The following is a 55,880-nucleotide window of genomic DNA, read 5'->3' as shown; positions in this document are numbered from 1 at the left end:
TGACCTTTCCCCTGCACGGCAGTCAATTGATTGAAGCCAGCGCCGGTACCGGCAAAACCTTCACCATCTCCGCCCTGTACCTGCGCTTGGTGCTTGGTCATGGCGGTGAGCAGGGTTTCGGCCGCGAATTGCTGCCACCCCAGGTGCTGGTGGTGACCTTCACCGATGCCGCCACCAAGGAGCTGCGCGAACGCATCCGTACGCGTCTGGCTGAAGCAGCGCGCTTCTTCCGTGGCGAACTGGATGACGCTGACCCGTTACTGCATCAACTGCGCGCCGACTACCAACAAGACCTGTGGCCAGCGTGCGCCAATCGCCTGGACGTAGCGGCGCAGTGGATGGACGAGGCGGCTGTCTCGACCATTCACAGCTGGTGTCAGCGCATGTTGCGCGAACATGCGTTCGACAGTGGCAGCCTGTTTACCCAGACCCTGGAAACCGACCATAGCGAACTGCTTGGCCAGGTCATGCGCGACTACTGGCGGCGCTTTTGCTACAGCATGCACGGCGATGCGCTGGCCTGGGTGCGTAGTCATTGGGTCAGCCCTGATGCCCTGTTGCCGCGGGTACGCGCCCTGTTTGGACGGCAGCATATCGAGAACGGCGCCGAGGAGCCGCAGGCGCTGATCGATGCAGTGTTGCATCAGCGCGCCGAGCAGTTGCGCACGATCAAGGCGCCCTGGGTCCAGTGGTCCGGTGAACTGCTGCAGATCTGCCGTGACGGCCTGGCTGCCAAGCAGGTGGACGGCCGCAAGATGCAGGCCCGTTACTTCGAACCCTGGTGCGAGAAGCTGGCCGCCTGGGCAGCAGATGAGCTGGCGCTGGAGCTTGATCTGGGTACCGGCTTCACCCGCCTGACCCGTGCCGGTATGGCTGAAGCCTGGAAAGGTGAACCCCCGAGCCACCCGGCGCTGCAGGTGATGGAAGGTCTTCAGGATCAACTGAAAGCCTTGCCGACGCCCGATGCCTGCCTGTTGGAACACGCCGCCGCCTGGGTGGGCGCACGTTTTGAACAGGAAAAGCGCCGTCGTGCGGAAATGGGCTTTGACGACATGCTCCTGCGCCTCGATCACGCCTTGCACGGCGATGCCGGCGAGCGTCTGGCAGGTTTGATCCGTGAGCAGTTCCCGGTCGCCCTGATCGATGAATTCCAGGACACCGACCCGGTCCAGTACCGGATCTTTCAGCGTATCTACCGCATTGAAGAGAATGTTCAGGACACCGGCCTGTTCATGATCGGTGATCCCAAACAGGCGATCTATGCGTTCCGCGGCGCCGATATCTTTACTTACCTGGGCGCCCGTCGCGCCACCGCCGGACGCCTGCACAGCCTGGACACCAACTACCGTTCCAGCCAGGCCATGGTCAGCGCAGTCAATCATGTGTTCATGCAGGCCGAACTGCGTGAGCAGGGGCGTGGCGCTTTCCTGTTCCGCGAGGATGATGACAACCCGGTGCCCTTTGTCGAGGTCCAGGCCAAAGGTCGCAGCGAGCAGTTTCAGGTCGACGGAAAGGCGCTCGCCGCCCTGAATCTGTGGCACTTGCACAGCGACGAACCGGTCTCTACGGCGGTTTACCGTCAGCAGCTGGCTGCCAGTTGTGCCAGTCAGATTGTCGCGCTGCTCAATGGCGGGCAACAGGGCCGCAGCGGTTTTCTTCAGGCGGACCAGTCGCTGCGTGGCTGTTTGCCTTCGGACATCGCCATCCTGGTGCGCGATGGCCGTGAGGCGCAGTTGATTCGCGCCGAACTGGCGGCCCGCGATGTTCGCAGTGTGTATCTGTCAGACAAGGACTCGGTGTTCGCCGCCCAGGAAGCCCAGGACCTGCTGGCCTGGCTCAAGGCCTGTGCCGAGCCGGATGTCGAGCGCCTGTTGAAGGCGGCACTGGCGAGTATCACCCTGAACCTGCCGCTGTCGGCGCTGGAACAGTTGAACCAGAACGAACGGGTGTGGGAGCGCTGGGTCATGCAGTTCCGCCAGTACCGGCTGACCTGGCGTAGCCAGGGTGTGCTGCCGATGCTGCGGCGCTTGCTCCATGACTTCGACCTGCCGCAGGTGTTGATGACCCGCAGTGACGGTGAGCGGGTGCTGACCAACCTGTTGCACCTGGCCGAATTGCTGCAGCAGGCAGCCACCGAACTCGATGGCGAGCAAGCGCTGATCCGCCACCTGGGCGAGCACCTGGCCAGCGCTGGTCAGGCTGGCGAAGAGCAGATCCTGCGCCTGGAAAGTGATGAGCAACTGGTCAAGGTGGTGACCATCCACAAGTCCAAGGGCCTGGAATATCCGCTGGTGTTCCTGCCGTTCATCTGCACCAGCAAACCGGTGGATGGCCAGCGCTTGCCGCTGGGCTGGCACGACAGTGAAGGCCAGGCGCACCTGACCCTGACCCCGGATGCCGAGCAGATCGCGATGGCCGACGATGAGCGTCTGGCCGAAGACCTGCGTCTGCTCTACGTCGCCCTGACCCGCGCTCAGCACGCTTGCTGGCTGGGGGTTGCCGACCTCAAGCGAGGCACCGGCAAGACCTCGCTGCTGCACCGTTCGGCGCTGGGCTATCTACTCGGCGGCGGCGCGCCCTTGGCGGCTTCCAGTCAGTTGAGTGAGTGGCTACAGGCCCTGCAAGCGAGTTGCCCGGCGATTGCCAGCAACGCCATGCCTGAGGCCAACGAACAAGGCTATAGCGCACCCGCCAATCAGGCTGAACTGCTGCCTGCGCGCCAGCCCAAACGCCGTGCAGCAGAGAACTGGTGGATCGCCTCCTACAGTGCACTGCGTATTGGTGAAGAATCGCTGACCCTGGATACCGACAGCTCGCAAGCCCAGCAACTGCTCGATGACGAGCGTCCCGATCCGCAACAGCTGCGCGAAGTGATGCCCGGCAGCGGCGATATCCATCGCTTTCCACGTGGCCCGAACCCTGGGACCTTCCTTCACGGTCTGCTCGAATGGGCGGGGCTTGAAGGTTTTGCCCAGGTAACGGCGAACGACGAAGCGCTCAAACGCACGGTCGGCCAGCGCTGCAACCGCCGCGACTGGACAGGCTGGATCAACACCCTTGGCCACTGGCTGCAGCAATTGCTGGTGCAACCCATGGCCCTGGCGCCGGCCAGTCCGCCCCTGGCCTTGAATCAGCTGAGTCAATATCAGATCGAAATGGAATTCTGGTTTGCCAGCCACAAGGTCGATGTCGGCCAGCTTGATCGCCTGGTCGGTGAATACACCCATCAAGGCGCTGCACGGGTTGCTGCCCAACCGGCTCAGCTCAACGGCATGTTCAAGGGCTTTATCGACCTTGCCTTTGAACATGACGGGCGCTACTACGTGGCCGACTACAAATCCAACTGGCTCGGCCCTGACGATCTGGCTTACAGCGAGCTGGCCATGGAGTCGGCAATCCTCAGTCACCGCTACGACCTGCAGTATGTGCTCTACCTGCTGGCCATGCATCGCCAGCTCCGCGCACGGCTGCCGGATTACGACTACGACCGGCATATGGGCGGCGCGGTGTTCATCTTTTTACGTGGTGTGCATTCGGCTTCTGGCGGCGTGTATTTCGTCAAACCGCCACGGGAATTGATCGAGCGCCTCGATGCGCTGTTCCGTGGCGTCAGAGCACCGCAGCAACACGACCTGTTCCTGGGAGATACACCATGAGCCGTACCCTCGACGACCTGCTGCCGACGCCACTGGATGCCGAGCATCTTGCCGCACTCGAGCCATTGAGTGACAGTGCCGACCTGCTGGCATTGCTCGATCGTTGGGTCGAACGTGGCTGGCTGCGCGCACTGGACCGGGCCTTCGTCGGCTTTCTTGAAGAACGCGATCCGGGAGGCGACCCGCTGGTGTTGCTGGCAGCGGCCCTGGCCAGTCACCAGCTGGGTCATGGTCATGTCTGTCTGGACCTGGCTGAGACCCTGGCCGAACCTGACTTTGCCCTGTCGTTGCCCCCGGAAGGCGATGCCCTGGCAGGTCCCTTGCTGCTGCCGTCGCAGTTGCTTGAGCAACTGGCGCTGAGCACCTGGTTGCAGCGCTTGGCCAGCAGTCGTCTGGTCGCCAATGGTGCTTGCGTCGAAGAGGCTTCGCGGCCTTTGGTGCTCAGTGCTCAACGTTTGTATCTGCGCCGCTACTGGGCCTATGAACGGCAAATCGACAGCGCCTTGCGTCAACGTCTGGAGCAGGTCGAGCCGACCCCGGCCGATTTGGCGGCGCGCTTGGCGCAACTGTTCGACGGTGGCAGCCAGGCGGGACAGGTGGACTGGCAAAAGCTGGCCTGCGCCCTGGCCACCCGAGGTGCTTTCAGCATCATTACCGGCGGCCCGGGTACCGGCAAGACCACCACGGTGGTGCGCTTGCTGGCCTTGCTCCAGGCACCAGCCGTGGAGGCCGGACGTCCCCTGCGCATTCGCCTGGCAGCACCCACCGGCAAGGCCGCGGCGCGGCTGACCGAGTCCATCGGTCAGCAGGTTGAGCGCCTGGCCGTCGAAGCCCAGGTACGGGAAAACATCCCCACCGATGTCTCGACGGTGCACCGCTTGCTCGGTAGCCGTCCGGGCTCGCGGCATTTTCGTCACCATGCGGGTAACCCCTTGCCCCTGGATGTGCTGGTGGTCGACGAAGCCTCGATGATTGACCTGGAAATGATGGCCAACTTGCTGGCCGCGCTGCCGCCTCACGCCCGTCTGGTGTTGCTGGGTGACAAGGACCAGTTGGCCTCGGTGGAAGCCGGCGCCGTGCTTGGTGACCTGTGCCGGGATGCCGAAGCTGGCCGCTATAGCGCCCAGACCCAGGCCTGGCTGGAGCAGGTCAGCGGTGAAACCCTGGCGGGTAGCGAACTGCTGGCGGGTACTGCCGAGCAGTATCCGTTGGCGCAGCAAGTGGTGATGTTGCGCTTTTCCCGGCGCTTCGGTGAGAGCAGTGGTATCGGCCGGCTGGCGCGCCTGGTCAACCTGCAGGACGCCGAACAGGCACGGGCCCTGTTGCAGCAGACACAGGATGACGTGTTCGGCCTGACCCTGCGTGGCGAGCAGGATCGCGCCCTCGACCGTCTGCTGCTCGATGGCCTTGGTCGCGGCAACGAGGGGCCGCAGGGCTACCGCAGCTATCTGCAGATCATTGGCCGGCAACGTCCGGCGCAGACCACGCCGGTTGATGACCCGCGCTGGGAAGCCTGGGCCATGGCCGTGTTACAGGGTTTCGAAACCTTCCAGCTGCTGTGTGCCGTACGTAAAGGCCCATGGGGCGTCGAGGGGCTGAACCAGCGGGTCGGCAGGGTGTTGGGCGCTGCCGGCCTGATCGATGTCGAGCAACCCTGGTATGAGGGCCGGCCAGTCCTGATGACCCGCAACGACTATGGCCTGGGCCTGATGAACGGTGACATCGGCATTGCCTTGCGCCTGCCCGATGAGCAGCAACCCGGCCAGCAGGTGTTGCGGGTGGCCTTCGCCCGTAACGATGGTCGTGGCGGTGTGCGCTTTGTATTGCCCAGCCGCCTCAACGAGGTGGAAACCGTGTTCGCCATGACCGTGCACAAGTCCCAAGGTTCGGAGTTCACCCATACTGCCCTGGTGCTGCCTGATGCACTGAACCCGGTGTTGACCAAAGAGTTGATCTACACCGGCATCACCCGGGCGAAAAGCTGTTTCACTTTGATCGAACCGCGCCAAGGGGTGTTCGAGGACGCGGTGCGGCGCAAGGTCAAACGCATTTCCGGATTGATGCTGGAGCAGGTATGAACACGGCGATTCGGCCTTTTACCGGTTGGGCAGAGGCCTGCTCTCTCGCTGGAAAATCGGCCACTGTGCTATCGTTGCGGCATTATCCCGCTTGTTTGTAAGAGATTTCCTTGATGAAAGTGGCCGCCCCGACTTCGGGACGTGTGACGAGTCGGGGGCGCTCGCTGATGGCTGCGTTGCCGCTGCTGTTCGGCGCGCTGGCCTCTGCCGAGACCAAACCGACCTCGACCCTGGCCGAGCAGCGCGCCACTGCTGTGACTCAGGTGGTCCTGGGCATTCTCAGCTACGCCCGCTGGCCGGTGGAACCGGATCAGTTGCGCTTGTGCCTGGTCGGTCCCACCGAATACGCCGATGATCTAGTCAAGGGCACCACGCAAGCCACTGGCCGGCCGATAGTGGTGCGGCGCTTGCTGGCCGGTGACCCGCGCATCGCCAATGAGTGTGATGCAATCTATCTTGGCCAGCTGAGCCCGGACGAACGCACTCAGTTATTCAGCGCTATCAGTGGTCATCCGGTCTTGAGCATCAGTGAAGCCGACGACCCTTGCACGGTAGGCAGTGTGTTTTGCTTGCGGGTCAGTGACCGCCAGGTGGCGTTCGAGGTCAACCTTGATTCGGTAGCACGCAGCGGCGTGCGCATCCATCCCTCGGTGCTGCAGTTGTCGCGGCGACGGGCGACACAGCCATGATCGGCTTTGGCTGGGGGCGTCAGCGTCCGACCCTGCGCGCAGTGCTGGGGCGTCGCCACTTGAGCGTGGCCTTGCTGGCTGTGGGCCTGGCCGGTGTTGCCCTGACGGTGCTTGGCGTGCTGGCGCTGCGCGTGTATGCCAATCACAACCTGCACCTGATCGCCCGCTCGATCAATTACACCGTTGAAGCCGCCGTGGTCTTCAACGACAGCAGCGCGGCCAATGAGGCCCTGGCACTGATCGCCTCCACTGAAGAGGTGGCTGATGCCAAAGTGTTCGACGATAGCAACCAGTTGCTCGCCCGTTGGCAGCGCAGTGATGACAGCTTGCTGGCACGGGTGGAGCAACAAGTGGCCCGTAGTCTGCTGGAAGAGCCCATCATTCTCCCGGTCCTGCATCAGGGCCAGCAGGTTGGTCGTATTGAGCTGGTGGGCCAGGGTGGCAGCCTGGTGCGCTTCCTGCTCAGCGGCCTGGCCGGCATCCTCCTCTGTACCGTACTCAGCGCCCTTGGGGCGTTGTACCTGTCGCGGCGTATGTTCGGCGATATCGTTGGCCCCTTGCGCAGCCTGGCCACGGTGGCTCACGCCGCGCGGCGTGAACGCAGCTTCGACCGTCGTGTGCCTGAGGCGCAGATTGCCGAGCTCAATGAGCTGGGCAATGACTTCAATGCCTTGCTCGACGAACTGGAAAGCTGGCAGAGCCATCTGCAGAGCGAGAACGAAAGCCTCGCCCACCAGGCCAGCCATGACAGCTTGACCGGCTTGCCCAATCGGGCCTTTTTCGAAGGCCGGCTCAGCCGCACGCTGCGTAATGCCAGCAAGTACCGGGAGCACATGGCGCTACTGTTTCTCGACAGTGACAACTTCAAGGACATCAACGACAGCCATGGCCATGCGGCCGGCGACGAAGTACTGGTCAGCGTCGCCACCCGGGTACGCGCGCAGCTACGCGAGAATGATCTGGTAGCGCGCCTGGGCGGTGACGAATTTGCCGTGCTGCTGACACCTCTTCACAGCCGCGAGGATGCCCAGCGCATTGCCGAGAAAATCATTGCCAGCATGCGTCTGCCTGTTCGTCTGGGAGAAGGGCAGAGCATCGTCACATCCCTGAGTGTCGGCATTGCTTTCTTCCCGGATGACGGTCAGACGCCGTCGGATTTGTTGAATGCCGCCGACGCGGCGATGTATCAGGCCAAGCGCAACACCCGTGGCCAGTGGCAAGCGGCAGAGACGGAGAGCTCTGCCAATCATGTAAAAAACAGGAGCTGAACCGTGACACACCTGAGTCGATACCTGCGTTTTCACTTTGCCTGGCTGGCGCTGATGCTGCTGGTCCTGAGCGGTTGCCAGAGCGTGCCGCCCAAAGGCCTGACGGCTGAACAGATTGCCCTGCTCAAGCAGGAAGGTTTCCGCTTGACCGACGAAGGCTGGGAGTTCGGCCTGTCGAGCAAGGTGTTGTTCGGTAGCGACCTGGACGCCCTCAACCCAGAGAGCCGGAGCATTGTCGAGCGCATCGGCAAGTCGCTGTTGTCGGTGGACATCCAGCGGGTGCGGGTAGATGGGCATACCGATGCCTCCGGCAGGGATGCCTATAACGAGCAGCTGTCGCTGCGCCGGGCCAAGAGCGTGGCCAACGCCCTCACCGCCGTCGGCATGCGCCCGGAGAACGTCGAAACCCGTGGGCTGGGCAGCCGCGAACCGGTGGCCAGCAATGACACCCGCGCCGGGCGCATGGAAAACCGCCGGGTGGCTATCGTGGTCGCTTCCGACTAATCGGCGAAGTCCATCGTGCGCGACTCGCCCATCAGCAATGGCGTGTTGCGCTCGGTCACCTCGCGGATGTAATCCCACAACAGGGTTATCCGCTTCAGCTTGCGCAGATCCTCCCGGCAGTACATCCAGAACTGCCGGGTAATCTCCACCTCTTCAGGCAGAATCGCCACCAGACGCGGATCCTGTGCGGCCAGAAAACACGGCAGAATTGCCAGCCCGCGACCCTGCTGCGCCGCCACGTACTGGGCGATCACGCTGGTGCTGCGCAGGTTGGCGCTGGCGGCCGGTATCAGATTGGCCAGGTACAGCAACTCTGAACTGAAGGCCAGGTCGTCGACGTAACTGATGAACTGGTGATGCGCCAGGTCGCTGCTGCGGGTGATCGGTTCGTGGCTGTCCAGATACTCCTGGGTGGCGTACAGGCGCAGGCGGTAGTCGCACAGTTTGCAGCAGACATACGGCCCGTGTTCCGGGCGCTCAAGGGCGATGACGATGTCCGCTTCGCGCTTGGACAGGCTGATGAAGTGCGGCAGCGGCAGGATGTCCACGGAGATGGCCGGATAGGCATCGACGAAGCGGCTCAGTTGCGGGGTGATGAAGAAGCTGCCAAAGCCCTCGGTGCAGCCCATGCGCACATGCCCGGAAAGCGCCACGCCGGAGCCTGAAACCTGCTCGCAGGCCATGTGCAGGGTGCTTTCGATCGACTCGGCATAACTGAGCAGGCGCTGGCCTTCGGCGGTCAGGATAAAGCCGTTGGTCCGCGACTTTTCGAACAGCAAGGTACCCAGCGCCAGCTCCAGCGAGCTGATCCGCCGTGACACCGTGGTGTAGTCCACCCCCAGGCGTTTGGCCGCGCTGCTGGCCTTGCGGGTGCGGGCCACTTCAAGAAAAAACTTCAGGTCATCCCAGTTCAGGGCGCCCAGCGAGGTGATGTTTTTTTGCATGTTGGTCCGGCTTTTATGTGCGTTTTTATTGGATCTTTGCACATCTATACTCCAAAACAAGCCCTAGACCCAAGCGTCCGTCGAGGCTACCCCGGCGACGTCGATCTCTCCCTAACAACAATTTCAGGAGAACGCACATGAACGCATCCCTTACTCCCGGCCAGACCAAGGTCGACCAGGTCAAGCTGCTGATCGACGGCCAGTGGGTCGAATCGAAAACCAGCGAATGGCGTGACGTGGTCAACCCGGCCACCCAAGAAGTACTCGCCCGCGTGCCGTTCGCCACTGCCGAAGAAGTCGACGCCGCCATCGCCGCCGGCCAACGTGCCTTCCAGACCTGGCGTGACACCCCGCTCGGCGCGCGCATGCGCATCATGCTCAAGCTGCAAGCCTTGATTCGTGAACACTCCAAGCGCATCGCCGTGGTCCTCAGCGCCGAGCAGGGCAAGACCATTGCCGACGCCGAAGGCGATATCTTCCGCGGCCTGGAAGTGGTCGAGCACGCGTGCAGCATCGGTAGCCTGAAGATGGGCGAGTTCGCCGAGAACGTCGCCAGTGGTGTCGATACCTACACCCTGCGCCAACCGATCGGGGTCTGCGCCGGTATCACCCCGTTCAACTTCCCGGCGATGATCCCGCTGTGGATGTTCCCGATGGCCATCGTCTGCGGCAACACCTTCGTGCTCAAGCCGTCCGAGCAGGATCCGCTGTCGACCATGATGCTGGTGGAGCTGGCGCTGGAAGCCGGTGTACCGGCCGGTGTGCTGAACGTCGTACACGGTGGCAAGCAGGTGGTCGATGCCTTGTGCACACACCCGGACATCAAGGCGATCTCCTTTGTCGGCTCCACCGAAGTCGGTACCCACGTCTACAACCTCGCCGGCCAGCATGGCAAGCGTGTGCAGTCGATGATGGGCGCGAAGAACCACGCGGTGGTGCTGCCTGATGCCAACCGTACCCAGACCCTCAATGCCCTGGTCGGTGCCGGCTTCGGCGCAGCCGGTCAGCGTTGCATGGCCACCTCGGTGGCGGTACTGGTAGGCAAGGCACGCGAATGGCTGCCGGAACTCAAAGAGCTGGCGGCCAACCTCAAGGTCAATGCCGGTAATGAGCCGGGCACCGATGTCGGCCCGCTGATTTCCAAGCGCGCCAAGGAACGTGTGCTGGGCCTGATCGAAAGCGGGATCAAGGAAGGCGCCAAGCTTGAACTCGATGGTCGTGATGTAAGCGTGCCAGGCTACGAGCAAGGCAACTTCGTCGGCCCGACCCTGTTCTCCGGGGTGACCACCGACATGCAGATCTACACCCAGGAAATCTTCGGCCCGGTGCTGGTGGTGCTGGAAGTCGATACCCTCGACGAAGCCATCGCCCTGGTCAACCGCAATCCCTTCGGGAACGGCACCGGTCTGTTTACCCAGAGTGGCGCTGCGGCGCGCAAGTTCCAGAACGAAATCGACGTCGGTCAGGTCGGCATCAACATTCCGATTCCGGTACCGGTTCCGTTCTTCAGCTTCACCGGTTCGCGTGGCTCCAAGCTCGGTGACCTGGGCCCGTACGGCAAGCAAGTGGTGCAGTTCTACACTCAGACCAAGACTGTCACCAGCCGCTGGTTCGATGACGACAGCGTCAACGACGGTGTGAACACCACCATCAGCCTGCGCTAAGGAGTTGATCATGCGTATTGCATTTATCGGTCTGGGCAACATGGGCGCGCCGATGGCGCGCAACCTGATCAAGGCCGGGCATCAACTGCAACTGTTCGACCTGAACAAGAGCGTACTGGCCGAGCTTGCCGAGCTCGGCGGGACGATCAGCAGCTCGCCACGCGATGCCGCGCAGCAGAGCGACATGGTCATCACCATGCTGCCAGCCGCCGCGCATGTGCGGGGTGTGTACCTGAACGAAGACGGTGTGCTGGCCGGTGTTCGTGCCGGCACGCCAGTGGTCGACTGCAGCACGATTGATCCACAGACCGCCCGTGATGTCTCGGCGGCCGCGGCGAAGCAGGGCGTGGACCTGGCCGATGCGCCGGTGTCCGGCGGCACCGGTGGTGCGGCGGCGGGCACCCTGACGTTCATGGTCGGCGCCAGCGATGAACTGTTCGCCACGCTGCAGCCGGTGCTGGCGCAGATGGGCCGCAACATTGTGCATTGCGGTGCAGTGGGGACCGGGCAGATCGCCAAGATCTGCAACAACCTGCTGCTGGGCATCTCGATGATCGGTGTGTCGGAAGCCATGGCCCTGGGCAATGCCTTGGGCATCGACACCAAAGTGCTGGCGGGCATCATCAACAGCTCCACCGGGCGTTGCTGGAGTTCGGACACCTATAACCCGTGGCCGGGCATCATCGAAACGGCTCCGGCCTCGCGTGGCTACACCGGCGGTTTCGGTGCCGAGCTGATGCTCAAGGATCTGGGCCTGGCCACCGAGGCGGCGCGTCAGGCGCATCAGCCGGTGATCCTCGGTGCCGTGGCGCAGCAGCTGTACCAGGCCATGAGCCTGCGCGGTGACGGCGGCAAGGATTTCTCGGCGATTGTCGAAGGCTATCGCAAGCCCGAGTAACGAGGCGGACTTTATCGCGGGGCCCGCTCCCCACCCACCTGTAACTGCGCACCGGGTGGGTGAGGAGAGGGACTCGCGATGTTTTTCAGGCTGACCCGGTGGGAGCGGGCTTGTCCCGCGATACGATGTGACTGAGGTGCTGCAATCGCGGGGCAAGCCCGCTCCCACCGGTGGTCGCCCGTCAGGCAAAAACGAAGTATTTGCGCACGGTCTCCACCACCTCCCAGGTGCCTTTCATCCCCGGTTCGATGACGAACACGTCGCCCGCTTTCAGATGCACCGGCTGCTCACCTTCAGGGGTGATCACGCAGTAGCCGTCGAGGAAATGGCAGTACTCCCACTTCTCGTAATTCACTTCGAACTTGCCCGGGGTGCAGATCCAGGTACCCATGATCTTGCTGCCATCCTCGGACAGGTAGGCATTGAGGTTCACCGTGTGCGGGTCGCCGCCGATGCGCTTCCACTTGGTCGCATTCAGCACAGGGGTAGGGCAGGTGTCGCGTAGAACGGTGATGAAATCGGACATGTCAGCTCCAGATGATCTGATGAGAGGTCCGTCACCATAGGTCCGATCTAACCGAGGGAGTTGTCTGGGGTCGACGTCGAGCGCTCGATCTGCGCCTCACGCAGATAGCGCACCAAGGCCTGGCCATGCCCCGGCAAGCGCGTGAAGTCGCGGGAGCAGAGCAGCAACTGGCGCTGCGCCCATGCTTCCTCCAGCTTCATGCTGTGCAATGCCAGCACACCCTGCCAGCGTCGGACGGCCGCCAGTGGCACCACGCCCAGCCCGGCACCGTGAGCCACCATACGAATCACCCCGTCGAAACTCTCCGCCCGTACCCTGACCTGCATCCGCCGCCCCAGGTGCAGGGCTTGTTCTTCCAGGTGCAGGGCCAGGGCGCTGTCGCTCGACAAGCCGACAAAGCCATGCGCCAGGGTGTCGGCAAAGCGCAGCCCGGATTGTGCTGCCAAGGGATGCCCCGGCGCCATGATCAGCACCAGCGGATCGTCTCGAAAGGGCAGGGTTTGCAGATGCTCGCTGGCGGCGGCGGTGGAAATGATGCCGATATCCGCCGCACCTTGGGTAATGGTCTGGACGATACGCAGGCTCGGCAGCTCCTGGATGTCGAGGGCGATGGCCGGGTAGTCGGCGAGAAAGCCGGCGAGCAATTCCGGCAGGTATTCGCTCAGGGCCGCGGTGTTGCACAACAGCCGTACCTGGCCTTGCAGGCCTTGAGCGTACTGGCCCAGGTCGAACTGCAGGCGCTCGACCTGCTGGCCGATCAAGCGCGCATGTTGCAGCAGGGCTTTGCCTGCGGGCGTCGCTTGCACGCCACGGCGATTACGCTCCAGCAAGGGCGTACCGAGGGAGGCTTCCATGGCGCGGATCCGCGCACTGGCGGCCGGTAGCGACAGATGGCTGCGTTGTGCGCCCGCCGTGATGTTGCCGCACTCCAGGGTGTGCTGGAACAGTCGCAGGTCGATCAGATCAAAATGCATGAGCCTCTGCCTGGGCAATAGTCTGGCTCAGTATATGGCAGATTTTCAGGCGCCCGTATCGCAGGCAACATCGGCGCATGACGACCCTATTTGGTTTTTATCAGGAAATCGGTCCAGCGCTTTCCCTGCTGGTGGCATTCACCTTTCTGCTGGCGGGGGCGGTGAAAGGTGTTATTGGCCTGGGCTTGCCGACCATCGCCATGGGCCTGCTGGGCCTGGCTATGTCACCGGCGCAGGCTGCGGCCCTGTTGATCGTGCCCTCGACCCTGACCAACCTCTGGCAGTTGGCGGCGGGCGGACATCTGCCGGCCTTGTTGCGGCGGCTGTGGCCGATGCTGGCGATGATCTTCATCGGTACGCTGCTGGGCAGTGCCTGGCTGGGCATCAACAGCGGCGAGTGGGCGGCACAGGCACTGGGCGGCGCATTGCTGGTCTATGCGCTGTACGGTTTGTTCGGGCGTGGTTTCAGTGTGCCGCTGGCATGGGAGCGCAGGTTGGGGCCCCTCTGCGGACTGTTGACCGGTCTGATCACCGCTGCCACCGGTGTCTTTGTCATTCCAGCGGTGCCCTACCTGCAGGGGCTGGGCCTGAACCGCGACGAGATGGTCCAGGCACTCGGCCTGTCCTTCACCGTCTCGACGCTGGCCCTGGCGATGGGCCTGGCCGGCCAGGACGCACTCGGCGCCGAGGCGTTGGGCGCGTCGCTGCTGGTGCTGGCGCCAGCGCTGCTGGGCATGCTTTGCGGCCAGTGGTTGCGCCAGCGCATCAGTGCGGCATTGTTCAAGCGCTGCTTTTTTACCGGCCTGGCAGTGCTAGGCGTGCACCTGTTGCTCAACGGCTAGCCGAGGACGGGCTGAGCATTTCGATCAGTTGAATGTCGAAGTCGTGCTCAAGGTAGTCCATGCGCTTTTCGAAGAACGCTTGCATGTGCGGCAGGGCCGAGTGCACGTCCAGTGCGGCCTTGCTGGCCCAGATTTCGTAGAACACGAACAGGCTTGGATCTTCCTTGTCGCGCAGCATGTGGTATTCGATGCAGCCAGGTTCGGCGCGGCTTGGCTCGACATAGGCGCGGAACAGGGCTTCGAAGGCTTCGGCTTGTTCCGGACGGGTCTTGGCTTTGAGAATGAAGCCGTAGGGTTCGCTCATGAGGTCGACCTCTGGTGGGAGAGGACCTGATTTTATTTCAATAATGTAGATGTGATTCGTGCTTTTCAGTCAAAAGTATTTTGTCAGGGCGACGGTTTTTCCCGCGCAGTGCATCCCCTAATCTGCCGCCATCCAAATTCAACCGGTCCCAGGCCGTCGCAGACAGCGCAGCGGATCGAACGACAGATGAGGCAAGTGATGAAAAAAGTCCTGTTGCTCAACGGCGGTAAAAAATTCGCCCACTCCGATGGCCGCCTGAACGAGACCCTGCACGAGGCCGCCCTGGCCTTCCTCGACCGCGCCGGTTTCGACATCAAGACCACCTACATCGACGGTGGTTACGACAACGCTGAAGAAGTGCAGAAGTTTCTCTGGGCCGATGTGATCATCTATCAGATGCCGGGCTGGTGGATGGGCGCACCCTGGACCGTCAAGCAGTACCTGGATGAAGTCTTCACTGCCGGTCACGGTAGCCTGTACGCCAACGACGGTCGCACCCGTTCCGATGCCTCGCAGAAGTACGGCAGCGGCGGTCTGATTCATGGCAAGCAGTACATGCTGTCGCTGACCTGGAACGCGCCACAGCAGGCGTTTGATGACCCGAGCGATTTCTTCGAAGGCAAAGGTGTCGATGCGGTGTACTTCCCGTTCCACAAGGCCAACCAGTTCCTTGGCATGAGCGGTCTGCCCACCTACCTGGCGGTGGATGTGATGAAGCGCCCGAACGTCGAAGCCGCAGTGGCCGCCTACGAGCAGCACCTGGCCCGGGTTTTCCAGATCCCGGCCTGATGAAACCTTGCGCTGGCCGCGCCAAGCGGCTATCTATCACGGCTGTTGCTCACCCCAAGGTACAGCCGTGAAAGCCAGGTCCGATGAATTACAGGTGTTCGTCTCGGTGATCGAGTGTGGCTCGATTTCCGCCGCCGCCGAACAGAGCGGGCAGACGCCTTCGGCGATCAGCCGGACCCTGTCGCGCCTGGAAGCCAAGCTTGGCACTACGCTGATCAACCGTACTACCCGGCGCATGGACTTGACCGAAGAAGGGCGATTCTTCTTCGAACGGGCCAAGGCGATCCTGCAACAGATGGACGAACTTGAAGAGCACCTGTCGGTGCATCACCAGACGCCTTCCGGACGCCTGCGCATCAATGCCGCCTTGCCCTTCATGCTGCATGCCATCGTGCCCTGGGTCGGCGAGTTCCGCGCGTTGTACCCGCAGATCCAGCTGGAGCTCAACACCAGTGACCTGATCATCGACCTGATCGAACAGAGCACCGATGTCGCCATTCGCATCGGCGAGCTGGCCGACTCCAGCCTGCATGCCCGCTCCCTCGGTTGCAGCCCGCTGAGCGTACTGGCCAGCCCCGAGTACCTGGCGCGCCATGGCACACCGGAGCGGGTTGAAGACCTGCAGGCGCATTCGCTGCTCGGTTTTACCCAGACCGAAACCCTCAACCATTGGCCGTTGCGCCATGTCGAGGGGGACCGCCTGCTGATTCGTCCGAGCCTGTCGGCTTCCAGCGGTGAAACCTTGCGCGAGCTGGCCCTGGCCGGCGAGGGTATCGCCTGTCTGTCGCACTTCATGACGCACGAAGATATTCGCAGCGGCCGTTTGCAGGTGGTTTTGCCCGAGCACAGCAGCGGCTATCGGCAACCGATCAACGCGGTGTATTACCGCAACTCGCAGCTGGCCCTGCGTATTCAGTGCTTCCTCGATTTCATCCAGCACAAACTGGCGATCTACGCCTGCTGATCGCTCTCGCTGCGACATAAGCTTCCTGCGAGCGGCGATTTTTCCTGCGGTGTTTGATTAGTTTTCTGACATCAGCCTTAATGGCTGTTCAACGAAAACAACACCAAGGAAGCTTTCATGCGCGTTGTGATGTTCCGAACCCTGGGCCTGAGTGCCGCAATACTCGCCAGTTCATCGGCTTTCGCCGTGACGTTGGACGGTGGCGCGGTGGCCGCACCCGATCAATATGGTGCACAGGTGGCCGCCGAAGTTCTCAAGAAGGGCGGTAACGCGGTAGACGCCGCTGTCGCCACCGCCTTCACCCTGGCCGTGACCTACCCCGAAGCCGGCAACATCGGCGGCGGCGGTTTCATGACCCTGTACATGGATGGTAAACCCTACTTCCTCGACTACCGCGAAGTGGCGCCCAAGGCTGCCAGCCGCAACATGTACCTGGATGAAAAGGGCGAGATCATCGAGAACCTGAGCCTGGTCGGTGCCCGCGCCGCTGGCGTGCCGGGTACGGTGATGGGCTTGTGGGAGGCGCATCAGAAGTTCGGCAAGCTGCCATGGTCTGAGCTGATCACCCCGGCCGTGGGCTACGCCAAGAACGGTTTCAAGATCGCTGCCAAGCAGTATCAATACCGTGAAGATGCTTTGGGCCTGTTCAAGGACAGCACCAACTTCAACGACTATTTCGGCACCATGAAAGTCGGCGAGACCTTCAAGCAGCCGGAGCTGGCGCAAACCCTGGAGCGTATTGCCGACAAAGGTGTCAGCGAGTTCTACCAGGGCAAGACCGCCGAGCTGCTGGTCGCACAGATGCAGGCCGACAATGGCCTGATCAGCAAGGACGACCTCAAGGATTACAAAGCGGTATGGCGTGAGCCGATGGGCATCGAGTGGCGCGGCAATATGGTCTATACCGCGCCGCTGCCAAGTTCCGGCGGGGTCGCGCTGGCGCAACTGCTGGGCATCAAGGAAAACCGTGCGGCCGACTTCAAGGGGGTCGAGCAGAACTCGGCGCGCTACATTCACCTGCTGGCGGAAATCGAGAAGCGGGTGTTCGCTGACCGTGCCGACTACCTGGGTGACCCGGATTTTTCCAAGGTGCCAGTGGATAAGCTGATCGCCAAAGACTACATCGCCAAGCGTGCACAGGAGGTCAACCCGACCGCCATCTCCGACACCGAGAAAGTCCGTCCGGGCCTGGAACCGCATCAGACCACGCACTTCTCCATCGTCGACAAACAGGGTAACGCGGTCAGCAACACTTACACCCTGAACTGGGACTACGGCAGTGGTGTGGTGGTTAAAGGTGCAGGTTTCCTGCTTAACGACGAGATGGACGACTTCAGCTCCAAGCCGGGTGTGGCCAACGCCTTCGGTGTAGTCGGCGGTGATGCCAACGCCATCGAGCCGGGCAAGCGCATGCTTTCTTCGATGGCGCCGACGCTGGTTACCCGTGATGGTCAGGTCACCCTGGTACTGGGCACACCGGGCGGTTCGCGGATCTTCACCTCGATCTTCCAGGTGCTGAACAACCTGTATGACTACAACCTGCCGCTGGAAAAAGCTGTAGCCGCGCAGCGCGTGCATCACCAGTTGCTGCCTAAGGACACCATTTACTTTGACGCTTATGCACCGCTGACCGGCAAGGTCGCGGATGAGCTGAAGAAGATGGGCTACACCCTGGAAGATCAGGGTTGGGAGATGGGCGATATCCAGGCGATCCGTGTGAGTGGTACGGCGCTGGAAACTGCTTCCGATCCGCGTGGGCGTGGGGTAGGGCAGGTCGTTAAGTAACTAATCCCGGTGGGAGCGGGCTTGCCCCGCGATAGCGATCTGTCAGGCAAATCGCATCGCGGGGCAAGCCCGCTCCCACCGAGGTAGTGCTTTACACGCGGAAGTGGCTGACCATGGTCTGCAACTGATTACCCAAACGCGCCAGTTCAACGCTGGACGCCGCGGTTTCATCGCTGGCCGCCGCCGTCTGTTCCGACACATCGCGCACGTTGATGATGCTGCGGCTGATCTGTTCGGCTACCGCACTCTGCTGCTCGGCTGCCGCGGCGATCTGCTGGTTCATCGACTGGATGTTCGACACCGTGCGGGTGATGCTTTCCAGCGAGGCACCGGCCTTGCGGGTCAGTTCGACGCTGCTGTCGGTCAGGTTGCGGCTGCCGAGCATCACATTGGCCACCTGCTGGGTACCGCTCTGCAGGCCGGCGACCAGCTCTTCGATCTCTTCGGTGGACTTCTGCGTGCGCTGGGCCAGGCCGCGAACTTCGTCGGCAACCACGGCAAAACCACGTCCGGCTTCACCAGCACGAGCTGCCTCGATGGCGGCGTTGAGCGCCAGCAGGTTGGTCTGTTCGGCCACCGACTTGATCACGTCCATGACGCTGCCAATCTTCTGGCTTTCCTGTTGCAGCAGGCCCATGGCTTCAGTGGAGCGGTGCACTTCTTCGGCCAGGCGTTCGATCTGGCTGATCGCCTCGGCAACCACCTGGTCACCGGCTCGTGCTTGCGCATCGGCGTCGGTTGCCGCAGACGAAGCGTGCTCGGCATTGCGCGCGACTTCCTGCACGGTGGCGGCCATTTCGTGCATGGCGGTGGCGACCTGGTCGGTCTCGACTTTCTGGCTGTTGACCCCGGCGCTGGTTTCTTCGGTCACGGCCGATAGCTCTTCGGCGGCGCTGGCAATCTGGGTGACGCCATCGCGGATGCCGCTGATCAGATCGCGCAGGGTCGAACCCATGCGCTGAATGCCCTGTTGCAGCACACCCAGCTCGTCGCGACGGGTAACGCGCAGGTTGTGGGTGAGGTCGCCGGCGGCGATCTTTTCCACCACGGCCAGGGTTTCGCGCAGCGGCCGGGTGATCTGGCGGGTGATGATCACTGCGGCCAGCACACCGACCAGCAACGCCAGCAGCGTAGCGGTGAGCTGCAGGGTACGGGCCTGGGCACTTTCGTTGTCACGGCGTTCGAGCTGGATCTTGTACAGCGCGTCACTGATCTTGACGATGGTGGCGCCTTGTACGGTCATTTCCTGGCGAGCGACGGCAACATCGGCGGTGGCATCGCGGAACTGACGCACGGCGTCACGGTAGGCCAGTACTGCGCTTTCGAACTGCTGGATGCGCGCAGCTTCGTTTGGCATCTGGCGGTTCAGGCTGGCGATCTCGGCCAGGGCGCCATCGAGCTGGCGCAGCGCCAGTTGTTCGGTTTCGCTGCTGATGTCGGCGATATAGCTGCGCACGGCCAGGCGCACCTGGAACAGCTGTTCCTTGGCCTGGGTGATGGTGCGGAATTGTTCCAGGCGGCTGGCGTCACCTTCAGGCAGGGCGAGGATGTCGCGGTTGATCGCCTCGACCAGGTCGATGGCGCGTGCAGCGGCCAGGTTCATCGCATCGCGCGCGGCCAGGCTGGTCTTGTAGCCGGCGCGCATCTTGTTGATCGAAATCTGATACGCGCTGATGGTCTGGCCCAGTTCCTGGAGCAACTTGACGTTTTCCGGGCTCTTGAAGCTTTTCAGCAGCTTTTGCTGCTGTTCACTGAAGGCATTCAACTTGACCTGGACAGCGCCGGCGGCGGCGTCGTCGCCGTTGGTCAGCATGTACTGCAGGCGGGTGATGCGCAGATCGGTCAGGTCACCGTTGAGCTGGGTGATGTCGCTCATCCAGTTACTGCGGTCGATCAGCCCACCCATGCTGTTCCAGCCGGTCAGGGCCAGCAGGCTGGTTAGCAGCAGCACCAGGCCGAAGCCCAGGCCGAGTTTCAGGTTGACGCTGATGTTGGCAAACCAGCTATTCATACGATCCCTCCAGGAATGTTGTGCTTCTTGATCCATATCGCTGGAAGGTTGTTGTTTTTGAAGGCCAGCCGATCTTCTGAGCAGGATATATCGGCGGCTTGCGCCGGAGCTGAAACGCTTTTTCAGCAAAAATGCTCAACGGTAGTTTCGGCGTATTTCCGCGGCAGGCTCAGGGCTGCCGCAGATCTACAGGAGGGGATTAGAGGGCGCGGCTGGTGAAGGTGTCACATTGGTTGATATCGCCCTTGGCAAAGCCGGTCTTGAACCAGCGCACACGCTGCTGCGAGGTGCCGTGGGTAAAGGAGTCCGGCACCACCCGGCCCTGACCTTTCTGTTGCAGGCGGTCGTCGCCAATGGCGTTGGCGGCGTTCAGGGCTTCTTCGATATCGCCGGGTTCGAGCCAGTTCAGGCGTTGTTGCGCTTGGTACGCCCAGACGCCGGCCAGGCAATCGGCTTGCAGTTCCTGACGCACCAGCAGGCCATTATCGCCTTCCATCCGCTCACCCCGCTGACGCGCGGCCTGGACCTTGGCCGACACCCCGAGCAGGGTCTGCACATGGTGGCCGACTTCGTGGGCGATGACATAGGCCTGGGCGAAATCGCCGGCAGCCGCGAAGCGCTGTTCCATTTCGCGGAAGAAACTCATATCCAGGTAGACCTTCTGGTCGGCCGGGCAGTAGAACGGGCCGACCGCCGAGGAGGCGAAGCCGCAGGCCGAGTTGATCTGGCCGCTGAACAGGGTCAGGGTCGGGTCTTTGTACTGGCGCCCGGCCTGGGCGAAGATCGCCCGCCAGGTGTCTTCGGTGTCACCGAGGATCGAGGCGACGAATTCGGCTTGCTCGTCATTGGCCGGTGGTGCCTTGCCGGTGTCGGTACTGACCGGTGCACTCTGCTGGCCCATCTGTCCGGTCAACTGGCCGAGAATCTGTAGCGGGTCTTGCCCGGTCATCCAGCCGATGCCGACGATCAGCAGGATCGCACCGATGCTCAGGCCCTTGCCACCGCCGAAGCGCATGCCGCCGCCACCCTCGCCACGGGCATCGACCACATTGTCGCTACGCCTGCCTTTTCGCCATTGCATGAGTGCTCTCCCGCGCTTGGAAACATGAGCACAAAGATTAGTTCACCGCGTGTCGCTCTGTCAGATTCCTGGAAGACACATAACCATTTGGTTATCCAAGGCGGGGTTATTTTCAATATTCCTCAGGCCAAACATGCCGGAAACTGCAAGCTCGCCTGCCACGCCCAGGCGTTCCAATAATTCCAAGACAGGAGAACGGCATGTCTGCGCAAGACAATAGTCGCTTCGCTATCCGTGATCGCAACTGGCACCCGAAGGCCCTTACTCCGGATTACAAAACCTCCATTGCCCGTTCGCCGCGTCAGGCCCTGGTGAGCATTCCGCAGTCGATCAGCGAAAGCACAGGCCCGGACTTTTCTCACTTGAAGTTCGGCCAGCATGACCATGACCTGCTGCTCAACTTCAACAACGGCGGGCTGCCCATTGGCGAGCGGATCATTCTCGCCGGGCGTGTCTGTGACCAGTACGGCAAACCGATTCCACATACCCTGGTGGAAATCTGGCAGGCCAACGCCGGTGGCCGCTACCGTCACAAGAACGACCGTTACCTGGCACCGCTGGACCCCAACTTCGGTGGCGTTGGTCGTGCCTTGACCGACAGCGAGGGTTACTACAGCTTCCGCACCATCAAGCCGGGTCCGTACCCTTGGCGCAATGGTCCCAACGACTGGCGTCCGGCGCATATCCATGTGTCGATCAGCGGCCCGTCGATTGCCACCCGCTTGATCACCCAGCTGTATTTCGAAGGTGATCCGTTGATCCCGATGTGCCCGATCGTCAAGTCGATCGCCAATCCCGAGGCGGTGCAGAGCCTGATCGCGCGGCTGGACATGAGCAACGCCAACCCGATGGATTGCCTGGCCTATCGCTTCGACATCGTCCTGCGCGGCCAGCGCAAGACCCACTTCGAAAACCGCTGAGGAGGTTTCCCATGCCTATCGAACTGCTGCCGGAAACCCCTTCGCAGACTGCCGGCCCGTATGTGCACATTGGTTTGGCCCTGGAGGCCGCCGGCAACCCGACCCGCGACCAGGAGATCTGGAACCGCATGGCCCGGGCCGATGCGCCGGGTGAACATATCCTGGTGTTCGGCAACGTTTATGACGGTAACGGCCATCTGGTCAGGGATTCGTTCCTGGAGTTCTGGCAGGCCGACCACAATGGTCAGTACCAGGGCGATTTCGACCTGGAACAACCGTTCAACAGCTTCGGCCGTACCGCCACCACCTTTGATGCGGGTGAGTGGACCCTGCACACCGTCAAGCCGGGTGTGGTGCGCAATGCAGCTGGCGTGCCGATGGCGCCGCACATCAACGTCAGCCTGTTTGCCCGCGGGATCAATATCCATCTGCAGACGCGTCTGTACTTCGATGACGAGGCCCAGGCCAACGCCCAGTGTCCGGTGCTTAACCTGATCGAGCAGCCGCAGCGGCGCGAGACCCTGGTGGCGACCCGCTGTGAGGTGGATGGCAAGTTGGCGTATCGCTTTGACATCCGCATTCAGGGTGAGGGCGAGACGGTGTTCTTCGATTTCTGATTTGTGCTGGTGCTATCGCGGGGCAAGCCCGCTCCCACAGGTGGGGCACCCTCCCGGTGGGAGCGGGCTTGCCCCGCGATCATTCGTACTCGGTGACCCCGGCAATATGCCGCCCGGCGATGTAGCCAAACGTCGCCGCAGGCCCCAGATTGATCCCGCCTGCCGGGTAGTGCCCGCCCATGATGCTGGCCATGTCGGTTCCCACTGCATACAACCCGTCGATGGGTTGACGCTGGCTGTCCAGGACCTGGGCATGCTGATTGGTCCGCAGTCCGGCAAAGGTGCCAAAACACCCCGGCTCGACTTTTACCGCATAGAACGGCCCTCGCTCGATCGGCGCCACGCACGGATTCGGTGTGTGCAGGGCATCGCCCTGTTTGCGGTTGTAGGGCGTCGAGCCGCGGCCGAATGCCGGGTCTTCACCCAGGCGGGCATGGTGGTTGTACTCATTCACGGTATCGCGCAAACCTTGTGGATCGATGCCACAGGCGCGCGCCAGCGCTTCGATGGTCCTGGCGGTTTTCAGGTAGCCCGAGGCAATGAATGGCTGCAGCGGCAGCGGAAAGGGGCGGGACATGCCGAGGCCATAACGGCGCTGAAAGACGTGGCTGCAAATCAGCCAGGACTCGACCTTCTCACCGGGTGCCTGGGCGACCATGGCGCTGACGTAGTCGTAGTAGCCATCGGCTTCGTTGACGAAGCGTTTGCCGTTGGCCAGTACGCCGATGATGCCGGGCTTGCCGCGCTCGATGATGTGCGGGAAATGGCCGACAGTACCGTCTTTGTGCGGCACCCGTGAAACCGGCGCCCAGGCCACCGGGCTGTGCAGGTCATCGGCGACCTGGCCACCAACACTTTCACCCAGTCGCAGGCCATCACCGTTGGCGCCCAAGGGCGGCAAGGCCAGGTGTTCATGGCCGCTGGGCGTGCGCGGGAACAGGGCCTTGCGCCGTTCGATGTCATTGGCAAAACCGCCGGCGGCGAGAACCACGGCCTTGCGCGCATGAATACTGACAGGGCCGCGCGCAGTGTCGATCACCGCGCCGCAGACCCGGCCCTGCTGGTGAAGCAGCCGTTTGGCCGGCGCCGACTCCCAAAGCAACACCCCCAGATCTTCCGCCGACCTGGCCAGCCGCGCGACCAGGGCGACGCCGTTGACCAGTTGCATGGCCCGGCCGTGCAGGGCGAGGTCGAGCAGGTGACGGCTGAAACGCTTGCTGACGTGCAACAGTGAACGCCACGAGCGGGTCAGGGTCAGGAAGGCGCCCAGATCTTTGCCTGCCATGATCGGCATGCCTATGAACGAGGTTTCGCGCATGGTTTTGCGCAGGCGCTTGAGCAGTTTGCCGACCTGGCGTCCGTCATAGGGTGCGGCGATTACCGAGCGTCCACCGGTACCGGCGCCAGGTGTATTACCGTGGATGTCGGCAATGCCGTTGCCGTCGGCGAATTGCAGCGCCGTATGGCGCTCGAAAAACGACACCATGTTCGGCGCCGCTTCAAGAAAAGCGTCGATCATTTGCGCGTCGAATCGCTCGCCCAGTTCGTGTTCCAGGTAGGTGCGCGGTTGGGCACGCTCCTCGATGATGCCGGCGCGTTGCGCCAGTGGATTGCACGGTATCCACATCCAGCCGCCGGACCAGGCTGTAGCACCACCGAACACCGGGTCCTTTTCCACCACGATGACTTTCTGCCCATGCCAGGCGGCGGTTACCGCCGCAGACAATCCGGCCGCGCCGGAGCCGATGACCAGTACATCGCAATCCACGCGGGTAGACGTGGGGGTATCGACAGCCATGGGCAGTGTCTCCTCGAACAGTGAGTTTTGTTATATTCTGGAACAAGATTCCATATTCTATGATTCGAAGCACTGCCCGGCCAAGCGGCCAGGCGACAAAGTGGGCGAAGATCGGACAGTGTTTTGCGCTTTGCCTCGCGCTCTTTAGAATCGGCAAAATTTTCAAGGACCATGACCATGGCCGGCAGTCAGATCGAACGTGCGTTCAGCCTTCTCGAACGCCTCACCAGCGAACCCCGCGGGCTGCCCCTGCAGACCCTGGCCGAAGAGCTGGATATCCCCAAGAGCGCCACCCACCGCATGCTCGCCGAGTTGATGCGCCTGGGTTATGTGCGGCAGAACCTGGAGAGCAGCCGTTACCACCTGAGCACTCGCTTGGTGGCCATGGGCTTTCGCTACCTGGCCAGCAGCGGCGCCGATATCGTTCAGCCGATTCTCGATCAGCTGGCGCAACAGACCGGTGAGCTGGTGCGCCTGGGGGTGATCGACGGTGACCGCCAGACCTGGATCGCCAAAGCCCAGGGCGCCCGTTCCGGCCTGCGTTACGACCCGGATATGGGCCGCGATGCACCGCTGTTCTACACCGCTTCCGGGCATGCCTGGCTGTCCAGCCTCAGCGATGCCCAGGCGCTGGTGCTGGTGGAGCGCCAGGGCATTGCCCGGCGTGAAGACTTTGGCCCCAATGCGCCGGCTTCCAACGCCGAACTGCTTGAACGCCTGCGCCTGACGCGTGAGCACGGTTATGCCTGGGTGGTGGAAAGCTCGGCGGTGGGCACTTCGGCACTGGCGGCGGTGGTGCGTCATCCGCTCGATGGTCATGCGGTGGGGGTGCTCAGCGTGGCCGGGCCCAGTGCACGGATGAGCGAAGTGCGCATGCACGAGCTGGCGCCGGTGTTGCTGGCGGCAGCGGCGGAGTTGTCGGCGGCGAGCCCTGCGTCTGAGTTGTTTGTTTAAAAGGCATCGCGGGGCAAGCCCGCTCCCACAGTGGGAGCGGGCTTGCCCCGTGATGTTTTTTTGCTTGCACTGAAAGTGGAACATGGTTCTAAATATTCCAAGCCCACTTTCCGAGATCACAAACTATGACGCAACGCGTGATGTCCCTCGCCGCCCTGACGGTACTTGAGCTGTCACCTGTGGAAATGGTCGAAGTCGCCGCTCGCGCCGGCTACAGCCATGTCGGCCTGCGCCTGGAACCGGCCACGCCTGAGGAGCATCACTTCCCGCTGGTAGCGGATGCCGGGCTGCGCCGCCAGACTGCCGCACGCCTGCGCGATACCGGCATCAAGGTGCTGGACGTGGAGATCCTGCGGCTCAAGCCAGAGACCCGTGTCGCCGATTTCGAGGCCCTGCTGGCCGTCGGCGCCGAGTTCGGTGCCAGCGAACTGCTGGTGGCCGGCAATGACCCCGATGAATCACGCCTGACCGCGCACTTCGCCGAACTGTGCGATCTGGCCGCGCAATACGGGCTGCACCCGCATCTGGAGTTCATGCCCTGGACCGATGCCAGCAACCTCACCCAGGCACTGCGCATTGTCGAGCGGGCTGAGCGTGACAACGGTTGCGTACTGGTCGACGCCTTCCATTTCGACCGTTCGGCCTCGTCGCTGGATGACCTGCGCCAGATCGCCCCTTCACGCCTGCGTTATGCTCAGCTGTGCGATGTGGCAGGACCGCGTCCTGACGACATGGCCGAGATCCTGCGTCAGGCGCGCAATGAGCGGCGCTTCCCCGGTGACGGTGATTGCGATCTGGCCGGGCTGCTGGGCAGTCTGCCGCCGTCGATTCCCTTGAGCCTGGAGATTCCCACCCGGCAATTGTACGAACAGGGTATCAGCGCCCTGCAACGGGCTCAGATGGCCCTGGACAAAACCCGCCTGCTGCTCCTGCAGCACTGACCTGCGAGCCGATCCCATGCCGCGTGCCACCACGCTCAACGATACCAGCCAGCCATTGCGAGGGATTCTGCTGGTGGTGCTGGCGACGTTTCTGTTTGCCAGCCATGACGCCCTGTCCAAATACCTGGCCGGGTTCTATCCGATTCTCTGGGTGGTCTGGGCCCGCTATCTGGTGCACACCCTGTTGATGATGGCGATCTTCCTGCCGCAGTCCGGGTTGCGTGTGTTACGCACGCGGCGGCCGGGGCTGCAGGCCTTGCGCGCATTGTGTCTGCTGGGCACCAGCTTGCTGTTTACCACCGCTTTGCAGTACATCCCGCTTGCCGAAGCGACCGCAGTCAACTTCCTCGCGCCCTTGCTGGTGACGGCGTTGTCCTTGCCGTTGCTGGGCGAGAAGGTGACCCGTGGCCAGTGGGTGGCGGTGCTGGTGAGTTTCGTCGGCGTGACGGTGATCGTCCATCCCGGCGGCGCCCTGTTCACCCCGGCAGTGCTGCTGCCTTTCGGTTCGGCGCTGTGTTTCTGTTTCTACCAGTTGCTGACCCGCAAGCTCAGCGGAATTGACAGCCCGACCACCAGCAACTTCTTCACCGGGGTGCTCAATACGCTGGTGATGAGTGCCATCGTGCCGATGTTCTGGCAAACGCCGAGCCTGATCCACGGATTGATGGCGGTGGCGCTCGGTACCTGCGGGATGACCGCGCACCTGTTCCTGACCCAGGCTTTCCGCCACGCGCCACCGGCCATGCTGGCGCCGTTCAGTTACTGCCAGATCGTGTTCGCCGGGATACTCGGCCTGGTGCTGTTCGGACACAGCCCGGACATGGCCGGGCTGGTCGGTATCGCGCTGATCTGCCTCAGCGGCCTGGGCGCTGCCTGGTTGCAGCGCAAGCCTTAGGCTTCGACCTTCGGCACTTTGCGCGGGGCCATCAGGTACATCCAGGTCAGGGCAATGAAGTACATGGCCGGGATCATGGTGAACAGCAGGGTGTAGTTGTTGTTGGTGGTGGTCAGGATGTAGCCCACCAACTGGGTCATGAACATCCCGCCGATGGCCGCGCACATGCCACCGAAACCGAACACCGTACTCATCATGTGCTTGGGCGTGTAGTCCATCACCAGGCTCCAGATATTGGCGGTCCAGGCCTGGTGCGCGGCGATTGCCAGGGAGATGGCCAGAACCGCAACCCACAGGCTGCTGGCGCCGGCGGCGAAGATCACGCCGATGATGGTGATCGCAAACAGCAGCATCGACAGCAGGCGAGCCTTGACCGGCGCCATGCCACGGCCAATCAGGAACGACGAGAGAATGCCGCCGCCAACACTGCCGAAGTCGGCGCTGATGTAGATGACGATCAGCGGAATACCCATCTGCGTCACGCTGATGCCCAGGTTGTACTGCTGGTTGAGGAACGGCGGCAGCCAGTACAGGTAGAACCAGAACACCGGTGCGGTCATCGAGTAGGCCAGGGCGAAGGCCCAGGTGCCGCGCATGCGCAGGATGCGCGAAAAGGGCACACGCGCCTGTTCCGGTTCCTTTTCGCCCTGTACGTAGGCCAGTTCTTCCTTGCTGACGCTTGGATGGTCTTCCGGATTGAAGTACTTCAAGCCCCAGAAAATCACCCACACCAGGCCCAGCGCGCCCATGCCCATGAACGCAGCCTGCCAGCCCCAGACGGTAAGAATCAGTGGCAGCAGCATCGGCGTGAACATCGCCCCGACGTTGGTCCCGGCGTTGAAGATGCCGGTGGCCACCGCCCGCTCGCCGGCCGGGAACCACAGGCGGGTGGTCTTGACGCAGGCCGGGTAGTTGGCGGCTTCGGTCAGGCCGAGAATGAAGCGGCAGACCATGAAGCCCACCGCCGAAGTGGCCAGGCCGTGAGCACCGGTGGCCAGGCTCCAGAGCAGCACGGCGCAGAAGAACACGCGCTTGACGCCGATGCGGTCGATCAACCGGCCCTGGAGGACGAAGCCGATGGCATAGCCGACCTGGAACCAGAAGTTGATGTTGGCGTAATCCATTGCCGTCCAGTTCATTTCCTTGGCCAGGATCGGCTGCATGACGCCCAGGGCGGCGCGGTCGATGTAGTTCAGGGTGGTGGCAAAGAACACCAGGGCAAGCATGACCCAACGGGTCTTGCCGACCGCCATGGCGCCACGGATCTTGTCGCCGATGCCGGCGTGCGGGTTGCTGGCCAGCGGCTGGGCCATGCGGGAACTGTGCGAATGGATCATGGGAGGGTTACCCGTATTTTTATGTTTATGGGTCAAGCCTGGGTTACGCAACGCTAAGGACGCCGGGGTGTACGGCGGTCGGTTGGAACGGCAGGGGTCGAGGCGCTTTTGGCGCGTCGAGCATCACTGCCCGGTGTCGAAATGGTGCGCCTGTGGTCAAAAAAGGGTCAATTCGTAGAACGCTATTATGGGCGATAATCGAACACAAAACTAACCAGTTAGTACCTTTTTGATTGAGCAAAAAGTGTGCAACGCCAATACTCGCAGCATCCGGGTTTTGCCTGCCCATCGGAGCCATAAAAATGCAGCGTTCAATTGCCACCGTGTCCTTGAGCGGTACCTTGCCTGAAAAACTCGACGCCATTGCCGCCGCGGGCTTTGACGGGGTCGAGATCTTCGAAAATGACTTGCTCTACTACGCCGGCAGCCCGCGGGAAATCCGCCAGCGCTGTGCCGACCTGGGCCTGGCAATCACTTTGTTTCAGCCATTTCGCGATTTTGAAGGCTGCCGTCGTGAGCGGCTGGCGCGCAACCTGGACCGTGCCGAGCGCAAGTTCGACCTGATGCAGGAGCTGGGAACCGATCTGGTGCTGGTATGCAGCAACGTGGCTGCCGATGCACTGGGCGAGCGCCAGGTGCTGGTCGACGACCTGCGCCTGCTGGCCGAGCGCGCCGGGGCCCGCGATCTGCGCATCGGCTACGAAGCATTGGCCTGGGGCCGGCATGTGAACACCTGGCAGCAGGTCTGGGACATCGTCAAGGCCGCGGACCATGCCAGCCTGGGGATGATTCTCGACAGTTTTCATACCCTGTCGCTCAAGGGCGACCCGAGTGCGATCGCCGAGGTCCCCGGCGACAAGATCTTCTTCGTGCAGATGGCTGATGCACCGCTGCTGGCGATGGATGTACTGGAGTGGAGCCGGCATTTTCGCTGCTTCCCGGGGCAGGGCGAGTTCGATCTGGCGGGCTTTCTGGCACCGATTCTGGCCAGCGGCTATCGCGGGCCGTTGTCGCTGGAAATCTTCAACGATGGTTTCCGCGCCGCGCCACCGCGCGCCAATGCCGCCGACGGTCTGCGTTCGCTGCTATATCTGGAGGAGAAGACCCGCCAGCGCCTTGCACAGCAGACTTCGCAAGCGCAGGACGATCTATTGTTCGCGCCACCGCCAGCCAGTGCCTACGATGGTATCGAGTTTCTTGAATTTGCCGTTGACGACGCCCTCGGCGCCAAGCTGGGTAACTGGCTGGAACGCCTGGGCTTCACCCGCACCGGTACCCACCGCTCGAAGAATGTCAGTTTGCTGCGCCAGGGCGATATCAACCTGATCCTCAACGCCGAGCCTTATTCGTTTGCCCACAACTTTTTCGAAAGCCATGGCCCGTCCTTGTGCGCTACGGCAATCCGGGTCAAGGACAGTGCCCAGGCGCTGGCTCGCGCGGTGGCCTTTCATGGCCAGCCTTACCGCGGCCTGGTCGGACCGAACGAGCGCGAGCTGGCGGCGGTGCGTGCGCCCGATGGCAGTCTGATCTACCTGGTCGATCAGGACGCCGAAGGGCGGACCATCTACGATACCGATTTCAGCCTGGTGCAAGCCTCGGGTAACAGCCTCGGCCTCAAGCGCATCGATCACATGGCCCTGGCCTTGCCGGCCGATGGCCTGGACAGTTGGGCGCTGTTCTACAAAAGCTTGCTGGACTTCACCGCCGATGACGAAGTGGTCCTGCCTGATCCTTATGGCCTGGTAAAAAGCCGGGCGCTGCGCAGCCGTTGCAGCTCGATCCGCCTGCCGTTGAACATCTCGGAAAACCGCAACACCGCCATCGCTCATGCCCTGTCGCATTATCGCGGCTCGGGTGTGCATCACATCGCCTTCGACTGCGACGACATCTTTGCCGCGGTCAAGCAAGCCAAGGAGGCCGGTGTGGCGTTGCTCGACATCCCGCTCAACTACTACGACGACCTGGCTGCGCGCTTTGATTTCGACGACGAGTTCCTCAGTGAGCTGGCTTATTACAACGTGCTCTATGACCGTGACGCCCAGGGCGGCGAGCTGTTTCACGTGTATACCGAACCGTTCGAGGAGCGCTTTTTCTTCGAGGTCTTGCAGCGGCGCAATGGCTACAGCGGCTACGGCGCGGCCAACGTCGCCGTGCGTCTGGCGGCCATGGCCAAGGCCCGTGCGGGCGCCCCGGCACAGGCCCGCTTGTAGGGCGGGGGCCGGCAGGCTTTCTTCCTTATCTCCCGGGGCTCATAATCACCGGGTTAACCGTTGGCCACGAGTCCCGTATGACAACTACTCCAGCACTCTGCGCCGCCCCTGAACCAGTGGCGCGCAAGGGGCGCAAGAACAATCCGGAAAAGACCCGCGAGAACATTCTCCAGGCGGCGATCAGCGAGTTCGTCCAGCAAGGGCTGGCTGGCGCCCGGGTCGATGCCATCGCCGAGCGCACCCAGACCTCCAAGCGCATGATCTACTACTACTTCAACAGCAAGGAGCAGTTGTACGTCGAGGTGCTGGAGAAGCTCTACGGTGATATCCGCAACACCGAGAGCAGCCTGCACCTGGCTGAACTGGAGCCGCGTCAGGGCATTCGCCGGCTGGTGGAGTTCACCTTCGATCACCATGATCGCAACGTCGATTTCGTGCGTATCGTCTGCAACGAGAACATGCATCACGGCGAGTATGTGAAGCGCTCTGCGGTGATTCGCTCGATGAACAAGACCGTGCTCAATGCACTGGACGAGATCCTGCGCCGCGGGGCTGCCGAAGGGGTCTTCCGTCAGGGCCTGGAGGCGCTGGACGTACACCTGTTGATCAGTTCGTTCTGCTTCTACCGGGTATCGAACCGCAACACCTTTGGCGAGATCTTCCAGGTTGATTTCGAAGATGCGGCGCTCAAGGCGCGTCATCGCGAGATGATTTGCGAGTCGGTTTTGCGTTTCCTGCAAGCCTGATCTTCGCGGGGCAAGCCCGCTCCCACTGTGGGAGCGGGCTTGCCCCGCGATGCTTTTCAGCTACCCATACTATTGAAGTGTTCAAGCATCCGCGCCGCATCCGGCTGCAAGCCACTGAACAGCTCAAACGCCTTCACCGCTTGAAACACCGCCATGTTCGAACCATCCAGGGTGCGACAGCCCAAGGCCCGGGCCTCACGCAGCAGTTCGGTTTGCAGCGGAAAGTAGACGATCTCCGCGACCCACAGATCAACCCTTAGCAATGCCTTGGGCACCGGCATGCCCGGCAGTTTGGCCATGCCCATCGGCGTGGTGTTGACCAGACCATCGGCTTCGCCCAATGCATGGGCCAGGTCGTGCCCGACGCGGGCACGGCTGCCGTCGAAATGCGCATTGAGGTTATCCACCAGCGCCTGAGCCCGAGCCAACTCGACATCGAATACCGTTAACTGCCCGACCCCTTCGGCCAGCAGCGCATGGGCCACCGCAGCCCCGGCACCGCCAGCGCCCATCTGCACCACCTGACGACGTGGCGCGTCGCTCAAGCCGCGGCGAAAGCCTTCGGCGAAACCCAGGCAGTCGGTGTTGTGGCCGATACGCTTGCCGTCCTTGAGCACCACGGTATTGACCGCGCCGATGCCTCGGGCCTCGGCAGAGAGGTCATCGAGCAACGGCAGGATTGCCTGTTTGCACGGGAAGGTGATGTTCAGGCCGGTGTAACCCATGGCTTCGGCAGCGCTGAGCAGTTGCTCCAGGGCGCTGCAGTCGAGTTTCAACTGATCCAGGTCGATCAGCCGGTACAGGTAGTTAAGGCCCAGGGCATGGCCTTCGTGCTCATGCAGTGCCGGGGTGCGTGAGGCCTGGATACCTGCACCGATCAGGCCGGCGAGGATGCCAGGAGAGGGGGCCGGATTCATGGGGAAACTCCATTGTTGTTCTTGGGAAGAGGCTTTCGCTGAAAATGTACCGTTTGGTTAATTTGGTCAATCGATGAGCGCGGTCGCGGGCGTTTTTCTGTGCGCTGATCGCACAGCCTGTGCTACACCTGTTGATTCGCACCTGCCCACGGAGGGAAACATGGCAATGCCGTTCAACGACTCGCAGTTGCTGGGTGAAACCTGGCCGGGCCTGGCCAACCTGACCCAGTCGATCTTCGCCGCCCTCGGTGGCCAGGGCTTTCGTAACAGCTTCCGCCTGGATCGCTCGCAGGCGACCTGCCTGCTGCTGATCGACGGCCTGGGCTGGAACCTGCTCCAGGCCCATGCCCGGCACGCACCATTCCTCGCCTCATTGATGCAGCCGGATTCGTATTTTCGCGTGGGCTTTCCGGCGACCACCGCCACCAGCCTGGCCTCGGTGACCTCGGGGCTTGGTAGCGGTGCGCATGGCATGGTCGGCTGCAGCTTTGCCCTGGATCAGCAGACCGAGTTGTCGCCGTTGTCGTGGACCACTGCTGCGCTGCAAGTCGAAGCACAGCCAGGTGCAGCTCCGGCACCGGAATCGTTCATCGTGCCGCCCGATGCCTGGAGCCTGGCCCGCGCGCAGGGCATTGCCGTCAGCACGGTCATGCTCGGCCGCTATGCCAACTCGGCGTTCAGCCAGGCGATCTACAAGGCCGGACGGATACTCCCGGCCCCGGCCTATGACGCCTACCCGGAACTGATCAATGCAGCGCTGGCGACTGAAGATCCGGCCTTCTGTTTTGCCTATTTCGGCGACCTGGATTTTGCCGGGCACCTGTTCGGTCCGGGCTCCGAGGGCTGGCTCAAGCAACTGGAAATTGCCGACCAGCTGGCTCAGGCCATCGCCCGCAAGCTGCCGGAGCGGGTGCAGCTGATGGTCATCGCCGACCACGGCATGCTGGCGCTGGACAGCGACCAGGTGCGTGACTTCGACCTCGACCCGGTGTTGCAGGAGGGCGTGCGCGCCATCGCCGGTGATATCCGCGCGCGCTACCTGTATGTGCCGAGCCAGCAGGACCGTGTGCACCAGCGCTGGCAGAATCACTTGGGCGAGCAGTACCAGGTCTTGTCCAAGGCCCAGGCGATTGCTGCGGGCTTGTTCGGCGATGTCTTGCTCAGCCAGGCCGAGGCGCGGATTGGCGACCTGATCGTGGTGCCGACCGGGGCGGGCGGGATTATTCGCAGCGAAGTGGAAAAGCACGCCAGTCAATGGCGTGGGCACCATGGTGCGCTGACGGATGAAGATCAGCAGGTGCCCTTGTTGATGTGCGCGGGGCAGGGCTGAAGGAGCGGCCTCGGGCTCAGCTTTTCACCGGTACCAGGTCGAAGTTGTCGGCCTGGTACTGGAACAGCAGGCAATCAGCTGCGGCGGTGCAGCCGCTTTCATGCACCAGATTGGCCGGCAGTTTGTAGTACGAGCCCGCTGGATACTCGGTGCGCACCTTATCGATCACGGCGTAGAAAGTGCCTTTCAGGACCACTGTTGGCAGGCTCTGGCTGTGGGTATGCAGACCGTTGTCGGTGCCTGCCTTGAAGGTGACAAAGGCCGAGTAGTTGCCCTTGCCGAAAATATTCCCCTCAGTGTTGGCGTAAGTGACGGCGCCGTTGGTGTTGGGTACTGCTTGCCATTGCAGAGCGGCGTTGGGCAGCGAGATCAGTGCTTCTGGTTTGATCTCGTTCTGGGCCAACACGGTAGTGGTAGAGGCGGTCAGGATCAGGCCGAACAGGGAGGTTTTCAAAGCTTTCATGGCGATAACCTTCGTTGAGTGGAGTGCGCGAAGGTTAATTGAACGCTTGATGCAGAAATACGCCCGTAAGAGGCCATGATTTGTGCGTTTTTTGCACCAATCACATCAGCCAGCGTGGGGCCCGATAGTAGTCCTGAAGGTAATCCAGCAACGCGCGAACCTTGGGCGCCAGGTAGCGGCTTTGCGGGTAGAGCGCATACAGGGTGCGCGCAGGCTGTTGCCAGTCCGGCAGCAGTTGCACCAGGCGGCCATCCTGCAAGGCGTCGTGGACGATGAAACGGTCAAAGCTGGCGATGCCCAGGCCACCGATAGCGGCGGCCCGTAGTGCCATCGGCGAGTTGGCGCTGACACGGCTGGGCATCAGCACCTCGCGTTGGCTGCCCGAAGGCCCGACCAGTTGTAGGCGCTGCGGTTGAGCGAGGCGGTTGTAGCCGAGCAGCGGATGCTCGCCCAGGTTGTCGGCCGTGATGGCAGTTGGCAGGCGCTTGAGGTACGACGCGGCGGCGACCAGGATCACTTCACTCGGCGCCAGCGTGCGTGCCACCAGGTTGGAGTCCGGCAAGTGATCGGTGACCCGCAGGCACAGGTCGATGCCCTCATCGAGCATATCGACGAAGCGGTCGGTACAGCTCAGTTCAATCTGCAACCCGGTGAAGCGTTCGACGAAGCCGGGTAGCCAGTGACCCAGTTCCAGTTCGCCAAACGCACTGGACACGCTCAGGCGCAAGGTGCCGGAGGGTTGCTGCTGGTGCTCGGAAAGCTCCAGCGTCATTGCCTCCATCTGATCGAGAATCTGCACGCAGTGACGGTAGAACAGCGCACCCGCTTCGGTCAGTTGCAGGCGCCGGGTGGTGCGGTTGAGCAGTTGACTGCCGAGCTGGCGTTCGAGGTTCTTCACCTGCCGTGACAGCACCGTATGGGATTGCCCCGCCAGGGCGGCAGCGGCGCTGAAGCTGCCGTGCTCGACCACCCGGCGGAAGGACTGCATGGCGCTGAACTGGTCCATCAGAGGGCGGTACTCCTTGAGATCTGCGGCCCGTTGCAGGCGCTGGCACAGCCGGCGCCTGCAACGCCGGGGTCAACGGCGAACCAGCAACACCCCACTCTCCATGTGATGGGTATATGGAAACTGGTCAAACAACGCACAACGCTCGATGCGGTGTGTGTCGTGCAACTGGGCGATGTTCGCCGCCAGGGTTTCCGGGTTGCAGGAGATGTACAGGATATTGTCGAAGCGCCGGGTCAGCTCGCAGGTGTCCGGGTCCATGCCGGCACGCGGCGGGTCGACGAACACGCTGCCGAACTGGTAGCTCTTCAGGTCGATGCCTTCCAGACGGCGGAACGGGCGTACTTCGTTGAGCGCCTCGGTCAGCTCTTCGGCGGACAGGCGCACCAGGCGCACGTTATCCACGGCATTGTCGTCGAGGTTGTGCAGCGCGGCGTTGACCGAGGTCTTGCTGATCTCGGTGGCCAGCACCTTGCGCACCCGGGTCGCCAGCGGCAGGGTGAAGTTGCCGTTGCCGCAGTACAACTCGAGCAGGTCGTCCTGGCGCTCGCCGAGGGCCTCGTAGGCCCAGTTGAGCATCTTCTGGTTCACTGCGCCGTTGGGCTGGGTGAAGGCGCCTTCCGGCTGGCGATAGCGGAAGTTGCGTCCGGCGATCTGCAGTTCTTCTACCGCGTAATCGCGACCGATCACCACGCGTTTACCCTTGGAGCGGCCGATGATGCTGACATCCAGGTCTTTGCCCAGCTGCTGCGCGGCGGCCTCCCAGTGCTCGTCCAGTGGACGGTGGTAGCACAGGGTGATCATCGCATCGCCGGCCAGGGTGGTGAGGAACTCGACCTGGAACAGCTTGAAGCTCAGCGCCGAGCTGGCTTGCCAGGCGGCCTTGAGCCGCGGCATCAGTTCATTGATGCGCAGGCTGGCGATCGGGAAGTCTTCGATCAGGATCGGCGTGTGCTTCTCGCCCGGAGCGAACATCGCATAGAAGCGTTGCTCGTTTTCGCGCCACAGGCGGAACTCGGCACGCAGGCGATAGTGCTCGCGTGGTGAGTCGAACACCGCAGGTTCCGGGGCATCGAAAGGCGCCAGCAGCTCGCGCAGGCGTGCAACCTTGGCGTCGAGCTGCTGGGTGTAGGTCGAAGGGTCTAAGACTGCACTCATGCGTTGAACCAGCCCAGCTTGATGACGAACAGGATCGAGAGGATCACCAGTGCCGGGTTCAGGTCGCGGCGGCGGCCGGAGAGCAGCTTGATCGCAGTCCAGGAAATGAAACCGAAGGCGATGCCGTTGGCGATCGAGTAAGTCAGCGGCATGGCCAGAGCGGTGATCACCACTGGCGCAGCTTCGGTAACATCGTCCCAGTTTATTTCAGCCAGGCCCGAAGCCATCAACACGGCGACGAACAACAGTGCTGGTGCGGTGGCGAAAGCCGGCACGCTACCGGCCAGCGGGGCGAAGAACAGTGCCAGCAGGAACAGGATGGCGACGACGATGGCGGTCAGGCCGGTGCGTCCGCCAGCACTCACGCCGGCAGCCGACTCGATGTAGCTGGTGGTGGTCGAGGTGCCGAGCAGGGAACCGGCCATGGCCGCGGTACTGTCAGCGATCAGGGCGCGGCCCATCTTCGGCATGTGACCGTCCTTGCGCATCAGGCCGGCGCGTTTGGCAACGCCGATCAGGGTGCCGGAGTTGTCGAACAGGTCAACGAACAGGAAGGCGAAGATCACGCTGATCAGGCCGACATCCAGGGCGCCCTTGATGTCCAGCTGCAGGAACGTCGGGGCCAGCGAAGGCGGCATCGAGACCACGCCCGCGAACGGGGTGACGCCCAGGGCGATCGAGGCCACGGTCACCGCCAGGATGCCGATCAGTACTGCACCACGAACCTTCAGGGCTTCCAGGGCGACAATCAGGAAAAAGCCCAGGGTGGCGAGGATTGGCGCCGGTTGCTTGAGGTCACCCAGGCCCACCAGGGTCGCCTGGTTGTCGACGACGATACCGGCGTTGTGCAGGGCGATCAGTGCCAGGAACAGGCCGATACCGGCAGCAATGGCCGAACGCAGTGGCAGCGGAATGCTGTTGACGATCCACTCACGGATACGAAAGATCGACAGCAGGAAGAACAGCACCGCCGAGATGAATACCGCACCCAGGGCCACCTGCCAGGTGTGGCCCATGTGCAGGACCACGGTGTAGGTGAAGAAGGCGTTCAGGCCCATGCCCGGTGCCAGGGCGATCGGGTAGTTAGCGATCAGGCCCATGGTGGTCGAGCCGATGGCAGCTGCCAGACAGGTGGCAACGAACAGCGCGCCCTTGTCCATGCCGGTCTCACCGAGAATGCTCGGGTTGACGAACAGGATATAGGCCATGGCCAGGAAGGTGGTCACGCCCGCGAGAATTTCGGTGCGGACATTGGTGTCGTGTGCTTTTAGTTGAAACAGCCTTTCCAGCATGCCTGCTCCCCGTGGCGCGCCCCGGCGCCGTGAATGTATCGACCCCCTCAGCAAAGCACAGACCGTACCGGACGGTTTGTGGAATTTGATTGGGCCGGAAAAAAGCCGCGCATCATACCAGCATGCTTGGCCAGCGGTAATTATTGTCGCGATACACTGCAGATATCTGCAGGTTCCGCGCCGATTCCCCCACATCCCCCTCATGAGAGCCCGCTGTGCAACTGATTGATTACCGCGACCTGAGCCAGGCCCAGCGCGACCAACTGGTCGGCATCCAGGTGCACCCCGAGCAACAGCGCTATTGCGGCGATATGGCCAGTGCGCTGTACATCCTGCTGGGTACTGAAAGCGATGACATGCGCGGCGTGGTGCTATTGCTCGATGCCGAGCCCAGGGCCTTTCTGTTGCTCCAGCGCGGGGCGTTCCTGCCGCCCTGGGCCGCGGCCGATGCGGCCACGATCAGTGCCTTGCAGGTGGATCAACGCTTACAGGGGCGCGGCCTGGGACGATTTTGTATGCAGGCATTACCCGGTTTGGTTCGCGCTTGCTGGCCGGATGTTCGCCGCCTGCAATTGTCGGTGGAACCAGACAATCACGCCGCCCTGGCGTTGTACCGGGGGACTGGCTGGATTGACAGTGGTAATGGCTATCGCGCCCGCAAGGGCTACGAGTGTCAACTGACCCTCATGCTGTGAGCGACTACGCTTTATCCATACCCTGACGGAGTGCAGTCATGACCCACAGAGCCCTGATCGTAATTGCTGAAGGCGTGGATGACCTGCAGAGCGTGACCCTGATCGACGTGTTGCGCCGCGCCGAAGTGGAAGTGGTGGTGGCCAGCATCGAAGGCCGGCGCATGCTTACCTGCGCCCGTGGCACGCGCTTGACCGCCGACGGCATGTTGGTGGACTTGCTTGCCCAGCCGTTCGAACTGATCGTGTTGCCGGGGGGCGAGAAAGGGGTGCAGCACATGGCGGTGCACCAACCGCTGACACAGCGGGTAGCGGAGCAGGCCAAAGCCGGCAAGTTTTTTGCCGCGATTGGCGAAGGGCCCTTGGCATTGCAGGCTTTCGGGGTGCTGCGTCAGCGACGCATGACCTGTCATCCGGATGTCAGTCAGCAGCTCTCCGGGTGCAGTTTTGTCGATCAGCCGGTGGTGGTGGATGGTAACTGCATTACTGCCCAGGGTTCGGGGGCGGCGTTGGCGTTTGCTTTGACGCTGGTGGAACAGGTGGCGGGAAAGGCGGCTCGTAACCGAGTTGCGGGACAGCTGCAGGTGTGACAGTTCTGGCCTCATCGCGGGGCAAGCCCGCTCCCACCGGGTGGGAGCGGGCTTGCCCCGCGATGAGGTGGTCAATTTCTATGCATGTGATCCCTTCCTGCCAGGCTCGGAAACAGCTTGATCCACACCCCGGTCACCACCAGCGTCCCGACCCCGCCGAGCACCACTGCCGGTACGGTACCGAACCAGTGCGCAGTCAGCCCTGACTCGAATTCGCCAAGCTGGTTGGAAGCGCCGATGAACAACCCGTTCACCGCACTGACCCGGCCACGCATCTCATCCGGTGTCTCCAGCTGCACGAAGGCGCCGCGAATCACCATGCTGATCATGTCGGCTGCCCCGAGCACAGCCAGCACCGCCAGCGAAAACCAGAACGAGGTCGACAGGCCGAAGGCGATGGTGGCCACACCGAAGATTCCGACAGCAGTGAACATTACCCGGCCGACCTTGCGCTCCACCGGAAAGCGCGCCAGCCACAGCGACATCAGCAAGGCGCCGACCGCTGGTGCCGAGCGCAACAGACCCAGGCCCCAGGGCCCGGTAAGCAGGATGTCCTTGGCGAACACCGGCAGCAGTGCGGTTGCACCGCCGAGCAATACGGCGAACAGATCCAGTGAGATAGCGCCGAGGATGTCCGGGCGGCTGCGGATAAAGCGAATCCCGGCCAGCAAGGAATCGAGGCTGGCGCGGCCTTGCTGAGGCGCTTGCGGTCGCACACTGAGGCTCAGGGTCAGCAGGCAGGCCGTCACGTACAGCAGCACAGTCGGGCCGTACACCCAGACACTGCCAAATGCATAGAGAAAACCGCCCACCGCGGGGGCCACGATGGTTGCCGCCTGCATCGCCGAGGCCGAGGCCGCCACCGCGTGGGGAAACAGCGCAGAGGGCACTACGTTCGGCAGCAGTGCCTGGGTCGCGGGCATTTCGAACGAGCGGGCGCTGCCGAGCAAAAAGGCGAGGATAAAGATCAATTCGCGGCTGACGTTGCCAGTGCTGCTGCCGACCACCAGAGCCAGGGCTATCAAGGCCTGAGCCGTCTGGCACAGGGCAGCGACGCGGCGCCGGTCATAACGGTCGGCGACATGCCCGGTGTGCAGCATGAACAGTACCCGTGGGGCGAACTCCACCAGGCCGACCAGGCCAAGGTCAAGGACATTGCCGGTCAACTGGTAAAGGTGCCAGCCGATCGCCACGGTGAGCATCTGGAAGCCACTGGCGGTACACACCCGCGCCAGCCAGAACGCGAGGAAAGGGCGATGGTGACGCAACAACAGCGGTGGAGGGGCTGACATCGGCGAAACAGAGCCTCGGCGAGGGAAACAGCGGTGCAGATTATCATCAGTTTGTAACGGCGAGTTACGAGAAGATCATGCTTTGCGCCGTTTGTGCACTGTTTTGGGGCGCACAAAACCGTGCACAACTGATCTGCGGCAATGAACCACACAACCGCGCGGACCTTTCAGGACTATCCTTTCAGGCAGCCGTTGATCTGGATCAATAGTTTCATTTGCAACGGTGGGCCAGAACGGCCGAATTCCCTGCGTTGTGAAGTACTCAGAACAATTCCAACTAGCCACACTCAACTACCGTGGGGGCAGTTGGCGCCAAGGCCCATCGCCTGACGCCGGATTACCTGACAGAGGAAGCACTATGTTCGGATTAGAGGCCCTAGATCTCGCCCGAATTCAGTTCGCGTTTACCGTGTCTTTTCACATCCTGTTTCCGGCCATCACCATTGGCCTGGCGAGTTACCTGGCGGTGCTCGAAGGCTTGTGGCTGAAGACCAACAACAGTGTCTACCGTGACCTTTACCACTTCTGGTCGAAAATCTTTGCCGTTAACTTCGGCATGGGTGTGGTCTCCGGTCTGGTCATGGCGTATCAGTTCGGTACCAACTGGAGCAAGTTCTCCGACTTTGCCGGCTCCATCACCGGGCCGCTTTTGACCTATGAAGTGCTTACCGCCTTCTTCCTCGAGGCCGGTTTCCTCGGCGTCATGCTGTTTGGCTGGAACCGTGTCGGCCGTGGCCTGCACTTCTTTGCCACAGTCATGGTGGCCATCGGTACGATCATTTCCACGTTCTGGATTCTTGCCTCCAACAGCTGGATGCAGACCCCGCAGGGTTACGAAATCGTCAACGGCGTCGTGGTCCCGGTGGACTGGTTCGCGGTGATCTTCAACCCGTCGTTCCCTTATCGCCTGCTGCACATGGCCACCGCGGCGTTCGTTGCCACGGCGTTCTTCGTTGGCGCTTCGGCGGCCTGGCACCTGCTGCGTGGGCGTGACAACCCGGCTATCCGCAAAATGCTCTCGATGGCAATGTGGATGGCCTTGATCGTGGCGCCGATTCAGGCGGTGATCGGTGACTTCCACGGCTTGAACACCCTCAAGCACCAGCCGGTGAAAATCGCTGCGATCGAAGGTCACTGGGAGAATGTCGGTGACGAGCCGACCCCGCTGATTCTCTTCGGCATTCCCGATATGGAAGCCGAGACCACTCGCTTCAAAGTGGAAATCCCGGCCCTGGGCAGTCTGATCCTGACCCACAGCCTGGACAAGCAAGTCCCGGCGATGAAGGAGTTCCCGAAGGAAGACCGGCCTAACTCCACCGTGGTGTTCTGGTCGTTCCGGATCATGGTGGGTCTGGGCATGCTGATGATCTTCGTCGGCCTGTGGAGCCTGTGGCTGCGCAAGCGCGACAAGATCTACAGCTCGCGTCCGTTCCTCTACCTGACCTTGTGGATGGGCCCGTCCGGCCTGATCGCGATTCTCGCCGGCTGGTTCACGACCGAGGTTGGCCGTCAGCCCTGGGTGGTCTATGGCGTGATGCGTACTGCCGATGGTGTCTCGAACCACAGCTATACCCAGTTGGGCGTGACCCTGGTGATGTTCGTGGTGGTCTATTTCGCCCTGTTCGGTGCGGGTCTGGGCTACATGATGCGTCTGGTGCGCAAAGGGCCGAAAACCGGTGAGGGCGAAGAGCCCATCAAAGGCGGACCTGGCCAGAAACGCACACCGGCACGGCCGTTGTCTGCTGCCGATGACGATCACGACGATCGCGAGCACACCAGCTTGAACAAGGGGAACTGAGTCATGGGTATTGATCTTCCACTGATCTGGGCCGTGATCATTATCTTCGGCATCATGATGTACGTGGTCATGGATGGTTTCGACCTGGGGATCGGCATTCTCTTCCCCTTCGTCAAAGGCGAGCAGGACCGTGACGTGATGATGAACACCGTCGCGCCGGTCTGGGACGGTAACGAAACCTGGCTGGTACTCGGCGGTGCGGCGCTGTTCGGCGCCTTCCCGCTGGCCTATGCGGTCGTGCTGTCGGCACTTTACCTGCCGCTGATGTTGATGCTGGTGGGCTTGATCTTCCGCGGTGTGGCGTTCGAGTTCCGCTTCAAGGCCACGGCCGAAAAGCGTCACCTCTGGGACAAGGCGTTTATCGGCGGTTCGCTCGCGGCAACCTTCTTCCAGGGCGTGGCCCTGGGTGCCTTCATCGAAGGCTTCAAGGTGGTCGACCGTAGCTATGCCGGTGGTGCCTTCGACTGGCTGACCCCGTTCAGCCTGTTCTGCGGGCTGGGGCTGATCGTTGCCTATGCCTTGCTCGGCTGCACCTGGCTGATCATGAAAACCGAAGGCAAGCTGCAACTGCAGATGCATGACCTGGCGCGTCCTTTGGCCCTGGTGCTGCTGGCCGTGACCGGTATCGTCAGTATCTGGACGCCGCTGGCGCACCCGGAGATTGCTTCGCGCTGGTTCACCCTGCCTAACCTGTTCTGGTTCCTGCCGGTGCCGATCCTGGTGCTGGTGACCCTCTACGGTTTGCTCAAGGCGGTGGCACGCAATGCGCACTACACCCCGTTCCTGCTGACCCTGGCGTTGATCTTCCTTGGCTACAGTGGCCTTGGCATCAGCCTGTGGCCGAACATCATTCCACCGTCGGTTTCGATCTGGGACGCTGCCGCACCACCGCAGAGCCAGGGCTTCATGCTGGTCGGGGCGCTGTTCATCATTCCGTTCATCCTTGGCTACACCTTCTGGAGCTACTACGTGTTCCGCGGCAAGGTGACCCACGAGGATGGCTACCACTAGGAGGGCCTGGCAATGACCGGCAAACACACCTTCGATGAAGAGAAAAAGCCGCTCTGGCAACGGTTGGGCTGGCTGGCGGTGATCTGGGCCGGCAGCGTGGTGGCCCTGGGGATTGTTGCCTGGCTGATGCGCATGTTTATGGCTGCCGCCGGATTAAGCACCCACTAAAGCGCATTTCCCATCCCGCCTTGCGGCGGATTTACCCCCCTTCGCAGCTTAGGTTGTGAAGGGTTTTTTTTGACTATCGTATCGCGGGGCAAGCCCGCTCCCACTGGGGGGGCACTGAACCGGTGGGAGCGGGCTTGCCCCGCGATACCTTACTTGCGCGCTTTGAGCACCACGAACTTCGGCGTCGCCGCCACCTGCTCAACGCCGCGGAACAACCGCGCCAGCTTGCTGTGGTAGCCCAGATGGCGGTTACCGACGATGTACAGCGCACCGCCGACTACCAGCGCTTCGCGGGCCTGCTGGAACATGCGCCAGGCGAGAAAGTCGCCGACCACCTGCTGCTGGTGGAAGGGCGGATTGCACAGCACCACGTCCAGCGATTGTGCCGGCTGGCCAGCCAGGCCATCGTCGGCGCGTACGCTGACTTCACGCTCGCCCAGCGCCGCCTGCCAGTTTTCCAGCGCCGATTGGGTGGCCATGTAGGACTCATCGACCAGGGTGTAGTGGGCTTGCGGGTTGCTCAAGGCACTGACGATGGCCAGCACGCCATTGCCGCAACCCAGATCGGCGACCCGGGCTGAACCGAGGTTGTTGGGCAGGTGAGGCAGAAACGCGCGGGTGCCGATATCCAGGCCTTCGCGGCAGAACACATTGGCATGGTTGAGCAGTTCCAGGCGTGGCGCATCCAGTTGGTAGCGCGTTGGGTAGGGGGAGGTGAATGCGCCTTTGTCCTCTACCGTGGCAATCAGCAGGCGGGCTTTTTTCTGCGCCAGCGATGCCTGTACCGGGCCGATGTATTTTTCCAGCAGATCACCGGCAGCGCGTGGCAGGTGCTTGATCATCGCGCCGGCAATCACCTGGGCTCCGGGGGCCAGATGAGCCTGCAAGCGGATCAGTTGCTCTTCAAGCAGGGCCAGAGTCTTGGGCACGCGCACCAGCACCTGGTCGAACGGGCCTTGCCAGTTGGCGTTGGCGGCAATGAATGGCAGCGCGTCGAAAGCCTGGCCATTACGCACCAGGTTTTTCTCCAGCGCCAGACGGGCCAGGTACGAGTCGCCGCTGCTGGTGACCTGCAGGTGGCGACTCAGGCTGATCGCCAAAGCTCCGAAGCTGTCATTGAGGACCAGCACGCGGGTATTGGCATCTGGCGATTGTTCGGCCAGATGCTGCAGCAAGTACTCGTCGGCAGCGTCGAAGGCTTGCAAGGGATCGTTGGCTTGCTCGGGCTGGCGAAGCAGATCGAGCTCGGCGAAGGGGCTGGTCAACAAGGGCATGGCGTTAAGGCTCTGAGACATGGTCGCGCGCCGCAGTCGGCCGCGCTTTGCAGAGGCATGATTCTACAGGGCTTTGAATGGCAGGGGGTTATCCCAATAGGCCGTTCACGGCAGCCGCCGCAACGGCGCTGGTTTTGTTACAGCAGTTCAGCTTGGTGATGATGCTGCGTATATGGAAGTTCACCGTGCTTTTCGACAGGGTGAGGATGTCGGAAATGTCTTCTGCAGTCTTGCCAGCTGCAGTCCACTTCAGCACTTCGGTTTCACGGGCGGAGAGTACGGGTTTGGTTGATTTTTGATCAAATACCAGGCTGTGCATCAGGTTGCACAACCACATGGTCTTAGCGGCCATTTCGTAGTATTCACTGGTGTTTACCGGTGTATGACTGCGGATCACGCTTAACAGGCTTTCGTTACGATGCGGGTCGTGTGCAGAGTGGCTCCAGCCATAACGCAGCCCGTGTCGTCGGGCCTGCTCCCAAAGATCGGGGGTCTCTCGGAAGGTATCATCGTCCCAGAGAATAGGCAGCAACGATTTATGGCAATGGGCGACGATCGGGTCGATGCTCCGGTAATTACAGCGTTGATAGCAATCGTTCCAGGCCTTGGGAAAGTTACTGTAAGTCTCGAACTTCGGGTACAAGGAAGGGTTTGCCGGGGTCGGGGTGAAGGCGAAATACTCCATGCCCAGCTGTGCCGCCAGAGATGTCACCAAGTCGAACGTCCGTTGTTCCTCTGATTCGCTGAGCAGTTGTTTCAGCTGAACTTCCTGTCGGTATGGCATGGCTACTGCCTCGTGCAATTTGGATCCAAATATCACTTTCTAGTAAAGCAGTGTAGGAATTACCTGACTCTTTTGCTGAGTTTTTTTCGTTACAAGCACGTGCGTTTTTATCAGTTTGGGTCTTGGACCGACATGAAACCTGGGTGTCGACCATGGCCGTGGCGATGCCACTACAATCCAGCGGTGTTTATCCTGGCGCGATTGCGCGACACTGGGCGCATCTGTTTTTTGGAGTAAGTCATGACTGCCAGTGCTGAAAAGTTCACCCGCCAGACGTTGCTCGACGTCCAGCCGCTGACCCCAAGCCTGTTCAGCCTGCGCACCACGCGTGATCAGGGATTCCGCTTCCGCTCCGGTCAGTTCGCCCGCCTGGGGGTGACCAAGGCCGATGGCAGTGTGGTCTGGCGCGCTTATTCAATGGTCTCGTCGCCGTTTGACGAGCACCTGGATTTCTTTTCCATCGTGGTGCCGGGAGGGGAGTTCACCAGCGAGCTGAGCCGTCTGCAGGAAGGCGACAGCTTGTTGATCGATCGTCAGGCCTTTGGCTTTCTGACCCTGGACCGTTTTGTCGATGGCCGTGATCTGTGGTTGCTGGCCACAGGGACCGGCATCGCACCGTTCGTCTCGATCTTGCAGGACTTTGAAGTCTGGGAGCGCTTCGAATCGATCAAACTGGTGTATTCGGTGCGAGAAGCCAAGGAGCTGGCGTATCTGGACCTGATCGCCGGTCTGGAGCAGCGTGACTACCTGGCCGAGTTTGCCGGCAAGTTGCAGTTCATTCCGGTGGTCACACGCGAACAGCATCCCGGCGCACTCAATGAGCGCATCACCACCCTGATCGAGAATGGAGAGCTTGAGCGCGCCGCAGGCCTGGCGCTGACGCCGGAGCATTCGCGGGTAATGCTCTGCGGTAATCCGCAGATGATCGACGACACCCGGCAGGTGCTCAAACAGCGCGGCCTGAACCTGAGCCTGAGCCGCCGCCCCGGGCAGGTAGCGGTAGAAAACTACTGGTAGGCGCTGGCGACAGCCTGCGATGGGCCGCATAGCGGCCCCCGAGACGGATTCAGGGCTGCCGATTCTGCGTCTTGAGCAAGTCGCGGATCTCGGTAAGCAGCTCTTCTTCTTTGGTCGGTACCGGTGGCAGGCTTGGCGCTTCGGCTTCTTCGCGTTTCAGGCGGTTGATCGCCTTGACGCCCATGAAGATCGCGAAGGCGACAATGATGAAGTCGAGAATGGTCTGGATGAATTTGCCATAGGCCAGCACCACTGCCGGGACTTCGCCTTCGGCAGCTTTGAGGGTGACGGCAAGATCACTGAAGTCGACACCGCCGATCAGCAAGCCGATTGGTGGCATGATCACATCACCCACAAAGGATGAAACGATTTTGCCAAAGGCGGCGCCGATGATGATACCGACGGCCATGTCGACCACATTCCCTTTGACCGCAAAGGCCTTGAATTCACTGAGCACGCCCATGGTTTATTCCTTGTAACAGATGAGTTTGGTAAACGCAGTGTAATTCAGCTACACGCTTCATGCTCCGCGCTGCTGCTACAGACTGCAGTTATATCGAATAGTTTTGTCGTTTTATGTGGCCGCCCAGGTCACGCAGGTCGGCTATCATGGTCCCTTTTTCCGAGGACCGTCCCCCATGGCCAAGGCCAAGCGCATGTACGGCTGCACTGAGTGCGGCGCGACCTTTCCGAAATGGGCCGGACAGTGCGGTGAGTGCGGGGCCTGGAACACCCTGGTCGAGACCGTGCTGGAAAGCGGCGCAGCAGCGGCGCCCAGTGGCCGCACCGGCTGGGCCGGGCAGCAGGCGCAGATCAAGACCCTGGCCGAGGTCAGCGTCGAAGAGATCCCGCGTTTCAGCACCGCCAGCGCCGAGCTGGACCGGGTATTGGGCGGCGGCTTGGTTGACGGTTCAGTGGTCCTGATCGGTGGCGACCCGGGTATCGGCAAGTCGACCATTCTCCTGCAAACCCTGTGCGCCATCGCTACGCGCATGCCCGCACTGTATGTCACCGGCGAAGAATCCCAGCAACAGGTGGCGATGCGTGCCCGGCGCCTGGGGTTGCCCCAGGATCAGTTGCGGGTAATGACCGAAACCTGCATCGAGGCGATCATCGCCACTGCCCGGGTGGAAAAGCCCAAGGTCATGGTGATCGATTCGATCCAGACCATTTTCACCGAGCAGTTGCAGTCGGCGCCTGGTGGTGTCTCCCAGGTGCGTGAGAGCGCCGCGTTGCTGGTGCGTTACGCCAAGCAGAGCGGCACGGCGATCTTCCTCGTCGGTCATGTCACCAAGGAAGGTGCGCTGGCAGGCCCGCGGGTGCTGGAGCACATGGTCGATACCGTGCTGTATTTCGAAGGCGAGTCCGACGGCCGCCTGCGTTTGCTGCGGGCGGTGAAGAACCGTTTTGGTGCGGTCAATGAACTGGGCGTGTTCGGCATGACCGATCGCGGCCTGAAGGAGGTCTCCAACCCTTCGGCAATCTTCCTCACCCGCGCGCAGGAAGAGGTTCCCGGCAGTGTGGTCATGGCCACCTGGGAAGGCACCCGGCCGATGCTGGTGGAAGTCCAGGCGCTGGTTGATGACAGTCACCTGTCGAACCCGCGCCGGGTCACTCTGGGCCTGGACCAGAACCGCCTGGCCATGCTCCTGGCGGTGCTGCATCGCCATGGCGGCATTCCGACCCATGACCAGGATGTCTTCCTCAACGTGGTCGGCGGGGTCAAGGTGCTGGAGACCGCGTCCGACCTGGCGTTGATGGCGGCGATCATGTCCAGCTTGCGCAACCGTCCGCTGGATAACAGCCTGCTGGTATTCGGCGAAGTCGGTCTGTCGGGTGAGGTGCGTCCGGTGCCCAGCGGCCAGGAGCGCCTGAAAGAAGCGGCCAAGCATGGCTTCAAACGCGCCATCGTGCCCAAGGGCAACGCACCCAAGGAAGCGCCACCAGGTTTGCAGGTGATTGCGGTCACTCGTCTGGAGCAAGCGCTGGATGCGTTGTTCGAGTAACAATTGGTGGGAGCGGGCTTGCCCCGCGATTACGGTGTGTCAGTTGAGTCACAATCGCGGGGGCAAGCCCGCTCCCACCGGTTTAGCTTCTACTTGCAGCGTAAATAAAAAGGCCGGTGCACATGCACCGGCCTTTTTATTGCGTAGCGTTAATCAATGCTCCGAGACGGCCTCTCGTCGTGCCGGAGGCTCGCCATGTTCACCTTCGCCCATCACCGGAACCTCCTTGCCTTCGGCATTGAACAGCTTGCCGTCTTCGAAGTAGTCGCCGTCACGCAGGGCGGAGATATCCGAGTAGTGGATGGTACGTTCGTAGGCTGCGGCAAACACCGATTGCTGATCGGAGTTACCCACGGTGAAGTGGTTGAACACCAGGTTCAGGACAATGGCCATGATTGCTGCCGAGCTGATGCCGGAGTGGAAGATGGTCTCGAACCAGTTGGGGAATTGCGCGTAGAAGTTCGGTGCGGCAATCGGGATCATGCCGAAGCCCAGCGAGGCGGCGACGATGATCAGGTTGACGTTGTTCTTGTAGCTGACCTTGGACAGGGTACGGATACCGCTGGCGGCCACGGTGCCGAACAGCACGATACCGGCACCACCGAGTACCGAGGTCGGTACTGCGGCAATCACCCGGCCCATGATCGGCAGCAGGCCGAGCACCACCAGGATCACCCCGCCGGTCGCTACGACGTAGCGGCTTTTCACCCCGGTCACGGCGACCAGGCCGACGTTCTGGGCGAAGGCGCTCTGGGTGAAGGAGCCGAAGATCGGCGCCAGGATGCTCGACGCCATGTCAGCGCGCAGGCCATTGCCCAGGCGTTTGGAGTCAACCTTGGTGTCGATGATTTCACCGACGGCAAGGATGTCGGCCGAGGTTTCCACCAGGGTCACCATGATCACGATGCACATCGACAGGATCGCAGCGATGTGGAAGGTCGGCATACCGAAGTGGAACGGGCTTGGCATTGCCACCAGCGGGCCTTCAAGCACCTTGCTGAAGTCAGCCATGCCCAGCGACCAGGCGATGAGGGTACCGATGACCATGGCCAGCAGGATCGACAGGCGCGAGATGGTGGCGCTGCCGAGCTTGCTTAGCACCAGCACGATAACGAAGGTCAGCGCGGCCAGGCCGATGTTGGCCATGCTGCCGAAATCCGGGGCCTTGCTGTTACCGCCCATGACCCAACGCGCAGCAACGGGCATCAAGGTCAGGCCGATGGTGGTGATGACGATACCGGTCACCAATGGCGGGAAGTACTTGGTAATTCGCGAGAACACCGGGGTGATCAGGAAGCCGATGAACGACGCGGCCATGACTGCACCCAATACTCCGGGCAAGCCGCCACCGCCTTCACTGCTGAGGATCGCGCCCATGGTCGCGACACCGGCAAACGAGACCCCTTGCACCAGCGGCAGCTGACAACCGAACCACGGCAGTCCGAGGGTTTGCAACAGGGTTGCCAGGCCGCCGGCAAACAGCGACGCAGCGATCAGTAGACCAATGTCCGCGGGTGTCAGGCCAGCGGCCTGACCGAGGATCAACGGCACGGCGACGATGCCGCCATACATGGTCAATACGTGTTGCAGGCCGTACGCCAGGTTGGCACCCAGGCCAAGGTTCTCGTCTTCGGGACGTGCTGCTGAAGACGTGCTAGAGGAGGACGTATTCATGAGGCGGGGTCTCTGTTTTATTGTTGTGGCGCTACTGTAGACAAGTCCTACGCTATGAAGCCAGAACAATTGTATACAATTTTTAGATCGGCGTAGGAACAGTCAGGCGCTCAATTTGGGTGCTTAAGTGAATGCAGTTATCGTTCCAACACGCGAACGCAGGCCTCGCAAGGCTGCGTGAAAACGGATAGGAGGGGTAAAAAAGCTGTCCGAGTGGACATAAACGTAACGAGAGGGAAATCAGGTAGCAAGCTAAGTTATTTTAAATTTCGATCAGTTCTCGCAGTTCACGCATCATTTCGGGGTTGTCGGCCAGGTTGAGTTCCACCAAGCGCCGTAAATGACACGATGAGTCGATATCAGTGCGCAGGCAGACAAAACCCAGTCGATTACCTTCTTCATGGCGTAGTTCCACCTGCATCCATAACGTTACCTGCTCCCCCAGGTGGACAAGGGCCTCGAAATCCTGGGTCAGGTCGGGGTCCCACGGCTCCGGGCACTTGATAAGTAAGCCCTTGAGGGACAGGTCAATCAGCTCGACCGGCCAGCATCGCTCGCCCTGGCGCAGTTCAGTGGGGCTATCAAAGGCAACACGCTGGAAACGTCGACGTTCTTGGTGGTCGCTCATGTTCAGGCACTCCGGGGTTCTTCCTGACTATAGCTCAGCACTTGCCAAGGTCCGCGCAAGGGCGCATAACGAGTTTTGTTCAACCCGCGTTGAAGGCTCTAGACCAACGTGGGGGGTGGTCTTTCCTGTCAGGATCGCTAGACTCGAAAGGCTGTCTTTTATCCACTAGCTGGAAACAAACCATGAACAACAATAATAGCCTGCTACGCCACATTCCGTGGCTGGCGCTGGCAGTCATAGGAGCCTGTGCGCTGGGTGTGGTCGCCCTGCGTCGTGGAGAGGCCATCAATGCCTTGTGGATCGTCGTCGCTTCGGTGGCCATCTACCTGGTCGCCTACCGCTACTACAGCCTGTTCATCGCCACCAAGGTGATGCAGCTGGACCCGCGTCGGGCTACCCCGGCGGTGCTCAATAACGATGGTCTGGACTATGTGCCGACCAACAAACACATCCTTTTCGGTCACCACTTTGCCGCCATCGCTGGCGCCGGCCCGCTGGTCGGTCCTGTCCTCGCCGCGCAGATGGGCTACCTGCCCGGCACGCTCTGGCTGATTGCCGGCGTGGTGCTGGCCGGTGCGGTGCAGGACTTCATGGTCCTGTTCCTGTCCACCCGCCGCAACGGTCGCTCGCTGGGTGACATGGTCCGCGAAGAAATGGGTCGGATTCCGGGCACCATTGCCCTGTTCGGCTGCTTCCTGATCATGATCATCATCCTCGCGGTGCTGGCGCTGATCGTGGTCAAGGCCTTGGCCGAGAGCCCATGGGGCATGTTCACGGTCATGGCGACCATCCCGATCGCGATGTTCATGGGCATCTATATGCGCTACATCCGCCCGGGCCGCATCGGCGAGATCTCGCTGATCGGCGTGGTGCTGCTGTTGCTGTCGATCTGGCTGGGGGGCCAGGTTGCCGCTGATCCGGTCTGGGGCCCGGCATTCACCTTCACCGGTGTGCAGATCACCTGGATGCTCGTGGGTTACGGTTTTGTCGCCGCCGTACTGCCGGTGTGGCTGGTGCTGGCGCCACGTGACTACCTGTCGACCTTCCTCAAGATCGGCACCATCGTTGGCCTGGCCATCGGTATCCTGATCATCGCCCCCGAGCTGAAAATGCCGGCGCTGACCCAGTTCACCGACGGCACCGGTCCGGTCTGGAAAGGCACCCTGTTCCCGTTCCTGTTCATCACCATCGCCTGTGGCGCGGTGTCGGGCTTCCACGCGCTGATCTCCTCGGGCACCACGCCCAAGCTGCTGGATAACGAAACCAACGCCCGTTACATCGGTTACGGCGGCATGCTGATGGAGTCGTTCGTGGCGATCATGGCCATGGTTGCCGCTTCGGTGATCGAGCCGGGTGTGTACTTCGCCATGAACAGCCCGGCCGCGGTGGTCGGTGCCGACGTTGTGTCGGTGGCGCAGACAGTCAGCAGCTGGGGCTTTGCGATCACCCCTGACGCGCTGGAAGCGGTGGCCAAGGACATCGGTGAGCACACCATCCTCGCCCGTGCCGGTGGTGCGCCGACCCTGGCGGTGGGTATCGCGCAGATCCTGCACCAGGTCCTGCCGGGTGAAAACACCATGGCCTTCTGGTACCACTTCGCGATCCTGTTCGAGGCGCTGTTCATCCTCACCGCAGTGGACGCCGGTACCCGTGCCGGTCGCTTCATGCTCCAGGATTTGCTCGGCAGCTTCGTACCGGCGCTCAAACGTACCGAATCGTGGGGTGCCAACCTGCTCGCTACTGGCGGTTGCGTCGCGCTCTGGGGTTACCTGCTGTACCAGGGCGTGATCGATCCGTTGGGTGGTATCAACACCTTGTGGCCGCTGTTCGGCATCTCCAACCAGATGCTCGCCGGTATCGCGCTGATGCTCGGCACCGTGGTCCTGATCAAGATGAAGCGCCAGCGCTACATGTGGGTCACCCTGCTGCCAGCTGTATGGCTGCTGATCTGCACCACCACCGCCGGCTTCATCAAGCTGTTCGATCCGAACCCGGCGGTTGGTTTCCTGGCGCTGGCCAACAAGTACAGCGTGGCGCTCGACGCCGGGCAGGTACTGGCACCGGCCAAGGATATCGGCCAGATGCAGCACGTGATCTTCAACGCCTATACCAACGCTGGCCTGACGATCCTGTTCCTGTTCGTGGTCTTCAGCATCCTGTTCTTCGCCCTCAAGGTCGGTATTGCCGCCCTGGGCAAAAAAGAACGGACTGACAAAGAGTCCCCGTTCCAGGCGCTGCCAGATGCTTAACCCAAGAGGAATGCAGTGATGTTCAACGATCTCGGTCGACTGGGTAAGTACCTGGGGCAGGCAGCCCGCCTGATGGTCGGCATGCCCGACTACGACAACTACGTCGAGCATATGCAGACCAAGCACCCGGACAAACCGGTGATGAGCTACGAGGCGTTCTTCCGCGAGCGCCAAGAGGCGCGTTACGGTGGCAAGTCCGGGCCCAAGTGCTGTTGAACTACAGCTACTGACGGCAGTTGAACCTGTGGGAGCCCGGCTTGCCGTGCTCCCACAGTCATTTTCAGTTCAGGAGATTTTCCGTTTGCACGCGCCCATTCCGGTAACAGTACTCAGCGGTTTTCTGGGGGCTGGCAAGACCACCTTGCTGCGCCATCTGCTCAAGGCCGAACATGGCCTGAAGATCGCTGTGATCGAAAACGAATTCAGTGACGCCGGCATCGATACCCAGTTGCTTGGCGATGAACCGGTGCAGGTCATGACCCTGGCCAACGGCTGTGTTTGCTGCAGCATCCACACCGACCTGACCAAAGCCTTGTTCTTGCTGCTGGAGCGTCTGGACGCCAGCGAGATCGCCTTCGACCGCCTGGTGATCGAGTGCACCGGCCTGGCTGATCCGGCGCCGGTGGTGCAAACCTTCTTCATCGACGAGGAACTGCGCGAGCGCTACATCCTCGATGGCATCATCACCCTGGTCGATGCCGCCCACGCCGAGCAGCACCTGACCCAGGCGATCGCCCAGGCCCAGGTGGGCTTTGCCGACCGCTTGCTGGTGAGCAAGACTGACCTGGTTGATGCAGAAAGCTTCAAGGCGTTGAGCGATCGGCTGGGGCGCATCAACCGCCGCGCACCGATCCGGGTGGTCGAGCACGGCCATATCGATCTGGCCGAACTGCTTGATGTCCGTGGTTTCAACCTCAATGCCGACCTCGGTGGTGGCCTGAGCCTGCGTCCGGTCAGCCAACCGGCCACGCCGGATCGCATCTCCAGCCTGGTGTTGCGCACCGACACGCCGCTGGATATCGACCGGCTCAGTGACTTCATGAACCAGTTGCTGGAAGACCATGGCAAGCAGCTGCTGCGTTACAAGGGTGTGCTCAGCATTGCGGGTGAAGATCGGCGCCTGGTGTTCCAGGGCGTACTGAAACTCTATGGTTTTGACTGGGATACCGAGTGGGCAGAAGGGGAGACGCGTGAGAGCGTGATGGTGTTTATTGCCGATGATTTGCCGGAGGCGAAGATTCGCGAAGGGTTCGAGGCCTTGTCGTCGGTGGGAGTGGGCTTGCCCCGCGATGCTATGTGACTGACAAACCGCAATCGCGGGGCAAGCCCGCTCCTACCGAGGGCGCCAAAAAAAAGCCCGGCTCAAGAGCCGGGCTTTTTCACATCAGGTAACTGCGATTACTTGCCGTATACCGGCAGCTTGGCGCAGATAGCCTTGACCTTCTCACGAACGGCGTCGATCACCGCTTCGTTGTTCAGGTCAGCCAGGATGTCGCAGATCCAGCCGGCCAGTTCTTTACACTCAGCCTCTTTGAAGCCACGAGTGGTCACAGCCGGAGTACCGAAGCGCAGGCCGGAGGTGACGAACGGGGAGCGTGGGTCGTTCGGTACCGAGTTCTTGTTGACGGTGATGAAGGCTTTGCCCAGGGCAGCGTCAGCATCTTTACCGGAGATCTCTTGCTTGATCAGCGACAGCAGGAACAGGTGGTTCTGAGTACCACCGGAAACCACGTCGAAACCGCGCTCGATGAACACGCCAGCCATGGCCTGGGCGTTTTTCACGACCTGCTGCTGGTAGGCTTTGAACTCAGGCTGCAGCGCTTCCTTGAAGCAGATCGCCTTGGCGGCGATAACGTGCTCCAGCGGGCCGCCCTGGGCGCCCGGGAAGACTGCGGAGTTCAGCTTCTTCTCGATGTCGGCGTTGGCACGGGCCAGGATCAGGCCGCCACGTGGACCGCGCAGGGTCTTGTGGGTAGTGGTGGTGACGACGTCGGCGAACGGTACCGGGTTCGGGTACACGCCTGCAGCGACCAGACCGGCAACGTGGGCCATGTCGACGAACAGGTAGGCACCGACCTTGTCGGCGATTTCGCGGAAGCGCGGGAAGTCCAGAATCTGCGAGTAGGCAGAGAAGCCGGCAACGATCATCTTCGGCTTGTGCTCGACGGCCAGACGCTCGACTTCGTCGTAGTCGATCAGGCCGTTGGCGTCGATGCCGTACTGCACAGCGTTGTACAGTTTGCCCGAAGAGCTGACGTTGGCACCGTGGGTCAGATGACCACCGTGGGCCAGGCTCATGCCCAGGATGGTGTCACCGGCCGACAGCAGGGCCAGGTAGACAGCGGCGTTGGCTTGCGAACCGGCGTGTGGCTGGACGTTGGCGTAATCGGCGCCGAACAGTTCCTTGGCACGGTCGATGGCCAGTTGCTCGACCACGTCGACGTATTCGCAGCCGCCGTAGTAACGCTTGCCTGGGTAGCCTTCGGCGTATTTGTTGGTCAGAACCGAGCCCTGGGCTTCCATGACTGCCGGGCTGGTGTAGTTTTCCGAAGCAATCAGCTCGATGTGCTCTTCCTGGCGCTGAGCTTCTTGCTCCATGGCGGCAAAAAGATCGGCGTCGTACTTGGCAATGGTCAAATCACGGCTGAACATGGCGGTCCTCAAGGATCGTGCTGAAATAGGCGGGCATTCTACCTCATCAGCTTTTGTCTGGCATATGAAAGGGCATCATGTCGCAGACAAGTGGGCTTCATTCTGAGATAGGTGGTGAAATGATCGCGGGGCAAGCCCGCTCCCACAGAAACCTGATTCCTCTGTGGGAGCGGGCTTGCCCCGCGATTGGCGTAGTGCTTACTCGAACATAAACAAGGTTTCGTTGCTGAACTGCGCTTCGAACTGGTTGGCCGGCATCGGCCGCCCGAACAGGTAACCCTGCACTTCGTCGCAATCGTGCTCGCGCAGAAACTCCAGCTGCTCGTGGGTTTCCACGCCTTCAGCAATCACCGCCAGGTTCAGACTGTGGGCCATGGCGATGATTGCCCGGGCGATCTGCGCGTCCTGCTCGCCCTCGGGCAAACCGTCAACGAAGGTGCGGTCGATCTTCAGTACATCGATAGGGAACTGTTTGAGGTAGTTG

General features: G+C 61.8%; 50 protein-coding genes and 1 pseudogene (2 of these 51 running past the window's edge). 29 read left to right on the top strand and 22 right to left on the bottom strand.

Annotated features, from left to right (window positions below):
- The 5 genes from recB to yfiB all read left to right on the top strand — a co-directional run.
- A protein-coding gene (recB, locus tag PSAKL28_RS23375; protein WP_038614968.1) for an exodeoxyribonuclease V subunit beta crosses the window boundary here: on the top strand, positions 1-3,656 show its 3' portion. Its footprint begins 25 nt before the window's first position; 3,656 of the gene's 3,681 nt are visible here — the last part of the coding sequence; its start codon lies beyond the left edge, outside the window; its stop codon occupies positions 3,654-3,656.
- Positions 3,653-5,734 (top strand): exodeoxyribonuclease V subunit alpha, encoded by a 2,082-nt coding sequence (gene recD, locus PSAKL28_RS23370; RefSeq protein WP_038614966.1) that lies wholly within the window; start codon positions 3,653-3,655, stop codon positions 5,732-5,734. Before recB ends, recD begins: the two co-directional genes overlap by 4 nt.
- A 113-nt stretch (positions 5,735-5,847) precedes the next feature.
- On the top strand, positions 5,848-6,423 hold the full coding sequence (gene yfiR, locus PSAKL28_RS23365; protein ID WP_038614963.1) for a regulatory sequestration protein YfiR: 576 nt from the start codon (positions 5,848-5,850) through the stop codon (positions 6,421-6,423).
- Positions 6,420-7,691 carry a diguanylate cyclase DgcN/YfiN gene (dgcN, locus tag PSAKL28_RS23360; protein ID WP_038614960.1) on the top strand — a complete coding sequence of 424 codons (1,272 nt, stop codon included), beginning with the start codon at positions 6,420-6,422 and terminating at the stop codon, positions 7,689-7,691. Before yfiR ends, dgcN begins: the two co-directional genes overlap by 4 nt.
- Before the next feature lie 54 nt (positions 7,692-7,745).
- Positions 7,746-8,195, top strand: a complete 450-nt coding sequence (gene yfiB / locus PSAKL28_RS23355; RefSeq protein WP_051939657.1) for an outer membrane lipoprotein YfiB — start codon at positions 7,746-7,748, stop codon at positions 8,193-8,195.
- Here the strand turns inward: yfiB and PSAKL28_RS23350 are convergent.
- A complete protein-coding gene (locus PSAKL28_RS23350) occupies positions 8,192-9,139 on the bottom strand; it encodes a LysR family transcriptional regulator (RefSeq protein WP_038614954.1) in 948 nt (315 codons plus the stop codon). The two genes, yfiB and PSAKL28_RS23350, sit on opposite strands and share 4 nt — an antisense overlap.
- Before the next feature lie 137 nt (positions 9,140-9,276).
- Here PSAKL28_RS23350 and PSAKL28_RS23345 point away from each other — a divergent pair, with 137 nt between their 5' ends.
- Positions 9,277-10,803: a CoA-acylating methylmalonate-semialdehyde dehydrogenase gene (locus tag PSAKL28_RS23345; RefSeq protein ID WP_038614951.1), complete on the top strand. Its 1,527-nt coding sequence runs from the start codon at positions 9,277-9,279 to the stop codon at positions 10,801-10,803.
- Between the two features lie 10 nt (positions 10,804-10,813).
- Positions 10,814-11,701, top strand: a complete 888-nt coding sequence (gene mmsB / locus PSAKL28_RS23340; RefSeq protein ID WP_038614948.1) for a 3-hydroxyisobutyrate dehydrogenase — start codon at positions 10,814-10,816, stop codon at positions 11,699-11,701.
- Positions 11,702-11,882: 181 nt separating this feature from the next.
- Here the strand turns inward: mmsB and PSAKL28_RS23335 are convergent, their stop codons facing one another.
- Together PSAKL28_RS23335 and PSAKL28_RS23330 are read right to left on the bottom strand one after the other, a co-directional pair.
- Positions 11,883-12,227: a cupin domain-containing protein gene (locus tag PSAKL28_RS23335; RefSeq protein WP_038614945.1), complete on the bottom strand. Its 345-nt coding sequence runs from the start codon at positions 12,225-12,227 to the stop codon at positions 11,883-11,885.
- Positions 12,228-12,274: 47 nt separating this feature from the next.
- A complete protein-coding gene (locus PSAKL28_RS23330; protein WP_051939551.1) occupies positions 12,275-13,201 on the bottom strand; it encodes a LysR family transcriptional regulator in 927 nt (308 codons plus the stop codon).
- 77 nt (positions 13,202-13,278) lie between these two features.
- Here PSAKL28_RS23330 and PSAKL28_RS23325 point away from each other — a divergent pair, with 77 nt between their 5' ends.
- On the top strand, positions 13,279-14,043 hold the full coding sequence (locus tag PSAKL28_RS23325) for a sulfite exporter TauE/SafE family protein (protein WP_038614942.1): 765 nt from the start codon (positions 13,279-13,281) through the stop codon (positions 14,041-14,043).
- Here PSAKL28_RS23325 and PSAKL28_RS23320 read toward each other — a convergent pair.
- Entirely contained in the window at positions 14,033-14,347 is a 315-nt protein-coding gene (locus PSAKL28_RS23320) for a putative quinol monooxygenase (protein WP_038614940.1), read from the bottom strand. The two genes, PSAKL28_RS23325 and PSAKL28_RS23320, sit on opposite strands and share 11 nt — an antisense overlap.
- 198 nt (positions 14,348-14,545) lie before the next feature.
- Between PSAKL28_RS23320 and mdaB the strand changes: the two genes are divergently transcribed.
- From mdaB to ggt, 3 genes are all read left to right on the top strand, one after another.
- Positions 14,546-15,136: an NADPH:quinone oxidoreductase MdaB gene (mdaB, locus tag PSAKL28_RS23315; RefSeq protein ID WP_038614936.1), complete on the top strand. Its 591-nt coding sequence runs from the start codon at positions 14,546-14,548 to the stop codon at positions 15,134-15,136.
- A gap of 67 nt (positions 15,137-15,203) precedes the next feature.
- Positions 15,204-16,100, top strand: a complete 897-nt coding sequence (locus tag PSAKL28_RS23310) for a LysR family transcriptional regulator (protein ID WP_038614935.1) — start codon at positions 15,204-15,206, stop codon at positions 16,098-16,100.
- A 117-nt stretch (positions 16,101-16,217) separates the two neighbouring features.
- On the top strand, positions 16,218-17,885 hold the full coding sequence (gene ggt, locus PSAKL28_RS23305) for a gamma-glutamyltransferase (protein ID WP_038614932.1): 1,668 nt from the start codon (positions 16,218-16,220) through the stop codon (positions 17,883-17,885).
- Between the two features lie 91 nt (positions 17,886-17,976).
- Here ggt and PSAKL28_RS28745 read toward each other — a convergent pair whose 3' ends face one another.
- The 3 genes and pseudogenes from PSAKL28_RS28745 to ypfJ form a co-directional block, all read right to left on the bottom strand.
- Entirely contained in the window at positions 17,977-18,690 is a 714-nt protein-coding gene (locus PSAKL28_RS28745) for a methyl-accepting chemotaxis protein (RefSeq protein ID WP_442604625.1), read from the bottom strand.
- 141 nt (positions 18,691-18,831) lie between these two features.
- Positions 18,832-19,761: pseudogene (locus PSAKL28_RS28740) on the bottom strand (methyl-accepting chemotaxis protein); the annotation flags it as partial.
- A 334-nt stretch (positions 19,762-20,095) separates the two neighbouring features.
- Positions 20,096-20,977: a KPN_02809 family neutral zinc metallopeptidase gene (gene ypfJ / locus PSAKL28_RS23295; protein ID WP_038614926.1), complete on the bottom strand. Its 882-nt coding sequence runs from the start codon at positions 20,975-20,977 to the stop codon at positions 20,096-20,098.
- 200 nt (positions 20,978-21,177) lie between these two features.
- Between ypfJ and pcaH the strand changes: the two genes are divergently transcribed.
- Positions 21,178-21,897 (top strand): protocatechuate 3,4-dioxygenase subunit beta, encoded by a 720-nt coding sequence (gene pcaH / locus PSAKL28_RS23290; RefSeq protein WP_038614923.1) that lies wholly within the window; start codon positions 21,178-21,180, stop codon positions 21,895-21,897.
- Positions 21,898-21,908: 11 nt separating this feature from the next.
- Positions 21,909-22,514 carry a protocatechuate 3,4-dioxygenase subunit alpha gene (gene pcaG / locus PSAKL28_RS23285; RefSeq protein ID WP_038614920.1) on the top strand — a complete coding sequence of 202 codons (606 nt, stop codon included), beginning with the start codon at positions 21,909-21,911 and terminating at the stop codon, positions 22,512-22,514.
- 79 nt (positions 22,515-22,593) lie between these two features.
- Here the strand turns inward: pcaG and PSAKL28_RS23280 are convergent, their stop codons facing one another.
- Entirely contained in the window at positions 22,594-24,312 is a 1,719-nt protein-coding gene (locus tag PSAKL28_RS23280; protein WP_038614917.1) for an FAD-dependent oxidoreductase, read from the bottom strand.
- Positions 24,313-24,489: 177 nt separating this feature from the next.
- On the opposite strand from PSAKL28_RS23280, the gene PSAKL28_RS23275 reads away from it, so the two are divergent.
- From PSAKL28_RS23275 to PSAKL28_RS23265, 3 genes are all read left to right on the top strand, one after another.
- Positions 24,490-25,266 (top strand): IclR family transcriptional regulator, encoded by a 777-nt coding sequence (locus PSAKL28_RS23275; RefSeq protein WP_038614914.1) that lies wholly within the window; start codon positions 24,490-24,492, stop codon positions 25,264-25,266.
- Positions 25,267-25,391: 125 nt separating this feature from the next.
- Complete coding sequence (locus PSAKL28_RS23270; protein WP_038614912.1) at positions 25,392-26,207, top strand: sugar phosphate isomerase/epimerase family protein; 816 nt, start codon at positions 25,392-25,394, stop codon at positions 26,205-26,207.
- Positions 26,208-26,223: 16 nt separating this feature from the next.
- Positions 26,224-27,102, top strand: coding sequence for a DMT family transporter (locus PSAKL28_RS23265; RefSeq protein ID WP_038614910.1), 879 nt, complete (start codon positions 26,224-26,226; stop codon positions 27,100-27,102).
- On the opposite strand, the gene PSAKL28_RS23260 is transcribed toward PSAKL28_RS23265, so the two are convergent.
- A complete protein-coding gene (locus PSAKL28_RS23260) occupies positions 27,099-28,439 on the bottom strand; it encodes an MFS transporter (RefSeq protein WP_038614908.1) in 1,341 nt (446 codons plus the stop codon). The genes PSAKL28_RS23265 and PSAKL28_RS23260 overlap by 4 nt on opposite strands.
- Positions 28,440-28,741: 302 nt before the next feature.
- Between PSAKL28_RS23260 and quiC the strand changes: the two genes are divergently transcribed.
- Together quiC and PSAKL28_RS23250 are read left to right on the top strand one after the other, a co-directional pair.
- Complete coding sequence (gene quiC / locus PSAKL28_RS23255) at positions 28,742-30,649, top strand: 3-dehydroshikimate dehydratase QuiC (RefSeq protein ID WP_038614906.1); 1,908 nt, start codon at positions 28,742-28,744, stop codon at positions 30,647-30,649.
- Positions 30,650-30,726: 77 nt separating this feature from the next.
- Entirely contained in the window at positions 30,727-31,395 is a 669-nt protein-coding gene (locus tag PSAKL28_RS23250; protein ID WP_038614903.1) for a TetR/AcrR family transcriptional regulator, read from the top strand.
- A gap of 56 nt (positions 31,396-31,451) precedes the next feature.
- Here PSAKL28_RS23250 and PSAKL28_RS23245 read toward each other — a convergent pair whose 3' ends face one another.
- Positions 31,452-32,312 (bottom strand): shikimate dehydrogenase, encoded by an 861-nt coding sequence (locus tag PSAKL28_RS23245; RefSeq protein ID WP_038614900.1) that lies wholly within the window; start codon positions 32,310-32,312, stop codon positions 31,452-31,454.
- Between the two features lie 160 nt (positions 32,313-32,472).
- Between PSAKL28_RS23245 and PSAKL28_RS23240 the strand changes: the two genes are divergently transcribed.
- A complete protein-coding gene (locus tag PSAKL28_RS23240; RefSeq protein WP_038614898.1) occupies positions 32,473-33,642 on the top strand; it encodes an alkaline phosphatase family protein in 1,170 nt (389 codons plus the stop codon).
- 16 nt (positions 33,643-33,658) lie between these two features.
- Here PSAKL28_RS23240 and PSAKL28_RS23235 read toward each other — a convergent pair whose 3' ends face one another.
- The 4 genes from PSAKL28_RS23235 to PSAKL28_RS23220 form a co-directional block, all read right to left on the bottom strand.
- Complete coding sequence (locus tag PSAKL28_RS23235; RefSeq protein ID WP_038614895.1) at positions 33,659-34,105, bottom strand: cupin domain-containing protein; 447 nt, start codon at positions 34,103-34,105, stop codon at positions 33,659-33,661.
- A gap of 100 nt (positions 34,106-34,205) precedes the next feature.
- Positions 34,206-35,111: a LysR family transcriptional regulator gene (locus tag PSAKL28_RS23230; RefSeq protein ID WP_038614892.1), complete on the bottom strand. Its 906-nt coding sequence runs from the start codon at positions 35,109-35,111 to the stop codon at positions 34,206-34,208.
- A gap of 72 nt (positions 35,112-35,183) precedes the next feature.
- Positions 35,184-36,269, bottom strand: coding sequence for a tRNA (uridine(54)-C5)-methyltransferase TrmA (gene trmA / locus PSAKL28_RS23225; RefSeq protein WP_038614888.1), 1,086 nt, complete (start codon positions 36,267-36,269; stop codon positions 35,184-35,186).
- Positions 36,266-37,561: an NCS2 family permease gene (locus PSAKL28_RS23220; protein WP_038614885.1), complete on the bottom strand. Its 1,296-nt coding sequence runs from the start codon at positions 37,559-37,561 to the stop codon at positions 36,266-36,268. The genes trmA and PSAKL28_RS23220 overlap by 4 nt, the downstream gene beginning before the upstream one ends.
- 215 nt (positions 37,562-37,776) lie before the next feature.
- On the opposite strand from PSAKL28_RS23220, the gene PSAKL28_RS23215 reads away from it, so the two are divergent.
- The gene (locus tag PSAKL28_RS23215; protein ID WP_038614882.1) at positions 37,777-38,256 is read left to right on the top strand and encodes a GNAT family N-acetyltransferase; all 480 of its coding nucleotides are present in this window, start codon (positions 37,777-37,779) and stop codon (positions 38,254-38,256) included.
- Between the two features lie 38 nt (positions 38,257-38,294).
- Complete coding sequence (locus tag PSAKL28_RS23210; RefSeq protein ID WP_038614879.1) at positions 38,295-38,843, top strand: DJ-1 family glyoxalase III; 549 nt, start codon at positions 38,295-38,297, stop codon at positions 38,841-38,843.
- 71 nt (positions 38,844-38,914) lie between these two features.
- Here the strand turns inward: PSAKL28_RS23210 and PSAKL28_RS23205 are convergent, their stop codons facing one another.
- Positions 38,915-40,135 carry an MFS transporter gene (locus PSAKL28_RS23205; protein WP_038614877.1) on the bottom strand — a complete coding sequence of 407 codons (1,221 nt, stop codon included), beginning with the start codon at positions 40,133-40,135 and terminating at the stop codon, positions 38,915-38,917.
- Between the two features lie 358 nt (positions 40,136-40,493).
- Between PSAKL28_RS23205 and PSAKL28_RS23200 the strand changes: the two genes are divergently transcribed.
- Genes PSAKL28_RS23200 through PSAKL28_RS23190 form a run of 3 tightly spaced genes read left to right on the top strand, consistent with a single transcriptional unit; the run spans position 40,494 to position 43,112 of the window.
- Positions 40,494-41,933 (top strand): cytochrome ubiquinol oxidase subunit I, encoded by a 1,440-nt coding sequence (locus tag PSAKL28_RS23200; protein ID WP_038614875.1) that lies wholly within the window; start codon positions 40,494-40,496, stop codon positions 41,931-41,933.
- A gap of 3 nt (positions 41,934-41,936) precedes the next feature.
- On the top strand, positions 41,937-42,944 hold the full coding sequence (gene cydB / locus PSAKL28_RS23195; protein ID WP_038614873.1) for a cytochrome d ubiquinol oxidase subunit II: 1,008 nt from the start codon (positions 41,937-41,939) through the stop codon (positions 42,942-42,944).
- A gap of 12 nt (positions 42,945-42,956) precedes the next feature.
- Positions 42,957-43,112 carry a DUF2474 domain-containing protein gene (locus PSAKL28_RS23190; RefSeq protein ID WP_038614870.1) on the top strand — a complete coding sequence of 52 codons (156 nt, stop codon included), beginning with the start codon at positions 42,957-42,959 and terminating at the stop codon, positions 43,110-43,112.
- Between the two features lie 149 nt (positions 43,113-43,261).
- Here PSAKL28_RS23190 and PSAKL28_RS23185 read toward each other — a convergent pair whose 3' ends face one another.
- Positions 43,262-44,386, bottom strand: coding sequence for a methyltransferase (locus tag PSAKL28_RS23185; RefSeq protein ID WP_038614867.1), 1,125 nt, complete (start codon positions 44,384-44,386; stop codon positions 43,262-43,264).
- Between the two features lie 88 nt (positions 44,387-44,474).
- Complete coding sequence (locus PSAKL28_RS23180) at positions 44,475-45,170, bottom strand: autoinducer binding domain-containing protein (RefSeq protein ID WP_038614864.1); 696 nt, start codon at positions 45,168-45,170, stop codon at positions 44,475-44,477.
- A 240-nt stretch (positions 45,171-45,410) separates the two neighbouring features.
- Between PSAKL28_RS23180 and PSAKL28_RS23175 the strand changes: the two genes are divergently transcribed.
- Positions 45,411-46,187: a ferredoxin--NADP reductase gene (locus PSAKL28_RS23175; RefSeq protein WP_038614861.1), complete on the top strand. Its 777-nt coding sequence runs from the start codon at positions 45,411-45,413 to the stop codon at positions 46,185-46,187.
- A 49-nt stretch (positions 46,188-46,236) separates the two neighbouring features.
- Here the strand turns inward: PSAKL28_RS23175 and mscL are convergent, their stop codons facing one another.
- Positions 46,237-46,650, bottom strand: a complete 414-nt coding sequence (gene mscL, locus PSAKL28_RS23170; protein ID WP_038614858.1) for a large-conductance mechanosensitive channel protein MscL — start codon at positions 46,648-46,650, stop codon at positions 46,237-46,239.
- A gap of 175 nt (positions 46,651-46,825) precedes the next feature.
- On the opposite strand from mscL, the gene radA reads away from it, so the two are divergent.
- Positions 46,826-48,193 (top strand): DNA repair protein RadA, encoded by a 1,368-nt coding sequence (gene radA / locus PSAKL28_RS23165; RefSeq protein ID WP_038614855.1) that lies wholly within the window; start codon positions 46,826-46,828, stop codon positions 48,191-48,193.
- 153 nt (positions 48,194-48,346) lie between these two features.
- Here radA and PSAKL28_RS23160 read toward each other — a convergent pair whose 3' ends face one another.
- Positions 48,347-49,867, bottom strand: a complete 1,521-nt coding sequence (locus tag PSAKL28_RS23160) for a nucleobase:cation symporter-2 family protein (RefSeq protein ID WP_038614852.1) — start codon at positions 49,865-49,867, stop codon at positions 48,347-48,349.
- A gap of 262 nt (positions 49,868-50,129) precedes the next feature.
- Positions 50,130-50,495 carry a PilZ domain-containing protein gene (locus PSAKL28_RS23155; protein ID WP_038614850.1) on the bottom strand — a complete coding sequence of 122 codons (366 nt, stop codon included), beginning with the start codon at positions 50,493-50,495 and terminating at the stop codon, positions 50,130-50,132.
- A 182-nt stretch (positions 50,496-50,677) separates the two neighbouring features.
- Between PSAKL28_RS23155 and PSAKL28_RS23150 the strand changes: the two genes are divergently transcribed.
- From PSAKL28_RS23150 to yjiA, 3 genes are all read left to right on the top strand, one after another.
- The gene (locus tag PSAKL28_RS23150; RefSeq protein WP_038614847.1) at positions 50,678-52,744 is read left to right on the top strand and encodes a carbon starvation CstA family protein; all 2,067 of its coding nucleotides are present in this window, start codon (positions 50,678-50,680) and stop codon (positions 52,742-52,744) included.
- Between the two features lie 18 nt (positions 52,745-52,762).
- Positions 52,763-52,960 (top strand): YbdD/YjiX family protein, encoded by a 198-nt coding sequence (locus tag PSAKL28_RS23145; RefSeq protein WP_008094130.1) that lies wholly within the window; start codon positions 52,763-52,765, stop codon positions 52,958-52,960.
- A gap of 85 nt (positions 52,961-53,045) precedes the next feature.
- A complete protein-coding gene (gene yjiA, locus PSAKL28_RS23140) occupies positions 53,046-54,044 on the top strand; it encodes a GTPase (protein ID WP_038614844.1) in 999 nt (332 codons plus the stop codon).
- Between the two features lie 98 nt (positions 54,045-54,142).
- On the opposite strand, the gene glyA is transcribed toward yjiA, so the two are convergent.
- Entirely contained in the window at positions 54,143-55,396 is a 1,254-nt protein-coding gene (gene glyA / locus PSAKL28_RS23135) for a serine hydroxymethyltransferase (RefSeq protein WP_038614841.1), read from the bottom strand.
- 198 nt (positions 55,397-55,594) lie between these two features.
- Positions 55,595-55,880: the 3' end of a bifunctional diguanylate cyclase/phosphodiesterase gene (locus tag PSAKL28_RS23130; protein ID WP_038614838.1), read on the bottom strand. It continues 3,542 nt past the right edge of the window; the window shows 286 of its 3,828 coding nt (coding positions 3,543-3,828); its start codon lies off the right edge, out of view; its stop codon occupies positions 55,595-55,597.

The sequence above is a fragment of the Pseudomonas alkylphenolica genome, assembly GCF_000746525.1.
GTDB lineage: Bacteria > Pseudomonadota > Gammaproteobacteria > Pseudomonadales > Pseudomonadaceae > Aquipseudomonas > Aquipseudomonas alkylphenolica.
This window is presented reverse-complemented; position numbering and strand designations above follow the sequence as displayed.

What these genes read in the sequence shown, in the direction of transcription:
- PSAKL28_RS23265 (WP_038614910.1), top strand. Translation starts at nt 26,224, where the DNA reads ATGCCGCGTGCCACCACGCTCAACGATACCAGCCAGCCATTGCGAGGG.
- PSAKL28_RS23240 (WP_038614898.1), top strand. Translation starts at nt 32,473, where the DNA reads ATGGCAATGCCGTTCAACGACTCGCAGTTGCTGGGTGAAACCTGGCCG.
- PSAKL28_RS23235 (WP_038614895.1), bottom strand. Translation starts at nt 34,105, where the DNA reads ATGAAAGCTTTGAAAACCTCCCTGTTCGGCCTGATCCTGACCGCCTCT.
- PSAKL28_RS23160 (WP_038614852.1), bottom strand. Translation starts at nt 49,867, where the DNA reads ATGAATACGTCCTCCTCTAGCACGTCTTCAGCAGCACGTCCCGAAGAC.
- glyA (WP_038614841.1), bottom strand. Translation starts at nt 55,396, where the DNA reads ATGTTCAGCCGTGATTTGACCATTGCCAAGTACGACGCCGATCTTTTT.
- yfiR (WP_038614963.1), top strand. Translation starts at nt 5,848, where the DNA reads ATGAAAGTGGCCGCCCCGACTTCGGGACGTGTGACGAGTCGGGGGCGC.
- PSAKL28_RS23185 (WP_038614867.1), bottom strand. Translation starts at nt 44,386, where the DNA reads ATGCCCTTGTTGACCAGCCCCTTCGCCGAGCTCGATCTGCTTCGCCAG.
- PSAKL28_RS23150 (WP_038614847.1), top strand. Translation starts at nt 50,678, where the DNA reads ATGAACAACAATAATAGCCTGCTACGCCACATTCCGTGGCTGGCGCTG.
- radA (WP_038614855.1), top strand. Translation starts at nt 46,826, where the DNA reads ATGGCCAAGGCCAAGCGCATGTACGGCTGCACTGAGTGCGGCGCGACC.
- mdaB (WP_038614936.1), top strand. Translation starts at nt 14,546, where the DNA reads ATGAAAAAAGTCCTGTTGCTCAACGGCGGTAAAAAATTCGCCCACTCC.
- PSAKL28_RS23245 (WP_038614900.1), bottom strand. Translation starts at nt 32,312, where the DNA reads ATGAATCCGGCCCCCTCTCCTGGCATCCTCGCCGGCCTGATCGGTGCA.
- pcaG (WP_038614920.1), top strand. Translation starts at nt 21,909, where the DNA reads ATGCCTATCGAACTGCTGCCGGAAACCCCTTCGCAGACTGCCGGCCCG.
- recD (WP_038614966.1), top strand. Translation starts at nt 3,653, where the DNA reads ATGAGCCGTACCCTCGACGACCTGCTGCCGACGCCACTGGATGCCGAG.
- PSAKL28_RS23275 (WP_038614914.1), top strand. Translation starts at nt 24,490, where the DNA reads ATGGCCGGCAGTCAGATCGAACGTGCGTTCAGCCTTCTCGAACGCCTC.
- PSAKL28_RS23350 (WP_038614954.1), bottom strand. Translation starts at nt 9,139, where the DNA reads ATGCAAAAAAACATCACCTCGCTGGGCGCCCTGAACTGGGATGACCTG.
- PSAKL28_RS23280 (WP_038614917.1), bottom strand. Translation starts at nt 24,312, where the DNA reads ATGGCTGTCGATACCCCCACGTCTACCCGCGTGGATTGCGATGTACTG.
- PSAKL28_RS23335 (WP_038614945.1), bottom strand. Translation starts at nt 12,227, where the DNA reads ATGTCCGATTTCATCACCGTTCTACGCGACACCTGCCCTACCCCTGTG.
- PSAKL28_RS23175 (WP_038614861.1), top strand. Translation starts at nt 45,411, where the DNA reads ATGACTGCCAGTGCTGAAAAGTTCACCCGCCAGACGTTGCTCGACGTC.
- dgcN (WP_038614960.1), top strand. Translation starts at nt 6,420, where the DNA reads ATGATCGGCTTTGGCTGGGGGCGTCAGCGTCCGACCCTGCGCGCAGTG.
- cydB (WP_038614873.1), top strand. Translation starts at nt 41,937, where the DNA reads ATGGGTATTGATCTTCCACTGATCTGGGCCGTGATCATTATCTTCGGC.
- PSAKL28_RS23250 (WP_038614903.1), top strand. Translation starts at nt 30,727, where the DNA reads ATGACAACTACTCCAGCACTCTGCGCCGCCCCTGAACCAGTGGCGCGC.
- mscL (WP_038614858.1), bottom strand. Translation starts at nt 46,650, where the DNA reads ATGGGCGTGCTCAGTGAATTCAAGGCCTTTGCGGTCAAAGGGAATGTG.
- PSAKL28_RS23230 (WP_038614892.1), bottom strand. Translation starts at nt 35,111, where the DNA reads ATGGACCAGTTCAGCGCCATGCAGTCCTTCCGCCGGGTGGTCGAGCAC.
- pcaH (WP_038614923.1), top strand. Translation starts at nt 21,178, where the DNA reads ATGTCTGCGCAAGACAATAGTCGCTTCGCTATCCGTGATCGCAACTGG.
- PSAKL28_RS23205 (WP_038614877.1), bottom strand. Translation starts at nt 40,135, where the DNA reads ATGTCAGCCCCTCCACCGCTGTTGTTGCGTCACCATCGCCCTTTCCTC.
- PSAKL28_RS28745 (WP_442604625.1), bottom strand. Translation starts at nt 18,690, where the DNA reads ATGCACGAAATGGCCGCCACCGTGCAGGAAGTCGCGCGCAATGCCGAG.
- PSAKL28_RS23260 (WP_038614908.1), bottom strand. Translation starts at nt 28,439, where the DNA reads ATGATCCATTCGCACAGTTCCCGCATGGCCCAGCCGCTGGCCAGCAAC.
- trmA (WP_038614888.1), bottom strand. Translation starts at nt 36,269, where the DNA reads ATGAGTGCAGTCTTAGACCCTTCGACCTACACCCAGCAGCTCGACGCC.
- yfiB (WP_051939657.1), top strand. Translation starts at nt 7,746, where the DNA reads ATGCTGCTGGTCCTGAGCGGTTGCCAGAGCGTGCCGCCCAAAGGCCTG.
- PSAKL28_RS23200 (WP_038614875.1), top strand. Translation starts at nt 40,494, where the DNA reads ATGTTCGGATTAGAGGCCCTAGATCTCGCCCGAATTCAGTTCGCGTTT.
- PSAKL28_RS23210 (WP_038614879.1), top strand. Translation starts at nt 38,295, where the DNA reads ATGACCCACAGAGCCCTGATCGTAATTGCTGAAGGCGTGGATGACCTG.
- PSAKL28_RS23155 (WP_038614850.1), bottom strand. Translation starts at nt 50,495, where the DNA reads ATGAGCGACCACCAAGAACGTCGACGTTTCCAGCGTGTTGCCTTTGAT.
- PSAKL28_RS23345 (WP_038614951.1), top strand. Translation starts at nt 9,277, where the DNA reads ATGAACGCATCCCTTACTCCCGGCCAGACCAAGGTCGACCAGGTCAAG.
- PSAKL28_RS23180 (WP_038614864.1), bottom strand. Translation starts at nt 45,170, where the DNA reads ATGCCATACCGACAGGAAGTTCAGCTGAAACAACTGCTCAGCGAATCA.
- ypfJ (WP_038614926.1), bottom strand. Translation starts at nt 20,977, where the DNA reads ATGCAATGGCGAAAAGGCAGGCGTAGCGACAATGTGGTCGATGCCCGT.
- PSAKL28_RS23220 (WP_038614885.1), bottom strand. Translation starts at nt 37,561, where the DNA reads ATGCTGGAAAGGCTGTTTCAACTAAAAGCACACGACACCAATGTCCGC.
- ggt (WP_038614932.1), top strand. Translation starts at nt 16,218, where the DNA reads ATGCGCGTTGTGATGTTCCGAACCCTGGGCCTGAGTGCCGCAATACTC.
- PSAKL28_RS23330 (WP_051939551.1), bottom strand. Translation starts at nt 13,201, where the DNA reads ATGCATTTTGATCTGATCGACCTGCGACTGTTCCAGCACACCCTGGAG.
- PSAKL28_RS23145 (WP_008094130.1), top strand. Translation starts at nt 52,763, where the DNA reads ATGTTCAACGATCTCGGTCGACTGGGTAAGTACCTGGGGCAGGCAGCC.
- PSAKL28_RS23270 (WP_038614912.1), top strand. Translation starts at nt 25,392, where the DNA reads ATGACGCAACGCGTGATGTCCCTCGCCGCCCTGACGGTACTTGAGCTG.
- PSAKL28_RS23190 (WP_038614870.1), top strand. Translation starts at nt 42,957, where the DNA reads ATGACCGGCAAACACACCTTCGATGAAGAGAAAAAGCCGCTCTGGCAA.
- PSAKL28_RS23325 (WP_038614942.1), top strand. Translation starts at nt 13,279, where the DNA reads ATGACGACCCTATTTGGTTTTTATCAGGAAATCGGTCCAGCGCTTTCC.
- quiC (WP_038614906.1), top strand. Translation starts at nt 28,742, where the DNA reads ATGCAGCGTTCAATTGCCACCGTGTCCTTGAGCGGTACCTTGCCTGAA.
- PSAKL28_RS23320 (WP_038614940.1), bottom strand. Translation starts at nt 14,347, where the DNA reads ATGAGCGAACCCTACGGCTTCATTCTCAAAGCCAAGACCCGTCCGGAA.
- mmsB (WP_038614948.1), top strand. Translation starts at nt 10,814, where the DNA reads ATGCGTATTGCATTTATCGGTCTGGGCAACATGGGCGCGCCGATGGCG.